The organism is Acidiphilium sp. 20-67-58, from assembly GCF_002255515.1.
GTDB lineage: Bacteria > Pseudomonadota > Alphaproteobacteria > Acetobacterales > Acetobacteraceae > Acidiphilium.
Genome location: NZ_NCAS01000004.1, coordinates 1 through 57,420, shown reverse-complemented (window position 1 = coordinate 57,420; position 57,420 = coordinate 1). Strand labels below are relative to the sequence as shown.

Annotated in this window: 48 protein-coding genes (1 of these 48 only partly in view); 20 read left to right on the top strand and 28 right to left on the bottom strand. The window is 68.0% G+C overall.

Features of this window, described 5'->3' with window-relative positions:
• From B7Z76_RS02815 to B7Z76_RS02780, 8 genes are all read right to left on the bottom strand, one after another.
• Positions 1 to 629, bottom strand: the 5' portion of a protein-coding gene (locus B7Z76_RS02815; protein ID WP_291342017.1) for a cell envelope integrity EipB family protein. It extends 199 nt beyond the left edge of the window; the window shows 629 of its 828 coding nt (coding positions 1–629); its start codon is at positions 627 to 629; the stop codon falls past the left edge of the window.
• Positions 626 to 2,809: an excinuclease ABC subunit UvrB gene (gene uvrB / locus B7Z76_RS02810; RefSeq protein WP_291342016.1), complete on the bottom strand. Its 2,184-nt coding sequence runs from the start codon at positions 2,807 to 2,809 to the stop codon at positions 626 to 628. Before uvrB ends, B7Z76_RS02815 begins: the two co-directional genes overlap by 4 nt.
• 31 nt (positions 2,810 to 2,840) lie before the next feature.
• Positions 2,841 to 3,311 carry a phasin family protein gene (locus tag B7Z76_RS02805; protein WP_174502793.1) on the bottom strand — a complete coding sequence of 157 codons (471 nt, stop codon included), beginning with the start codon at positions 3,309 to 3,311 and terminating at the stop codon, positions 2,841 to 2,843.
• A 92-nt stretch (positions 3,312 to 3,403) separates the two neighbouring features.
• Entirely contained in the window at positions 3,404 to 4,054 is a 651-nt protein-coding gene (locus B7Z76_RS02800; protein WP_291342014.1) for a TetR family transcriptional regulator, read from the bottom strand.
• A gap of 70 nt (positions 4,055 to 4,124) precedes the next feature.
• Positions 4,125 to 4,673, bottom strand: a complete 549-nt coding sequence (locus B7Z76_RS02795; protein WP_291342012.1) for a demethoxyubiquinone hydroxylase family protein — start codon at positions 4,671 to 4,673, stop codon at positions 4,125 to 4,127.
• Entirely contained in the window at positions 4,670 to 5,146 is a 477-nt protein-coding gene (locus tag B7Z76_RS02790; RefSeq protein ID WP_174502796.1) for a disulfide bond formation protein B, read from the bottom strand. Before B7Z76_RS02790 ends, B7Z76_RS02795 begins: the two co-directional genes overlap by 4 nt.
• Before the next feature lie 95 nt (positions 5,147 to 5,241).
• Positions 5,242 to 5,715, bottom strand: coding sequence for a peroxiredoxin (locus B7Z76_RS02785; RefSeq protein ID WP_174502797.1), 474 nt, complete (start codon positions 5,713 to 5,715; stop codon positions 5,242 to 5,244).
• The gene (locus B7Z76_RS02780; protein ID WP_291342008.1) at positions 5,712 to 8,621 is read right to left on the bottom strand and encodes a bifunctional [glutamine synthetase] adenylyltransferase/[glutamine synthetase]-adenylyl-L-tyrosine phosphorylase; all 2,910 of its coding nucleotides are present in this window, start codon (positions 8,619 to 8,621) and stop codon (positions 5,712 to 5,714) included. The genes B7Z76_RS02785 and B7Z76_RS02780 overlap by 4 nt, the downstream gene beginning before the upstream one ends.
• A 17-nt stretch (positions 8,622 to 8,638) precedes the next feature.
• Between B7Z76_RS02780 and B7Z76_RS02775 the strand changes: the two genes are divergently transcribed.
• The 4 genes from B7Z76_RS02775 to B7Z76_RS02760 all read left to right on the top strand — a co-directional run bounded on the left by B7Z76_RS02775 (position 8,639) and on the right by B7Z76_RS02760 (position 14,488).
• Entirely contained in the window at positions 8,639 to 11,737 is a 3,099-nt protein-coding gene (locus B7Z76_RS02775; RefSeq protein ID WP_291342006.1) for an AsmA-like C-terminal region-containing protein, read from the top strand.
• Between the two features lie 104 nt (positions 11,738 to 11,841).
• A complete protein-coding gene (locus B7Z76_RS02770; protein WP_174502800.1) occupies positions 11,842 to 12,591 on the top strand; it encodes an electron transfer flavoprotein subunit beta/FixA family protein in 750 nt (249 codons plus the stop codon).
• Between the two features lie 2 nt (positions 12,592 to 12,593).
• On the top strand, positions 12,594 to 13,529 hold the full coding sequence (locus tag B7Z76_RS02765; protein ID WP_174502801.1) for an FAD-binding protein: 936 nt from the start codon (positions 12,594 to 12,596) through the stop codon (positions 13,527 to 13,529).
• A gap of 83 nt (positions 13,530 to 13,612) precedes the next feature.
• A complete protein-coding gene (locus tag B7Z76_RS02760; protein WP_174502802.1) occupies positions 13,613 to 14,488 on the top strand; it encodes a 3-hydroxybutyryl-CoA dehydrogenase in 876 nt (291 codons plus the stop codon).
• Between the two features lie 235 nt (positions 14,489 to 14,723).
• Here B7Z76_RS02760 and B7Z76_RS02755 read toward each other — a convergent pair whose 3' ends face one another.
• The 8 genes from B7Z76_RS02755 to B7Z76_RS02720 all read right to left on the bottom strand — a co-directional run bounded on the left by B7Z76_RS02755 (position 14,724) and on the right by B7Z76_RS02720 (position 23,839).
• Positions 14,724 to 15,614: a DMT family transporter gene (locus B7Z76_RS02755; protein WP_236656261.1), complete on the bottom strand. Its 891-nt coding sequence runs from the start codon at positions 15,612 to 15,614 to the stop codon at positions 14,724 to 14,726.
• A gap of 45 nt (positions 15,615 to 15,659) precedes the next feature.
• On the bottom strand, positions 15,660 to 18,218 hold the full coding sequence (locus B7Z76_RS02750; protein WP_174502803.1) for a bifunctional acetyl coenzyme A synthetase (ADP forming), alpha domain/GNAT family N-acetyltransferase: 2,559 nt from the start codon (positions 18,216 to 18,218) through the stop codon (positions 15,660 to 15,662).
• A 243-nt stretch (positions 18,219 to 18,461) separates the two neighbouring features.
• Positions 18,462 to 18,806 carry a hypothetical protein gene (locus B7Z76_RS02745; protein WP_291342001.1) on the bottom strand — a complete coding sequence of 115 codons (345 nt, stop codon included), beginning with the start codon at positions 18,804 to 18,806 and terminating at the stop codon, positions 18,462 to 18,464.
• Positions 18,788 to 19,285, bottom strand: a complete 498-nt coding sequence (locus B7Z76_RS02740) for a hypothetical protein (RefSeq protein WP_174502805.1) — start codon at positions 19,283 to 19,285, stop codon at positions 18,788 to 18,790. The genes B7Z76_RS02745 and B7Z76_RS02740 overlap by 19 nt, the downstream gene beginning before the upstream one ends.
• A gap of 5 nt (positions 19,286 to 19,290) precedes the next feature.
• Positions 19,291 to 21,183 (bottom strand): potassium transporter Kup, encoded by a 1,893-nt coding sequence (locus B7Z76_RS02735; protein WP_291341999.1) that lies wholly within the window; start codon positions 21,181 to 21,183, stop codon positions 19,291 to 19,293.
• Positions 21,180 to 21,971, bottom strand: coding sequence for a (Fe-S)-binding protein (locus B7Z76_RS02730; protein WP_174502807.1), 792 nt, complete (start codon positions 21,969 to 21,971; stop codon positions 21,180 to 21,182). Before B7Z76_RS02730 ends, B7Z76_RS02735 begins: the two co-directional genes overlap by 4 nt.
• Complete coding sequence (locus B7Z76_RS02725) at positions 21,968 to 23,167, bottom strand: murein transglycosylase A (protein WP_291341998.1); 1,200 nt, start codon at positions 23,165 to 23,167, stop codon at positions 21,968 to 21,970. The genes B7Z76_RS02730 and B7Z76_RS02725 overlap by 4 nt, the downstream gene beginning before the upstream one ends.
• A 3-nt stretch (positions 23,168 to 23,170) precedes the next feature.
• Positions 23,171 to 23,839, bottom strand: coding sequence for a Tim44/TimA family putative adaptor protein (locus B7Z76_RS02720; RefSeq protein WP_174502809.1), 669 nt, complete (start codon positions 23,837 to 23,839; stop codon positions 23,171 to 23,173).
• 131 nt (positions 23,840 to 23,970) lie between these two features.
• On the opposite strand from B7Z76_RS02720, the gene B7Z76_RS02715 reads away from it, so the two are divergent.
• The 5 genes from B7Z76_RS02715 to B7Z76_RS02695 all read left to right on the top strand — a co-directional run bounded on the left by B7Z76_RS02715 (position 23,971) and on the right by B7Z76_RS02695 (position 33,513).
• Positions 23,971 to 24,525, top strand: coding sequence for a histidine phosphatase family protein (locus tag B7Z76_RS02715; RefSeq protein WP_174502810.1), 555 nt, complete (start codon positions 23,971 to 23,973; stop codon positions 24,523 to 24,525).
• Positions 24,526 to 24,653: 128 nt separating this feature from the next.
• Positions 24,654 to 26,060 carry an efflux transporter outer membrane subunit gene (locus tag B7Z76_RS02710; RefSeq protein ID WP_291341996.1) on the top strand — a complete coding sequence of 469 codons (1,407 nt, stop codon included), beginning with the start codon at positions 24,654 to 24,656 and terminating at the stop codon, positions 26,058 to 26,060.
• 2 nt (positions 26,061 to 26,062) lie between these two features.
• The gene (locus B7Z76_RS02705; RefSeq protein ID WP_291341994.1) at positions 26,063 to 27,223 is read left to right on the top strand and encodes an efflux RND transporter periplasmic adaptor subunit; all 1,161 of its coding nucleotides are present in this window, start codon (positions 26,063 to 26,065) and stop codon (positions 27,221 to 27,223) included.
• On the top strand, positions 27,220 to 30,417 hold the full coding sequence (locus B7Z76_RS02700) for an efflux RND transporter permease subunit (protein ID WP_174502813.1): 3,198 nt from the start codon (positions 27,220 to 27,222) through the stop codon (positions 30,415 to 30,417). Before B7Z76_RS02705 ends, B7Z76_RS02700 begins: the two co-directional genes overlap by 4 nt.
• 3 nt (positions 30,418 to 30,420) lie before the next feature.
• Positions 30,421 to 33,513, top strand: coding sequence for an efflux RND transporter permease subunit (locus B7Z76_RS02695; RefSeq protein ID WP_291341991.1), 3,093 nt, complete (start codon positions 30,421 to 30,423; stop codon positions 33,511 to 33,513).
• A gap of 7 nt (positions 33,514 to 33,520) precedes the next feature.
• Here the strand turns inward: B7Z76_RS02695 and tsaD are convergent, their stop codons facing one another.
• Positions 33,521 to 34,612: a tRNA (adenosine(37)-N6)-threonylcarbamoyltransferase complex transferase subunit TsaD gene (tsaD, locus tag B7Z76_RS02690; RefSeq protein ID WP_291341989.1), complete on the bottom strand. Its 1,092-nt coding sequence runs from the start codon at positions 34,610 to 34,612 to the stop codon at positions 33,521 to 33,523.
• Between the two features lie 23 nt (positions 34,613 to 34,635).
• Between tsaD and hemC the strand changes: the two genes are divergently transcribed.
• From hemC to B7Z76_RS02670, 4 genes are read left to right on the top strand one after another with little or no spacing between them, the layout of a single operon-like run.
• Positions 34,636 to 35,637, top strand: coding sequence for a hydroxymethylbilane synthase (gene hemC, locus B7Z76_RS02685; RefSeq protein ID WP_291341987.1), 1,002 nt, complete (start codon positions 34,636 to 34,638; stop codon positions 35,635 to 35,637).
• Positions 35,638 to 35,668: 31 nt separating this feature from the next.
• Complete coding sequence (locus tag B7Z76_RS02680; RefSeq protein ID WP_291342059.1) at positions 35,669 to 36,343, top strand: uroporphyrinogen-III synthase; 675 nt, start codon at positions 35,669 to 35,671, stop codon at positions 36,341 to 36,343.
• Positions 36,340 to 37,293: a COG4223 family protein gene (locus tag B7Z76_RS02675; protein WP_291341985.1), complete on the top strand. Its 954-nt coding sequence runs from the start codon at positions 36,340 to 36,342 to the stop codon at positions 37,291 to 37,293. Before B7Z76_RS02680 ends, B7Z76_RS02675 begins: the two co-directional genes overlap by 4 nt.
• Positions 37,293 to 38,477 (top strand): heme biosynthesis HemY N-terminal domain-containing protein, encoded by a 1,185-nt coding sequence (locus B7Z76_RS02670; protein ID WP_291341983.1) that lies wholly within the window; start codon positions 37,293 to 37,295, stop codon positions 38,475 to 38,477. The genes B7Z76_RS02675 and B7Z76_RS02670 overlap by 1 nt, the downstream gene beginning before the upstream one ends.
• On the opposite strand, the gene B7Z76_RS02665 is transcribed toward B7Z76_RS02670, so the two are convergent.
• From B7Z76_RS02665 to B7Z76_RS02655, 3 genes are all read right to left on the bottom strand, one after another.
• Positions 38,437 to 39,597, bottom strand: a complete 1,161-nt coding sequence (locus tag B7Z76_RS02665; protein ID WP_236656262.1) for an acyltransferase — start codon at positions 39,595 to 39,597, stop codon at positions 38,437 to 38,439. The genes B7Z76_RS02670 and B7Z76_RS02665 overlap by 41 nt on opposite strands.
• Positions 39,598 to 39,677: 80 nt before the next feature.
• A complete protein-coding gene (locus B7Z76_RS02660; RefSeq protein WP_174502821.1) occupies positions 39,678 to 39,932 on the bottom strand; it encodes a GlsB/YeaQ/YmgE family stress response membrane protein in 255 nt (84 codons plus the stop codon).
• A gap of 70 nt (positions 39,933 to 40,002) precedes the next feature.
• The gene (locus B7Z76_RS02655) at positions 40,003 to 40,995 is read right to left on the bottom strand and encodes a lysylphosphatidylglycerol synthase domain-containing protein (protein ID WP_174502822.1); all 993 of its coding nucleotides are present in this window, start codon (positions 40,993 to 40,995) and stop codon (positions 40,003 to 40,005) included.
• 225 nt (positions 40,996 to 41,220) lie between these two features.
• On the opposite strand from B7Z76_RS02655, the gene hpnA reads away from it, so the two are divergent.
• The 5 genes from hpnA to hpnE are packed head-to-tail and all read left to right on the top strand — an operon-like array spanning position 41,221 to position 46,380.
• Complete coding sequence (gene hpnA / locus B7Z76_RS02650; protein WP_324482224.1) at positions 41,221 to 42,294, top strand: hopanoid-associated sugar epimerase; 1,074 nt, start codon at positions 41,221 to 41,223, stop codon at positions 42,292 to 42,294.
• Positions 42,291 to 43,418: a glycosyltransferase gene (locus B7Z76_RS02645; protein ID WP_291341979.1), complete on the top strand. Its 1,128-nt coding sequence runs from the start codon at positions 42,291 to 42,293 to the stop codon at positions 43,416 to 43,418. Before hpnA ends, B7Z76_RS02645 begins: the two co-directional genes overlap by 4 nt.
• Complete coding sequence (hpnC, locus tag B7Z76_RS02640) at positions 43,415 to 44,251, top strand: squalene synthase HpnC (RefSeq protein WP_174502825.1); 837 nt, start codon at positions 43,415 to 43,417, stop codon at positions 44,249 to 44,251. Before B7Z76_RS02645 ends, hpnC begins: the two co-directional genes overlap by 4 nt.
• A gap of 27 nt (positions 44,252 to 44,278) precedes the next feature.
• Positions 44,279 to 45,151, top strand: coding sequence for a presqualene diphosphate synthase HpnD (hpnD, locus tag B7Z76_RS02635; protein ID WP_291341976.1), 873 nt, complete (start codon positions 44,279 to 44,281; stop codon positions 45,149 to 45,151).
• Entirely contained in the window at positions 45,148 to 46,380 is a 1,233-nt protein-coding gene (gene hpnE / locus B7Z76_RS02630; RefSeq protein ID WP_291341974.1) for a hydroxysqualene dehydroxylase HpnE, read from the top strand. The genes hpnD and hpnE overlap by 4 nt, the downstream gene beginning before the upstream one ends.
• A 348-nt stretch (positions 46,381 to 46,728) precedes the next feature.
• On the opposite strand, the gene B7Z76_RS02625 is transcribed toward hpnE, so the two are convergent.
• A complete protein-coding gene (locus tag B7Z76_RS02625; protein WP_174502828.1) occupies positions 46,729 to 47,925 on the bottom strand; it encodes an ROK family transcriptional regulator in 1,197 nt (398 codons plus the stop codon).
• A gap of 377 nt (positions 47,926 to 48,302) precedes the next feature.
• Between B7Z76_RS02625 and B7Z76_RS02620 the strand changes: the two genes are divergently transcribed.
• Positions 48,303 to 49,775 carry a hypothetical protein gene (locus B7Z76_RS02620; protein ID WP_291341972.1) on the top strand — a complete coding sequence of 491 codons (1,473 nt, stop codon included), beginning with the start codon at positions 48,303 to 48,305 and terminating at the stop codon, positions 49,773 to 49,775.
• A gap of 285 nt (positions 49,776 to 50,060) precedes the next feature.
• On the opposite strand, the gene B7Z76_RS02615 is transcribed toward B7Z76_RS02620, so the two are convergent.
• From B7Z76_RS02615 to B7Z76_RS02585, 7 genes are all read right to left on the bottom strand, one after another.
• On the bottom strand, positions 50,061 to 50,603 hold the full coding sequence (locus tag B7Z76_RS02615) for a hypothetical protein (protein ID WP_291341970.1): 543 nt from the start codon (positions 50,601 to 50,603) through the stop codon (positions 50,061 to 50,063).
• Between the two features lie 90 nt (positions 50,604 to 50,693).
• Positions 50,694 to 51,056, bottom strand: coding sequence for a hypothetical protein (locus B7Z76_RS02610; RefSeq protein ID WP_291341968.1), 363 nt, complete (start codon positions 51,054 to 51,056; stop codon positions 50,694 to 50,696).
• 35 nt (positions 51,057 to 51,091) lie between these two features.
• Complete coding sequence (locus B7Z76_RS02605) at positions 51,092 to 51,808, bottom strand: hypothetical protein (RefSeq protein WP_291341966.1); 717 nt, start codon at positions 51,806 to 51,808, stop codon at positions 51,092 to 51,094.
• A 28-nt stretch (positions 51,809 to 51,836) separates the two neighbouring features.
• Positions 51,837 to 52,520 (bottom strand): C39 family peptidase, encoded by a 684-nt coding sequence (locus B7Z76_RS02600; RefSeq protein WP_291341964.1) that lies wholly within the window; start codon positions 52,518 to 52,520, stop codon positions 51,837 to 51,839.
• 56 nt (positions 52,521 to 52,576) lie between these two features.
• A complete protein-coding gene (locus B7Z76_RS02595; RefSeq protein ID WP_174502834.1) occupies positions 52,577 to 52,897 on the bottom strand; it encodes a hypothetical protein in 321 nt (106 codons plus the stop codon).
• A 66-nt stretch (positions 52,898 to 52,963) separates the two neighbouring features.
• Positions 52,964 to 53,980: a hypothetical protein gene (locus B7Z76_RS02590; RefSeq protein WP_291341963.1), complete on the bottom strand. Its 1,017-nt coding sequence runs from the start codon at positions 53,978 to 53,980 to the stop codon at positions 52,964 to 52,966.
• A 228-nt stretch (positions 53,981 to 54,208) separates the two neighbouring features.
• Positions 54,209 to 55,309, bottom strand: coding sequence for a sigma-54-dependent Fis family transcriptional regulator (locus B7Z76_RS02585; protein ID WP_236656265.1), 1,101 nt, complete (start codon positions 55,307 to 55,309; stop codon positions 54,209 to 54,211).
• Between the two features lie 491 nt (positions 55,310 to 55,800).
• Between B7Z76_RS02585 and B7Z76_RS02580 the strand changes: the two genes are divergently transcribed.
• A complete protein-coding gene (locus B7Z76_RS02580) occupies positions 55,801 to 57,162 on the top strand; it encodes a hypothetical protein (protein WP_291341961.1) in 1,362 nt (453 codons plus the stop codon).
• Positions 57,163 to 57,420: the final 258 nt, after the last annotated feature.

Here is a 57,420-nt window from a genome sequence, read left to right as displayed (position 1 = left end):
CCGATATCCACCAGGGCCGAGGGCAGTTTCGCAAGGTCGGCGAAGCGGTCGTGCTGCGGCTGCCGGCGTTGGAGAATGGCGACGAATGTATGCTCCGCACCGCGGCTCGACGTGCCGTCGAACAGCGGCGGATCGATGCCCTGCTTGCCGGCCTCGGCGGCTTCGAGAATGGTGCGGGTATGCGCCATCGGGAACAGCGTGCCGGGGGGCAGTGTTTCGGTCCGCCCCTTCGGGACGATATAGGTCACCTTGCCACCTTTGGGGCCCATCACGGCGGTGCCCTGGTCCTCCACCTTCATCGAGGTGCCGTTGCCCTGGCGGAGCAGGAAGGTGAAGTGCCGGCCGTCCTTCGCCTCCCAGGTATCGTAGTCGCTGATGGTGCGGCTCAGCGTGCCGTCCTGGTTGCGGATTAGCAGGGTCATCTTCTGGCTGACCGTGTAGGCATCGCAGGTGTTGCGCACGTTGAATTCGAGGCGGCCGGTGGCGCCGGTGACGGAATGGCCGCGCACCTTGGACAGGGTCAGCGTGTAGCTGGCATTCTGCCCGACCAGATGGATCGGCGCGCCGGCTGACGCGACGGCGGGAAGCGCGAGCGCGGCGAGCAGGGCCGCAGCGAGGACGGGTTTCATGGGCCGCGCCTCCGGCGGCCACCGCGCCGCTTGTCGGGGTCATAGCCGCCGCCGCCGGGGCCGAGCGGCTCGGGCGTGCGATTGCGTGGCCGGCGCTGCGATGCGCTCGGCGCGGGCGGCGGCGTCAGCCCGAGATCAAGCGCCTCGAGCCGCTTGATCTCGTCGCGCAGGCGCGCGGCTTCCTCGAATTCCAGATCGGCCGCGGCATTGCGCATCCGTTTCTCCAGTTCTGCCATGGTCGACTTCAGATCCTTGCCGACGAATTCGGTAGCACCGCTGTCGCGGATCGGTGCCACGGTCACGTAGTCCTGTTCATACACCGAATGCATGATCTCGCCGATCTGCTTTTTCACGCTTTGCGGCGTGATGCCGTGCGCCACGTTCCAGGCGGTCTGCTTGGCGCGGCGGCGCTCGGTTTCGTCGATCGCGTATTTGAGGCTGCGGGTCATCGTGTCGGCATAGAGGATGACGCGGCCCTCGACATTGCGGGCGGCGCGGCCGATCGTCTGCACCAGCGAGGTGGCAGAGCGGAGGAAACCCTCCTTGTCGGCATCGAGAATGGCGACGAGCATGCATTCGGGAATGTCGAGCCCCTCGCGCAGCAGGTTGATGCCGACCAGAACGTCGTAGGCGCCGAGCCGCAGATCGCGGATGATCTCGATGCGTTCGAGCGTGTCGACGTCCGAATGGAGGTAGCGCACGCGCACGCCGTTTTCGGTGAGGTATTCGGTGAGGTCCTCGGCCATGCGCTTGGTGAGCGTGGTGACCAGCACCCGGCCGCCGGCCTGCGAGGTGGCGCGGCATTCGGCAAGAAGATCGTCCACCTGGTGCTCGACGGGGCGGACATCGATGACGGGATCGACAAGCCCGGTCGGGCGGATGACCTGCTCGGCGAAGACGCCGCCGGTCCGCTCCATCTCCCACGGGCCTGGGGTTGCGGAGACGAAGACGGTCTGCGGCCGGAAACTCTCCCACTCCTCGAATTTCAGGGGCCGGTTGTCGATGCAGGAGGGCAGGCGGAAGCCGAATTCGGAGAGGATCGACTTGCGCGCGAAGTCCCCCTTGAACATGCCGCCGATCTGCGGAACGGTGACGTGGCTCTCATCGACGATGAGCAGCGCGTTGTCGGGCAGGTATTCGAACAGGGTGGGCGGCGGATCGCCCGGATTGCGGCCGGAGAGATAGCGCGAGTAGTTCTCGATTCCCTTGCAGGAACCTGTGGTTTCCATCATCTCGATGTCGAAGGTGGTGCGCTGTTGCAGCCGCTCGGCCTCGAGCAGCTTGCCGGTCTCGGTGAAGTCGTGAAGGCGCTGCTGGAGTTCCACCTTGATCTTGCCGATCGCCTGGGTGAGCGTCGGGCGCGGGGTAACGTAGTGGCTGTTGGCGTAGATCGCGATGGCGGGCAGGTCAGCCACCTTCTCGCCGGTCAGCGGGTCGAATTCGGCGATGCTCTCGATCTCGTCGCCAAAGAGGGTGACGCGCCAGGCGCGGTCTTCGTACTGGCTCGGGAAAATATCGACCGTCTCGCCGCGCAGGCGGAAGGTGCCGCGCTGAAAGGCGGCGTCGTTGCGGCGGTATTGCAGTTCGACCAGCGCCTTGGCGAGGCGGTCGCGGTCGATCGAGCCGCCGACTTCGAGGCGGACGACCATCTGGCTGTAGGTCTCGACCGAGCCGATACCGTAGATGCAGGAAACGGAGGCGACGATGATGACATCGCCGCGCTCGAGCAGCGCCTGGGTGGCGGCGTGGCGCATGCGGTCGATCGCCTCGTTGATCTGCGCGTCCTTCTCTATGTAGGTGTCGGTGCGCGGGACATAGGCTTCGGGCTGGTAGTAGTCGTAGTAGGAGACGAAGTATTCCACCGCGTTGTCCGGGAAGAACGACTTCATCTCGGCATAGAGCTGGGCGGCGAGGGTCTTGTTGGGGGCGAGGATCAGCGCCGGGCGCTGCACCTGCTCGATCACCTTCGCCATCGTGAAGGTCTTGCCCGAGCCGGTGACGCCGAGCAGGACCTGGTCGCGCTCATCCTCCCGCACGCCGCGGACGAGTTCGGCGATCGCGCCCGGCTGGTCGCCGGCGGGCTCATAGTCGGAGACGACGCGGAGCGGCTTTTGCATCGGCCGCGCCCCCTGGCGTTCGGGAATGAACGGGAGGCGGGGCGCGGCGATGGCGGTAGACATGCGGATGTGGTCCGGGTTCAGCCGCGCGAGGTCAGGACTTCTTCGACTCGACGAGAGTCTTCATCTCGTCCATCGCCTCGGAGAAGCGTTTGTTCAGCGTTTCCACCGCATCGTGGCTGGAGCGCTGGATGAGATCGCCGAGATCGCGCATGTTGGCGACGGCCGTTTCATACGCGTTCTTGAGCAGTTCCGCCTGTTTCGCCGCGCGGTCCTGCGAGCCGGTGACGGAGGCGAACCCGCGCAGTTCCTCGGAGAGCTCCGTCATGGTTTTCTGCATGATCTCCATGTGTCGCCGGGCGACGGCCTGGGCACCTTCGAGGGCGACGCGGTTGGCTTCCGACAGCGCCTCGAGATTGCGGCGATAGGCGGCGAGCACGACCTCGACATCCGCCATGGCGGGAAGCTTCATCGCGCCGAATGCCTTGGTGAAGTCGAAATCCGGCAGGAAGGATGGCATCGCGCCGTGTTCGGCACCGTGCTTCGATTTGGGGGATTCGGCCATGAAACGACTCCTCTGCTGGATATGGGGCATCGATAGGGGCAGACCGCGCTGCCGCCGCAACTCTAGACCCGGCGCTGCGGAATCGCGAGGGCTTATGTGCCCTCCGCCGGGTCAGCCGAAAGGTCAGGCGCGGGGGTGAAGCGCGCATCCTCATCGTCCGCCTCGGCGGCGAGCGGGCGGGTGCCGTTGAGCTGGAGGGCGGCCTGCTCGGCGCGGGTCAGGGCGGTATCGAGGGCGGCCATCGTGGTCGAGAGATCCTCGCTCTCGTCGCGCAGCCAGGCCCGCACCGTCCAGGCCCAGACCGCGAGCATCCCGCGCTTGCGCAGGGCGCCGCGCAGCCCGGCAGCGGAGACTCCGGCACCTTCCAGCATCCAGCCCATCGAGGCGAGATTGGCGCGGGCGAGCCAGCAGGCGAGCAGCGGATCGGTCGGGATGTGGCGCAGCAGGGCGATGACGCCCGCGCGATGCTGCTGGAGGAAATCGATGCGGCGCATGACGATGTCGAACAGCCGGTCGCGCACCGCGCCGTCCGCTGCCGCACCGTGCAGGGCGTGCATGTCGGCAAGCCGGCCGAAACGGGCGAGGATCATCCCCGTGCAGGCGAAGCTGCGACGGGCACGATCGAGATCGAGCCCGCCATGGCGGGCGGCTGCGGCGGCGGTCACAAGGCGCCAGCCCTGGCTCGCGCCAAGGTCGAAGGCGGCGGCGACCAGATCCTGTTCGAAACGTTCCGTGCTGCTCATGGATGCTGATGTAGGATGGTGGGGCGGCGCTGCCAACCGCCCTGCCCTGCCGGCAATGCCGTGCTGCGGATCAGACCCGCTCGCTGATCGCGATCGCGGCGCGGCAGCCGATGCGGATGGCGCCCGAGAGCAGGCGGTAGAACGGCGCCTGCTCGGCCTCGTTGGCGAGGCCGATATCCCGGTGTTCCAGCTCCTCCTGGCGGAAGGTCTCGATCGTCGCGGAAAGCTCGGGCTCGGCATCGCCCAGGCGGTCGCGCTGGGCAGCGTAATGCGCGTCGATGGTTTCCTCGACGGCAACGGTGCAGGCCATCGCGGCGCGCGGGCCCATCGCCGCAGTGGCGGCGCCGAGGGCGAAGCCGGCGATGCGCCAGAGCGGCAGCAGCGCGGTCGGGCGCACCCGGTGCTCGCCAACCAGGCGGGAGAACGTGTCGAGATGGACCTGCTCCTGCGCCTTCATGTGGCGCAGCGTGTCGCCATGGCGGCCGCGGCCGAGCACAGCGAGCTGGCCGGCATAAATCTGTTTGGCGCCGAATTCGCCGGCATGGTCGACCCGGATCATGCGGGCGATTTCGGCGGGCGGCGTGCGGTCGCCGGGGAGATAGTCGATGTCTTTGCTCATGCGTTGCTCCGTCTGTCACGGAAGATATGCGCACTTGCCGCGAGCGCCACCACCAGCGACCAGATCAGGTCCATCGTCGCGAAGGAGACCGGCAGGAAGGGGATGAGGAAGACAGGTGAGTCGCACGAGGCGGAGGGGCGAAGCGGCAGGTCGGCGCCGAAGGAGGGCGGCGGCGCGTTGCATTCCGGCAGCGGGCTCTTCCACCAGTGCTGCTCGGCGCCGACATGGACGAAGGCGATCGCCACGTTGACGAAGAGTGCGAGGGCGGCAAGGCCGATCAGCACCCGTGCCGGCAGGCGCGGCAGGATTGCCGCGAGAATGCCGAGGGCGGCGGCGATGCGCCAGGGCCAGCGCTCGATATAGCAGAGCGGGCACGGAATCATCCGCAGCACGTCCTGGGCGAAATAGGCGGTGCCGAGGGCGGCGAAGGCGGCAAGGGCGAGAAACAGGCCATAACGCCGGTGCGATGTCATGCTGCGGATATGCCGGAGGGGCTGGCGGCGCGCAATCCGGCGGGGCGCAGGCCGGGCATCACGATCAGTGGCGCCGGTGGCCCCGCCGGGCGGGATCATGCCTTCTGAAGTGCGGCGGCGGCCTCCGTCACCGCCTTGGCGTGGCCGGGCACCTTGACGCCGTGCCACGCCTTCGCGATGCGGCCATCCGCCCCGACCAGGAAGGTCGAACGGTCGATCCCCATGTATTTGCGGCCATACATCGATTTCTCGACCCAGGCGCCGAAGGCCTCGACCACGGCGCCGGATTCATCCGAGGCAAGCGGGAAAGCGAGATTGTACTTGGCGGCGAATTTCTCCAGCGCCGGCATCTTGTCCTTGGAGACGCCGATGACGTCGATCCCGATGCCGCCGAGTGCCGGCAGCGCCTCCTGGAAGGCGCAGGCCTCCTTGGTGCAGCCTGGGGTGTCGGCCTTCGGATAGAAATACAGGATGAAGGGCCGGCCCTTGTAGCCGGCAAGCGAAACGGTGCGCCCGCCGGTCGCGGGCAGGGTGAAATCCGGCGCGTGGTCGCCTTCGGCAACGCTCATGCTGTGTCTCCTCGTGGATTGGTGATGCCGCGCGGATCGCCGAGATGGCGCACGAAGGACGTGCGGACGACGGCGGCCTGCGCCTCCATCGTTGCGATGATCCCGTCGAAATCAAGCGCACCGGCGGCGGCGAGAATGGGGGCAAGGGCGGATTGCGGCGACTCCGGGCGGGGATCGGCGAGGCCGGTGATGCGGCGCATGGCCTGCACGGCGCGATACCAGCGATCGGCCGCCGCGAGCGCGCTGGCCTCTTCGGGGTCGAGCGCGCCACAGGCTTCGAGTTCCGCCAGCGCCTCGGCGGTGCGCTGGCGGAACCGCGCGGGCGCGCCGCGGAAATGGACGAGTTGCAACGCCTCGGCGATGAAGCCGAGTTCCATCATACCACCTTCGCGGTGCTTGAGGTCGAACGGGCCGGCGGGCGGGGCGTCGCGCGCGAGGCGGGCGCGCATCGCCACCGTGTCGGCGCGGGTGGTCGCGGGCGGGATGTCGCGCGCGAGGGCGGCGCGGAACTCGGCATCGACCACCGGCGCGAAACCGCGGGTGGCGGCGAGCACGCGCGCGCGGGTCAGCGCGAGGCGTTCCCACGTCCAGGCTTCCTCGGCATGGTAGCGGCGGAAGGCGGCGCGGGAGACGGCGACCGGCCCCTTGTTGCCGGACGGGCGGAGCCGCATGTCGACCGCATAGATCGCCCCCTCGGCGCCGGGCGCGGTGATGGCGGCGACCAGCGCATGGGCGAGGCGCAGGAAATACTGGCTGGGCGGCAGCCGGGCAGCGGCGGCTTCGGGGGGATGGTCGTAGATCAGCATCAGGTCGAGATCGGAGCCGGGCTGCATCTCGCGCGCGCCGACCCGCCCGAGGGCGACGATGGCGAAGCGCCCGCCCCGCACCCGGCCGTGGCGGGCGGCGAAATCGGCCATCACCCGCGGCAGCAGCGCGACCAGCGCGGCATCGGCGAGGTCGGTGCGCCAGAGCGATGCCTGGTCGGCGCTGATCCGGCGCTCCAGCGTTGCGACCGCGAGGTGGAATTCCTCGCGCCGGACGAAGCGGCGCAGCGTGTCGAGCGCGGTTTCGAGATCGGCGGCGTCACGCAGCAGGCGGCGCAGTGCCGGGCCGGGGCGGGTAAAGCGGGCGACCGGGGCGAGCAGCGCATCGAGCGCGCCGGGATGGCTGGCGAGATGATCGGCGAGCGGCGGGGCGGCGCCGAGGACGGTCGCCAGCCGGTCGAGCAGTGCCGGGTTGTGCTGGAACAGCGAGAGCAGGCTGACGCCGGCGCTCTGGCGTTCCAGCATCCGGTCGAACCGGCGGAAGGCGAGATCGGGGTCGGGCTGGCGGCCGAGGGCGCGCAGCAGCGCGGGCAGGATGGAATCGAGCAGTTCGCGGGCGCGGGCGGTACGCAGCGCCGGCAGCGTGCCGTTGCGCCAGAGACGGAGCCTGACCGCGAGATGTTGCGGATCGGCGAAGCCCAGCCCGCGCGCCTGCTCGGCGAAGGCGGCGGGGGCAGCACCGGACTCGCCGGGATCGGGTGCTGCATCCTCGTTGCGGCCCGGATCGGCGTCGAAGAAATCGGCGAAGAGGGCGTTCACGGTCTCGCAGAGCGCATCGAGCCATGCGGCAAACCGCGCGGCGTCCGGCATGTTCATGAAGGTCGCGAAACGGGCGAGGCCGGCCTCGGTCTCGGGCAGGGTGTGGGTCTGGCGGTCATCGACCATCTGCAGCCGGTGCTCGACCTGGCGGAGCGCGCGATAGGCGTCGGCGAGGTCGCGCGCGGCGGCGCGCGGCAGGTGGCCGGCGGTGGCGAGCGCGCGCAGGGCCGGCAGCGTCGCCGGGATACGCAGCGCCGGCTCGTGCCCGCCCCAGACCAGTTCCAGCGTCTGCACGATGAACTCGATCTCGCGGATGCCGCCGCGGCCGAGCTTGACGTCGCGCCCGGCGATGCGGCCCGGGGCGTCGCGCCGGCGCTGATCGATCCGCCGCTTCATCCCGTGGATTTCGGCGACAGCGGCAAAATCGAGATTGCGGCGCCAGATGAACGGGCGGATCTGCTCGAGGAAGGACGCGCCGAACGCGCGGTCGCCGGCGACCGGCCTTGCCTTGGAAAACGCGGCGCGCTCCCAGGTGCGGCCCTGGCTTTCATAGTAGCTGAGCGCGGCGGCGAGGCTGACCACCGGCGGGGTGGCGGCGGGGTCGGGGCGCAGGCGCAGATCGACGCGGAAGACCATGCCATCCGCATCGCGCTCGGTGAGCAGCGGAACGAGATCGCGCGCGAGACGCGCCATGGCGGATTGCGAATCGTCCCGGTAAACGGAAGATGAAGGATCGAACAGCAGCACGAGGTCGATATCGCTCGAATAGTTCAACTCGCGCGCGCCGAGCTTGCCCATGCCGAGCACGGCGAAGCGGCTTCCCCGTTCGGGATCGGCCGGATCGGGCAGGCTGATGGTGCCGCGCGCGTGCAGGTGACGCAGCAGATGGCGCAGGGCGAGGCCGATGCTGGCATCCGCGAGGTCGGACAGGGCGGCGGTGACCTGCTCGACGCTCCAGGCCCCGGACAGGTCGGCCAGCGCGATGGCCAGTGCGGCACGGCGCTTGGCCTGCCGCAGGGTGCGGCCGATCGCGGCGCGGGTGGCGAGCGGATCGGCATCGCGCAGCAGGGCCAGCGCCTCTTCCATCACCGGGCCGGCGCCCTCGGCGAGCACGCGCGGCGGGATATCGGGCTCGCGCAGGGCGAGATGGACGAGATGCGGCGCATTGCCGCCGAGACAGTCGAGCAGGGCACGGCCAGATGCCGCATCGGCGAAGCGCCGCGCGGCGGGGCCGACGGCGACGAAATCCGCGACGAACGACGCGGCGGCGCGCGTATCGGCGGGGGGCGGAAATCCGGGAGCCGGCGCCAGAAATTCGTTCATGCGTTCCGGAGTGTTCGATGAGGCGGCGGCTGCGTCAAGCCGGGCGGGTCGCCGGGCATGTCGGCCATCACGGCGCGCGGCTGGCGGGGACGTTGGCGCTGGTCGCGCTGCTGCTGCTGGGGGTCGCGGCCTGGCGGCTGGGCCAGGGGCCGGTGGACCTGCCGCCGCTCGCCGCGCGGATCGGCGCGGCGGTGAATGCCGCCGAGCCGGGACTGACCGTCACGGTGGGGCGCGCCGGCCTGGCCTGGGAAGGATTCCGGCGCGGCGGCGCGCCGATCGACCTACGCCTTGCCGACATCGTCATCCGCAACCGCTCGGGGGCGGTCAAGGCGCGGATCTCGACGCTGCGGGTCCGGCTCGGCCTTGCGGCGCTGATCCGCGGCGCGATCGCGCCGATCAGCATCGCCGCCCACGAACCCGCCATCGTGTTCCGCCCCGCCTTGCAGAAGCCGGCCGGGCTGGCAGCGCCGCCGGTCGCGGTCGGGGCGCTGCTGACGCTGATTTCGCAATCGCCGCGGACGGGCCGTCTCGACCTCGCCGGGCTGCGGCGCATCCGCATCACCGGCGCGCATGTCGCCATCGAGGCGGCGGGCGCGCTGCCAGGCCTTGCGGCGAACGACGGCGCGCTGGTCTTCACCCGCCGCCCGGGCGGGCGGATGAGCGGCACCGCGCGGGCCGATTTCCGCAATGGCGGCACGACGCTCCCGCTGGTGATGACGATCGTCGGCGAGGCCGGCAAGGGTTGGGTGACGGCGCTGCTCGGGCCGTTCGACCCGGCGCGGCTGATCCGGCGCGGCTCCCCGTTCGCAGCGGTCGATCTGCCGGTCATGGTCGCGGCCTCGTGGCCGGTCGGGCAGTTCCGGACGCCGGAACTCGATCTCGGCGTCAGCGCGGGACGCGGGAGCATCGCGGCGGGAACCGGGCAGCTGCCGCTCACCGGTCTGCAGGCCCACGCGGTGGCCACGCGGGATGCGGTCCGGCTGACGGATGCGCGGATCGGCCTTGCCGGGGCAAGCGGCGCGACCGGACCGGTGGCGCGACTGCATGGGCGGATCGCGCTGCGCGGCGCCCTGCCCACCACGCTCGATGCGGCGATCGACCGGGTCCAGGCCACGGACCTGCCCCGCGACTGGCCGCCCGGCCTGCTGGAGGATGCGCGGCGCTATGTCACCCGGCACATCACCGCCGGGGTGGCGCAGGACGGGCGGTTCCACGCCATGTTCGATCTCGCGACCGGCGCGCTCGCACCGGGGGCGGCAACCGGCAGCTTCACCGCGCGCAATGTGCGGCTCGACTGGTTCCACGGCGCGCCGCCGATGACGGGGCTGGCCGGGACGCTGCATTTCACCGCCGATGACGCGCTCGACATCGACGCGACGGCGGGCCAGCTCGGCGGCCTTGCGCTGCGCGGACACATGCGGATCACCACGCTCAGCCGGCACGACCAGACGGCGATCATCGACGCCCATGCGGCCGGCGGGCTCGCCGATGCGCTGGCCCTGCTGCACGGCCCGCCGCTCAGGCTGAAGACCGGCCGATTGCGGCTGGACCTGGCGAGCGGGCGGGTGGCGGCGCGGATCGAGGCGAAGGTGCCGCTGATCCGCCGGCTCGCCCTCTCGGACATCACGATCCGGGCAACGGCGGGGCTCACGGCGCTGCATCTGCCCCTGCCCTTCGCCGGGCTCGCGCTCGATGGCGGCAGCGCGGCACTGGAGGTCGATCCGCACCATCTGGCGCTGCATGGCAGCGGAAGCGTGGCGGCGACCGCGACGCGCTTCACCGCGTCCATGGCGCTGCCGGGCGGGCAGCTTACGCTGGTCGCGCAGGCCGACGCCACGCGGCATGCGCTGGCGCAACTCGGCCTGCCGGTTGCGGCCTGGCGGGCGGGGGCGGCGCCGCTCACCGTGACCTATCGCGACGGGGCAAGCGGCGGCGTGCTGGATATCGGCGCCGACCTGACCGGCACGACTCTTGCCGCACCCGGCTTCGGCTGGCGCAAGGCAGCGGGGCAGCCCGGCCGGGCGACGCTGCGGATCGGGCTCGGCGGCGGCGCATTCGCCGGGCTGGAATCGGCGCATGTTTCGGCACCCGGCCTGCGGTTCGACGGGGTGCGACAGGCCGGTCGCCTGGCCATCGAGGCGGCGCGGCTCGGCCCGTTGCAGGCCAGCGGCACGCTGACGCCGCCGGCAGCCCCCGGCCGCCCGTGGCGGGTTTCGCTGGCCGGCGGCACACTCGATCTGGCCGGGCTGATCGCCCGCGCCCGCGCGCAGCCGGGCACCGGTGCCGCGCCCCCTGCCCAAGCTCCGCGCCCGGCATCTCGCCCCGCATCGCCCGGCCCGGCCTGGCAGCTGCGCGCGCGATTCGCCCATCTGCGCCTGCATGCCGCACCGGCCCCGGTAGCGGGGGCGGCGGAGATTGCCGCGACGGGGAACGGCGCGCGACTCGCAGGGCTGGACGCGACGCTCGAACAGGCGCCCCAGCGACGCGCGCGGCTAAGCTATCACCGCAGCCCAGGGGGGGCGCGACTCCGGCTCGATGCGCCGGATGCCGGCGCGCTGCTCGCGGAGGCGGGCATCACGAGCGGGGTGAGGAACGGCACGCTGACATTCGATGCGACGCGGCAGGGCGGCATGATGAAAGGGCGCCTCGGCATCGGCGATTTCCGGCTGACCGAGGCGCCGGTGATCGCGAAAGTGCTGCAGGCGCTGACCATTTATGGCATGCCGGCGGCGACCTCCGGGCCGGGACTTGCCTTCACCCGGCTGGTCGCGCCGTTCACCATGGCCGGGCAGGTCGTGACGCTCGGCGGGGCGCGGGCGTGGTCGCCCTCGCTCGGGTTCACCGCCACGGGGCAAATCGATCTCGGGCGGAAGCACTACGACCTCTCCGGCACGATCGTGCCCGCCTATGCACTCAACACCCTGCCCGGTCGGATTCCGCTGATCGGCCGTCTGTTCAGCCCGGAGAAAGGCGGCGGGCTGTTCGCCGCGCGCTACACCGTGGCCGGGCCGTTCGGATCGCCGCGGGTGATGGTCAACCCGGTCTCGGCGCTGGCGCCAGGTTTCATCCGCGACCTGTTCGGCATCGGGCCGCCGGAACCGGGCCAAAAACCTTGACGCAAACGTCAGGAAGCATCCGCAAAGATTGACTTGCCGAACGACGCCCCATAGATCATCCAGCAAAGAACAGCGACGCGAAACGCCAAACCTGTGGAGTGACCATGAAGCTGCTGGTGCCTGTGAAGCGTGTGGTTGATTACAATGTGAAGGTCCGGGTGAAATCGGATGGCAGCGGGGTCGAACTCGCGGGCGTGAAGATGTCGATGAACCCGTTCGATGAAATCGCGGTCGAGGAAGCGGTGCGGCTCAAGGAAAAGGGCGTGGCAACCGAGATCGTCGCGGTGTCGATGGGCGTGAGCGCCTGCCAGGAAACGATCCGCACGGCGCTGGCGATGGGGGCGGACCGGGGCATCCTGGTCGAGACCGAGGCCGAGCTGCAACCGCTGGCGGTGGCGAAGATGCTCAAGGCGCTGGTCGCGCGCGAGCAGACCGATCTTGTGATCATGGGCAAGCAGGCGATCGACGACGACATGAACGCCACCGGCCAGATGCTCGCCGCCCTGCTCGGCTGGCCGCAGGGCACTTTCGCCAGCAAGGTCGCGATCGCCGACGGCACCGTGACGGTGACGCGCGAAGTGGATGGCGGGCTGGAGACGGTCGCGCTGAAGCTGCCGGCGGTGGTGACGGCGGATCTGCGGCTGAACGAGCCGCGCTACGCCTCGCTGCCGAACATCATGAAAGCGCGCAAGAAACCGATCGAGACGGTGAAGCCGGAAGATCTGGGCGTCGACCCGGCGCCGCGGCTGACCACGCTGAAAGTGGCCGAGCCGCCGCAGCGCAAGGCCGGGGTCAAGGTCGGCTCGGTGGCCGAGCTCGTCGAGAAACTGCGCAACGAAGCGAAGGTGATCTGATCATGGCAGAGGTTCTGGTTCTCATCGAGCACGACGGCGCACACGTGAAGCAGCCGGCGCGCAGCGCGGTTGCGGCGGCGGCGAAGCTCGGCACGGTGCATGCCCTGGTTGCCGGCGACGGCGTGGCTGGCGCAGCGAAGGAAGCCGCCGCGATCGCCGGGGTGGACAAGGTTCTGGTCGCCGACAGCAAGGCGCTGGCGCACGCCCTGGCCGAGCCGCTGGCCGACCTGATCGTGAAACTTGCCGGCAATTACACGCATGTTCTTGCCGCCTCGACCGCGACCGGCAAGAACGTGATGCCCCGCGCCGCAGCCCTGCTCGACGTGCAGCCGATCAGCGACATCGCCGGGGTAGTGGATGCCGACACCTTCGTCCGCCCGATCTATGCCGGCAACGCGATGGCGACGGTGAAATCCGCCGATGCGAAGAAGCTGATCACCGTGCGCGCGGCGAGCTTCGATCCGGCCCCGGCCGAAGGCGGGACGGCGACGATCGAGACGATCGAGGCCGGGGTGGATTCCGGTGGATCGAGCTTCGTCGGCGCCGAGCTTTCGAAGAGCGAGCGGCCGGAGCTGACGGCGGCACGGATCGTGATTTCCGGCGGCCGCGGCATGCAGAACGGCGAGAATTTCGGCAAGCTGCTCGACCCGGTCGCCGACCGGCTGGGGGCCGCGGTCGGCGCCTCGCGCGCGGCGGTCGATGCCGGGTTCGTGCCGAACGATTACCAGGTGGGGCAGACCGGCAAGATCGTGGCACCGGATCTCTACATGGCGGTCGGCATTTCCGGCGCGATCCAGCATCTCGCTGGGATGAAGGATTCCAAGGTGATCGTCGCGATCAACAAGGACGAGGACGCGCCGATCTTCCAGGTCGCCGATTACGGCCTGGTGGGCGACCTGTTCACCCTGCTGCCGGAGTTGCAGAAGGAACTCGGCTGAGCCCTGCGGGCTTGAGCGACATCAAGGCGCCGGGCGGCCGTAAAGGCTAGCCCGGCCTCTGTTTCGATCGGAAGGAAATGCAGATGGAGATCAGGACTCTCGGTGTGCTCGGCGCGGGCGCGATGGGCAACGGCATCGCGCATGTCGCCGCCCTGTCCGGGCTCGATGTCGTGCTCGTCGACACCGCGCAGGCGGTGCTGGAGAAGAGCATGGCGACCATGCGGAAGAACCTCGAGCGCCAGGTGCAGAAAGGCACGATCGACGCCGCGTCCGAGGCGGCAGCCCTCGCCCGCGTCTCGCCGATGACGACGCATGACGCCTTTGCGGCATGCGACATGGTGATCGAGGCGGTGCCGGAGCGCGAGGAGATCAAGCGCGCGGTCTATGCGCAGGTGATCCCGCATCTCGCACCGCACGCGATTCTCGCCTCCAACACCTCGTCGATCTCGATCACCAAGCTCGGCCGGGCCTCGGGGATGGCGGAGCGGTTCGTCGGCATGCATTTCTTCAACCCGGTGCCGATGATGAAGCTCGTCGAGGTGATACGCGGGCTGGAGACCTCGGATGCGACGGTTGCCGCGGTCGAGGACCTGGCGAAGCGGATGGGCAAGATCACCATCGCGGCACAGGACATGCCGGGCTTCATCGTCAACCGCATCCTGGTGCCGATGCTCAACGAGGCGGTGTTCGCGCTGCACGAGGGGATCGGCGACGTGGTGTCGATCGACAACGGCATGAAACTCGGCGCCGGGCACCCGATGGGACCGCTGACGCTGTGCGACCTCGTCGGGCTCGACGTGGCGCTGGAGGTGATGCGGGTGCTGCATGCGGGGCTGGGCGAGGACAAGTATCGCCCCTGCCCGCTGCTGGTGAACTATGTCGAGGCCGGCTGGCTCGGCCGCAAGACCGGGCGCGGCTTCTACGACTATTCGACCAACCCGCCGACGCCGACGCGTTAGAGCATCATCCGATCAGATGGAAACATCTGATCGGATAAAGATGCTCTAATAAACCAAAAGACAGAGCACGACATCCGATCCGGATGGATCGGAACGTGCTCTGAAGCATCATCCGATCAGATGGAAATATCTGATCGGATAAAGATGCTTTGACAACCAACAGGATAGAGCTGGATCGTCAACCGAAAACCCGGCGCCGCGTGGCGCCGGGTTGTTGCGTTTTGCGGAGCCCGATTCAGGATTTCCACTGGCTGAGCACGACGCTGGCGATGATCAGCACGCCGCCGAGAACCTGGGCGGAAGCGAAGATCTCGCCAAAGGCAGCACCCACAAGCCCGGCCCAGACCGGCTCCAGCGTGTAGATCAACGTGGCGCGGTTCGCGGGGATGCTGCGCTGCGCCCAGTTCTGCGCGACCAGGACGAAGGCGGTGGCGAGGCCCATGCCGGTCATCGCCGCGAAGGGAAAGGCGTGGGTCGTGATCATGATGCCGCCGCGCACCGCCTCGACGGCGAAGGAGATGACGCTGACGGTGGCAAGCTGCACAATGGCGATGCGGCGCGGATCGGCGGTGAGGGCGCTGTGGCCGATCAGCACGATTTCGAGTGCCGCCCCCAGCGCGCCGCCCAAGGTGAGCCACTGGCCGCGGTCGAAGGCGAACGACAGGCCGGTCATGCCCGAGACGAGGACGAGGCCGGCGAAGGCGAGCGCGAGGCCGGCGAGCGCGAACAGGCCGGGGCGGCGGCGGAAGATCAGGAATTCGAGCAGCGGGACCATCGGCACGTAGAGCGCGGTGAGAAAGGCGGATTCGCCGCTCGCCACGGTGCGCAACCCGTCCGCCTGCAAGCCATAGCCGAGGAAGAGGATCAGGCCGATAGTAACGCCGCTCGTGATCTCCCTCCGGGTGAAGCTCGCCGGGTGCGGGCGGGTCACCAGAACGACGGCGAGTGCGGCGACGCCGAAACGCCAGCCGACAAAGGCATAGGGGCCGATATAGGGCAGCGACAGGCGGGTAAGCAGGAACGTCCAGCCCCAGATCACGGTCACCGCAAGCAGCACGATGACCGGGGCGTTCGGACGCGACAGGAAGCTGGAGACCGGCGATGACGGGCGGGCGATATCGCTCATGATCTCTATCAACGCGATCGCCGCGCGCGCGGCAAGCCCGCCCGCTCAGGTGAGGCGCAGCCTTGCTTCCACGACATCCTCCTCGCCCGGAATATGGGCGATCGAGAAGCCGAGATGGCGGATGAAGGCGAGCATCGGGTGGTTGTCGGCCAGGACCTGGCCAACCATGTCGATCACCCCCTCGTCGCGCGCCCAGTCGATCAGGTCGCCCATCAGCACCGAGCCGAGACCGACACCCTTCGCGCCACTCTCGACGAGGATGGCGAATTCGCCCTCGGTGCCGTCGGTATCGGAGCGGACAAGGCGGGCGACGCCGACCGTCTCGGCGGTCGCGGTCTCGACCGCGATCAGGGCGAGTTCACGGCCGTAATCGACCTCGGTGAGACGCACCACCTGCTCGGGCGCGAGCTGGCGGACGGCAGAGAAGAAGCGGAAGCGGACATCCTCCGGCGCGAGGCGGGTGAACAGGCGCTGATGGGCGGCGGCGTCTTCCGGGCGGATCGGGCGGATCTGGAACACCCGCCCCTTCAGCGTCAGCGTATGGGCGAGATGGGCGGGATAGGGGGTGATCGGCAATTTCGCGCGCCGCTCGCCGGGCGCGTGCAGGGTGATCCGGACATTGGCCGCCACCACTCCCGCGCCGGTGGCGAAGAGCGGATCGATGTCGAGGCGCTCGATTTCCGGCCAGTCGACCACGAGCTGGCTGATGCGGACGAGGGTGCCGGCGACTGCGGCGCGGTCCGCCTCGTCGATGCCGCGGGCGGGACGGAGCAGCGCGTTGCCGCCGGCGCGGCGGATCAGCCCCTCGGCGAGCTTCAGGTTGAGCGGCGGGAGATCGAAAGCAAGGCGCGAGGCGTCGGTGGCATCGCCGCCGCCGGGGCCGAAGCCGATGGTGGGGCCGACAAAGGGCTGCTCGCCGACCAGGATGCGCAGTTCGCGCGCACGCGGCAGCTGGTGCTGGACGAGGAAGCGCGCGCCCTCGGGGAAATCGCCCCGGCGGCGCAGGCGGGCGGTGATCAGCGCGGCCGCGGCCGCGGCGGAGGCGGCGTCCGGCAGGTCGAGCGAGACGCTGCCCTCGGGGCGACGCTGCGCCAGATCGGGGTGGGAGACCTTTACCACCACCGGAAAGCCGAGCGACGAGGCCGCCGCCGCCACATCCTCGGCCGTGTCGACGATGCGGGTTTCGGCGGTTTCGATCCCATAGGCGCGCAGGATGGCGAAACACGCATCCTGCGGCAGGGCGGTGCGGCCGCCATTGCGGGCGAGGGACAAGGCGGCGTGGACGGCCGTGCGGTCGGGGGCGACATCGAGCACCGCGGAGGGCGGCAACTCGCGGGCGGCAGCGCGGATGGCGGCGTGGCGGAGCAGGTCGCCGAACCCTTCGACCGCGCGTTCCGGCGTGGCGAAAGCGGCCACCCCGGCCTCGGCCAGGCGGCGGCGCTGCGGGGCGGCGGTGGTCTCGCCGAGCACGGCAGCCAGCAGCGGCGCCCTGATGCTGCCGGAACAGGCGATCAGCCCGGCGATCGCGGCATCGTCCTCCGGGCCGGACGGGGCATGGATCACGAGCACGCCCCCCACCTCGGGCGCCGCGGCGAGCATGGCCGCGACATCGGCAAGGCGGGTGCCGGGCGTATCCGGCAGGGCGATCGGGCCAGAGGCAGGCGGCAGGTCGCCCAGCAGCAGGCCAAGAACCCGGCGGGTTTCGTCCGACAGCACGGCAAGCTCGATGCTGGCGGCGAGCGCCGTGTCGGCGGCAAGGCGGCAGGCGCCCTCGCTATTGCCGAGAATGGCGAGGCGCTCGCCCTGGGCGGGACGGGCGCGGGTAAGGGTTTCGGCGGCGGCGAGGAACTCGCCAAGGCTGGTGGTGAGCAGCACGCCGGCGCGGCGCAGCGCGGCCTCGAACCCGGCCAGCGCGATGCCGCTCGGATCATCGAGTCGCGCGCCGGGAACGATGGCGACGATCGGGCGCAGGCGTGCCGCCGCGCGGGCGGCCGAGAGGAACAGCCGCGGGTCGCGCAGCCCGGCGATTTCCATCAGGATCGGGCCGGTACCGGGGTCGCGCGCGAGATGATCCAGCACCCGGCCGAAGCCGATATCCGCATTGCCGCCGATGCCGACGACATGGGAAAAGCCGATGCCGTTGGGCGCCGCCCAGTCGATCACCGCGCGCGCCAGCGCCGGGGACTGGCCGAGCAGCGCGACGCGGCCGGGCGGGGGCGGCATGTGGCTGCGCAACGCGTTGAGCCGCGCGGCGGGCGCGGCGATGCCGAACGAGCGCGGGCCGATGACCCGTACCCTGGCAGCGAGCGCGATCTCGCGCAGCCCTTCGACCGCGGCATAGACCACCGCCGCGCCGCGGACGCGGCCGGCAAGGCCGGCGATGATTCCGGGAACCGCTTCCGGGGGATCGGCGATCAGGGCGAGATCGACACCGCCCTCATCCTCGCCGGGACGCACGATCCGGCCGGGAAAGCCGCCTGCCGCCAGCGCGTTGCCCAAAGCCTCGCCCAACGCCGTCCCTGCCCCCGAGAGCAGCACGGATTTCGGCGCGAACAGGGCGTCGGGATCGAAGCGGTTGACGATGGAATAGCCAAGCGGCTTCATCGCGTCTCCTTCGGCCGGCAGGGCACCCCACGCGCAATCGGCGCGTGGTTCGATGCCGGGCAGGACACTAGAGCATCACCGGATCAGATGGAACCATCTGACCGGATGATGCTCTGTTTATCAATGTAGTAGAGAACTCCATCCAATCCGGATGGATCGGAAAGTGCTCTAGACCGATCCGCCGTCCGATGAAACCGCCCGTGCGGGTAGCGCCGGGTCAGCCGATCGGGCGGCGCGGGGCACTCAGCTCGAAGGGCCGATGATTTTCGGCTCCGGCAGGGCAGCACCGCCACCGACATAAGCCGGATTGGCGTTGCGCACGCAGCGGGCGATCATGTCACGGCGGGCGTGGACCCGGGCCAGGCGATCATAGGACGCCGCGGCATCGGGCGTGCCCTGGAACGGGGTGGCGAACTGGTCGGTGCGGGAGAGATAGGCGTAGTTGTGTGTCCGGTCATAGGCATTTGCCTGCTGGGTGCAGGCGGCGATGTCGGCTCGCTCGGCCGGCGAGGCGGGCGGCGGCGCGCCGAAGGTGCAGGCGGCGAGCGGCAGGCTCAGCAGGGCGAGGGTCAGGATCGGGCGCGGCATGGCGGTTGTTCCTCGGATTGGCACGGCAGCAGTTGCGCGCGCAGGGCGTTCTCGTCGAGAGCCCCCGTATCGGTCAAGACGGTGCGGGCGGCCGCGCCGAGCAGCGCGCCGTCCAGCTCGGCGCTGCCCTGATCGAGCCGCACGAACCGCGCAGCCCATCCCCCCTGCGCGAGCAGGGCGACGAGGCCGAGCAGCCGCAGGCAGACGGAGATGCCATGCGCCGTCGAGAGATCGGCAATACGGTCGACCGAGGAGGCCCAGACCCTGGCGTCGCGGTCGCGCAGCACGACATCGGGGCCGCCGGCGAAGCGGAAGCCGCGGCGCGGCCCTTCGGCGCCGGCGCGAGCGGCGGAATGTGCTGCTTCCCAGGCCTGTTCGAGATCGCGCTTCTGCACCCGCGGCAGCCGGGGCGGCGACAGCGGCACGAGATGCAGTTCGGTACCATCGGCAGCGACGGCGCGGGGAATGGCGGCGGCCATGCCCGTCAGATGGCGATCCGCACGCCGAGTTCCACGACGCGATCGGACGGGATCTTGAAGAATTCGGTGGCCGAGATCGCGTTGCGCAGCATGAACAGGAAGATCGCCCGGCGGATGAAGCCGAGCTTGGGCACGGTCGCGGCGACGATGGTCTCGCGGCCGAGGAAATAGCTGATCTGCATCGGGCTGAAGGGCAGGCCGCGCTCGCGCAGCAGGTCGAGCGCGCGGGGAATGTTGGGGCTTTCCATGAACCCGAAGGAGAGCAGCACGCGATAGACCCCCGCTGAGAGTTCCTCGATCTTGGCGCGCCTTGCATCGCCCACGAAGGGCACGCCGGGATTGCGCACGGTCACGAATACCACGGTCTCGTGCAGCACCTTGTTATGCTTGAGGTTATGCAGCAGCGAGGAGGGTGTGTATTCGGGGTTGCCGGTCAGGAAGACCGCGACCCCGGGAACCCGGACGATGCGCGATTGCGGCAGCCGGCCGAGGAAGGAGGCGAGCGGCAGGCTGTCCTGCTGCCAGCGCTGATACAGCAGGGCGCGGCCGCGGCGCCAGGTGGTCATGATGGTGATGAGGCTGAAGCCGATGGCGAGCGGCACCCAGCCACCATCGAACACTTTCAGCACGTTGGAGCTGAAGAAGGCGAAATCGACCAGGCCGATCGCGCCAAACACCAGCACGGTGCGGCGGAGCGGCCAGTTGAAATGCCGGCAGAAGACGAAGGCGGCGAGCGCGTTGTCGCACAGGAAGGTGCCGGTGACGGCGATCCCGTAGGCCGAGGCCAGCGCGGCGGATGAGCCGAAGCCGAGCACCAGCAGCACGACGATGACGAACAGGAAGCTGTTGACCGGCGGGACATAGATCTGCCCCTGCTCGGTCTCGTTGGTGTAGCGGATCGGCATGCGCGGCAGCAGGCCGAGCTGGATGCACTGGCGGGCGACCGAATAGGCCCCCGAGATCACGGCCTGGCTGGCGATCACGGTGGCCATCATCGCGAGGACGACCATCGGACCGCGCAGCGCATGGGGCACCATGACGAAGAACGGGTTGGTCACCGCATGCGGATCGCGGATGACGAGCGCACCCTGGCCGAAATAGTTGAGCAGCAGGCAGGGCAGGACGAAGAACAGCCAGGACACGCGGATCGGCTTCGCGCCGAAATGCCCCATGTCGGCGTAGAGGGCCTCCGCCCCCGTCACCGCGAGGACAACCGAGCCGAGTGCGATGAAGGCGAGGAAATCGTGCCTGACGATGAACTCGAAACCATAGATCGGGATCAGCGCCTGCAGCACGAAGGGATGCTGGATGATCTGGTGCAGGCCGAGCAGGCCGAGCACGCCGAACCACAGCGCCATGATCGGGCCGAAGGCGCTGCCGACTCGCGCCGTGCCGAAGCGCTGGACGACGAACAGCACCAGGATCACCGCGATGGCGACGGGCAGGACGAATTCCTTGAGCCCGGGCGAGACCACCTCCATGCCCTCGACGGCGGAAAGCACCGAGATGGCCGGGGTGATCGTGCCGTCGCCGAAGAAGAGGCCGGCACCGCAGATGCCGATGATGCCGACGATCCATTTCGTCCGGTCGGACTGGGTGACGCGCTGGGCGAGCGCCATCAGCGAGAGTGTGCCGCCCTCGCCCTCGTTGTCGGCGCGCATGATCAGCAGGACGTATTTGATGGTGACGGTGATGACCAGCGCCCAGAAGATCAGCGACAGCACGCCGAACACGTCGGGTTCGAGGGAATTTTTGGTCGAGAAATAGCTCAGGCTGGTCTGCACCGCGTAGAGCGGCGAGGTGCCGATATCGCCGTAGACGACGCCGAGCACGCCAATCAGGCCGGCGAGACGGAGCTTCTCGCCGGGCGTGCCGTGCGGAGCCGCGCTTTCGCTCAAGCGGCGCTCCCGTCCCGGCCACGACCGATCGGCGGCACCTCGCCGGTCATGCCGGCAAGCACCTCGGCGACGTGGCGCACGGCGACCGGCTTGCCCTCGCGCGTCAGGCGGCCGGCCATGTTCAGCAGGCAACCGAGATCGCCGGCAAGCAGCAGGTCCGCACCGGTGGACACGATATCGGCCGTCTTGTCCGACACCATGCGGGCCGAGATGTCGGGATGCTTGACGCAGAACGTGCCGCCGAAGCCGCAGCAGACCTCGGGCGTGTCCATCTCGACGAGTTCCAGCCCCCCGACGCGGGAGAGCAGCGCACGGGGCTGCTCCTTGACGCCGAGTTCGCGCAGCCCGGCGCAGGAATCATGATAAGTGGCGCGCTGCGGCAGGGCGACATCGAGCCCGGCAAATCCCATCACGTCGACAAGGAAACTGGTCAGCTCGAAGGTTTTCGCGGCGATCTCGTCGGCCTTGAAGCGCAGGTCGGGGTCGGCCTCGAACAGGCCGGGCATGTGCTTGCGGAGCATGCCGGCACAGGAGCCGGAGGGGGCGACGACATAGTCGTAGCCGGCGAGCGCGGTGAGCAGGCCTTCGGCCAGGGCGCGGGCGGTTTCATGATCGCCCGAATTGTAGGCGGGCTGGCCGCAGCAGGTCTGCGCCCGCGGCACCTCGACCGTGCAGCCGGCCGCTTCGAGCAGGCGGATGGCGGCGAAGCCGACGCTCGGCCGGTAGAGATCGGCGAGACAGGTGACAAAGAGGGCGACGCGCGGGCGCGCCGCGGCGGCTTCACTCATGAGGACGCTCCCTTGGCGGATGACGATGTGGCGGCCTGCCGGGGCAGGAGGACGAAGATGCGGCCGGTTTCGGCCTCGGCGCTGGCCCGCGCCGCGGCCTTGCTGCCAAGGCCGAAGAAGATCTGCAGCGCCGAGGTGCCGTGCGCGCCGACATCGACATCCTGCGCTGTGGTCAGGCGGGCGAGCGTTTTGGTGGCGATGAAGACCGGTGCGCCGAGCGGGATCGTCTTCGCGTCGACCGCCGCCGAGCCTTCCGGTGCCAGCGGCACGTCGAGCGCGCCCGGCGTGCCGAGACCATCCGGCACGCCACGGATCCGCTTGAAGAACACGTAGTTCCTGTTGGCGTCCATCAACCCGCGCGCGGCTGTGGGATGGGCGAGCAGCCAGGCGCGGATCGAGGTGATCGAGACATCGTCAGGCTTTAGATACCCCTTCTCCACCATCAGCTTGCCGATCGGCGTGTAGACACGCCCATTGGTGCCATCGAACCCGAGATCGATCAGCGTGCCATCCGGCAGGCGCAGCCGGGCCGCGCCCTGGAGCTGGATCATGTAGGCATCGACCGGGTTCTTCACCCAGGCCACGACCTTGGCGAGGCGGCGGATCGCACCGCCCTCGATCTGGGCGCGGCTGTAATAGGGAACCATGGTACCGTAGCGCAGCCGACCGACGATACGCCGCTTGCCCGTCGTGTCGCGGAAGGCGGAAAGATTGGCGTCCACCAGGTCGCGCGGGCGGGCATAGATCGGCACGACATAGCCGTCTTCGCGGATTTCCGAACCGGGATAGACCGGCTCGTAATAGCCGGTGATGCGGGTGGTGCCGGAGGCGGCATAGGGCACGAGCCAGGTCTGGAAGAAGCTCTGCGCCGCTGCCGCGTCATCTGGCGGCACCGACGTCGCGGCGGCGCAGGCGGCGCGCCAGTCGCCGGCCTTGCCGCCGAGCGTGTCCGCAAGGCCAGCACCGCCCAGCGCCTGGTCGACCGGCATCACCGAGATCACCTTGCAGGAGCGCTGGAACGCCGGCAGGCCGGCGACGGCTTCATTCACGCTCCAGCCCGGCAGCGCGCTGTAGGCAACGCGGGACAGGCCGGAAGCGGCGCTATCCTGCCCGCCGGGGCGCGGCAGGGCACAGCCGGCGAGCAGAAGGAGGGCGGCGAGGCACGCCGGAGCATGACGCGACAGGAGAGCGCGCATGGTTCAGCCGCTGCGCGCCGCGGCGAGCCGCCATGTCGGGTCGGCGGCGCCGAGCTGCTTCTCGAAGGTCCAGAGATCGATCATCTCGGTCATCGATTCGGTGCCGGCGATCACCTGGCCCTGGCCGTCGCGCGTGAAGTTCTGCTGGTCGGAGACGAAGCGCACGACGATGACCGCCTCGCCGCCGATGATGTCCGCCTCGTCGATCGTGGTCTCGATGACGCGGAGGATTTCGGTGTGCTGGGTTTCGCCGGCCGCGTTGCGCGCGGTGATCGCCTGCTCGAACGTGGCCAGCACGGCCGGCGTCAGCAGCGACCGCAGCACGGCGAGATTGCCGGCGGCGAAGGCAAGCACGACGCGGCGGAAGCTGCCCTCGGCCGTTTCGAGAAAGCGGACCGGATCGAAGCCCCGCTCGGCGGCGGCGATGCGGGCGAGCGCCTGGCCGACGACCGTATGCGAGGCCGGAACCGGACGCGCGGGGCGGGACGGCTCGGCAACGCCGTCGATCACCGGCGGGCCAACGGGGCGCGGCGCGCCGCCGCCGGCGTTGGGCTCGGGCATCGGCGGCCGCTCGAACCCGGTGCGGCGGCCCAGCACGCTGCGCAGGCGCAGCACGAGGAAGCCCGCGACCAGCGCGAGAAGGACGATATCGACGGGGAATCCGGTATGCATGACGACAACGACACCTGTTTATGCGGGCGAGGCCCCTCCCCTCGTGATAGGCCGAGCGCGCCGCGCCCGCAACCGCGGCGGGAGGGAGCGGCGGTTTGCCGAAGCCGCCGGCTCGGGGTATCGACACGCCCATGATCCTGCTTCGTCACGGCCAGAGCGAGTTCAATCTCCATTTCACGGCAACGCGGCAGGACCCGGGAATCGAGGATCCCGGCCTGACGGAGCAGGGGCATGCGCAGGCCGCCGCAGCCGCCGCCGCACTTGCGGCGCGGCCGCTGCGGCGGCTCATCGTCTCGCCCTACACGCGCACCTTGCAGACGGCGGCGCCGATGCTCGCGCAGCGCCGCCTCGATGTGGAGATCTCACCGGATATACGCGAGCGGTTCCACTTCACCTGCGATATCGGCAGTCCGCCGGATCGCCTCGCCGCGCGGTTTCCGGAGCACGATTTCGCCCATCTGCCGCAGCAATGGTGGCCGGGGCGGACGGAATCCGAAGCCGCCGTGATCGAACGCGCCAACCGCTTCCGCAGCGCGATGGCGGCCCGGCCGGACTGGCGCGAGACCATCGTGGTCAGCCATTGGGCGTTCATCCTCGCACTGACCGGACAGTCACTGACCAACGGCACGTGGATCGAGTATGATCCCGCCTCGCCGCCGCCGTCGTCGCTGACCTGGCGTCCCTGACCGCGGACCGGCGCCGGAGATCTTGAAACGTGCGCTGGACATCCAGATTTCTGCTGCCGGACACACATGCATGCGCCCATGCGGGCGCGGAAAGGCGGCAGGCGCGTGACAGGACGACCGGAGGCTGCATGAGGCTCGCTAGCCTCGCCGCGGCCGCCCTGCTGCCGCTGGGTCTTGCCGGATGCGCCGTCGGCCCGGCCTTTCACCCGCCGAAAACCCCGGTTCCCGCCAGCTTCGCCGCTTCGGCTGAGGCGAAGCCGGCCTGGCCGAAACCGGGATGGTGGCGGCATTTCGGCTCGCCGGAGCTTGACCGGCTGGTGACGGCCGCAAAAGCGCATAACTTCTCGGTGATCGAGGCGATCGACCAGCTCGAGGCGGCGAACGCGCAGGCGCAGATCGCCGGCGCGCCGCTGCTGCCGGCGATCACGGCAAGCGGCAGCGGATCGTTCCAGCAGGCGCAGGCAAGCACCGCGCGCGGGCTGCGGACAGTGGATACGCGCAGCTTCACCGCCACGTTCCAGGCCTCCTACCAGCTCGATTTCTGGGGCAGAAACTACGATGCGCTGCGCGCGGCGCAGGCGAACGCGGCGGCAGCGGAATTCAATGCCGCGACGGTGGCGCTGACCGCCGAGGCCTCGGTCGCCACCGTCTATTTCCAGGTGCTGGCCGATCAGGACCAGCTCGGCATCGCCCAGCGCAATCTCAAGGCCGCCGAAGGCCTGCTCGCGCAGTTGCAGGCGGAATTGCAGGCCGGCATCGTCGATGCGCCGAGCGTGGCGCAGCAGGCAGCGCTGGTCGCCGCCGAGCGGGCGAACATTCCCAACCTCGTCTCGCAGCTGCGCCAGGAAGCGATCGGCCTCGGGATTCTCACCGGGCAGGCGCCCGAGTTCCTCCGCGTTCATGGCGGCTTGCTCGGCGCGCTGCACGTCCCGGCGCTGGCGCCGGGGCTGCCGGCGGGGCTGCTGACGCGGCGGCCCGACATCGCGGCGGCGCAGGCCACGCTGATCGCCGCCAATGCCAATGTCCGCGGTGCCATCGCCGCGTTCTTCCCATCGATCACGCTAACCGGCTCGGGCGGCTGGCAGAGCAAGGCGCTGAACCTGCTCTTCGCCCCCGGCTCGACGCTGATTTCGGCGGCAACATCGATCGCCCAGCCGATCTTCGAGGGCGGCGCGCTGACCGGGCAGTTGCGGGTGAGCCGCGCGACCTATCGGGAAGACGTCGCGAAATACGAGCAGGCGGTGGTGCAGGCCTTCAGCGATGTCGAGACCGCGATGACCGCGCTGCGCTATGCGACCGAGCAGGAAGCGTTGCAGCGGGTTGCCGTGGCGCGTGCCCGCGCCGCGCTCGACGGGGCGAAGGCGCAGCTCAGGGCCGGCGTGGTCGATATCGGCACGGTGCTGAACGCCGAACAGACCCTGCTATCCGACGAGACGACGCTGGTGACGGCACGGCTCACCCGGCTCGATGCCGCGGTCAATCTGTACAAGGCGATGGGCGGCGGCTGGACGGCCGGTGCCGGCAAGGATCACTGACAATGGCGAAACGGCGCGGACGGATCATTTTCGGGCTGGCGGCGCTCGCCCTTGCCGGCGCAGTGGCGTATCGGCTTGGGCACCGCGGGAAACCCCAGCACCGCTTTGCCGCGACCGCGATCCCGGTGAAGGTGGCGAAGGCGATGCGGGAGGACGTGCCCGTCTATCTCGATGCGCTCGGCACCGTCGTCGCCTATCACACGGTGACGGTGCAGCCGATGATCACCGGCCCGCTCACCCGCATCCTGTTCACCCAGGGCCAGTTCGTGAAGCGGGGCGATGTTCTCGCCGAGATCGACCCGGCGCCCTATCGCGCGGCCCTCGACCAGGCGGAGGCGAAGCTCGCGCAGGACAAGGCGAGCCTTGCCAATGCGGAGATGCAGGCGCGGCAATACGCCTCGCTGGTCAGGCAGAACTACACCTCGAAATTGCAGGCGGCGACGGCGCTGGCCACCGCCGCGGAAGATCGCGCGCTGGTCAAGCAGGACGAGGCCAGCATCGAGACCGACCGGATCAATCTCGGCTATACGCGGATCACCGCGCCGATTTCCGGCCGCACAGGCATATTGCAGGTGAACGCGGGCAATATCATCGGCCCGAATACGGCCGGCGGCATCGTGGTGATCAACACGCTGCAGCCGATTTCGGTGCAGTTCAGCCTGCCGCAGCAGGACCTGCCGCAGATCGTCGCCGCGATGAAGCGCGGCAAGGTCGACCTGCTCGCGACCGCGGAGGGTGACCCGCAGACCGCCACGCTGCTCGACCGCGGCACCCTCGCTGTGCTCGACAACACGGTCAACGCCAGCACCGGCACACTGACGCTCAAGGGCACGTTCGCCAATCCCGATCTCACGCTCTGGCCCGGCGCTTACGTGAATGTCCGCACGCTGGTGCGGACGATCGCCGGTGCGGTGACGGTGCCGCCGGTCGCGGTGCAGCAGGGCCCCGCGGGCAGTTTCGTGTTTCTCGTGAAACAACCGGCCAAGCAAGGCGGCGCACTCACTGTGGAGGAGCGTAAGGTGACGCTCGGCGAGCAGACGGCGAACGCCGTTGTCATCACCGGCGGGCTTGCCGCCGGCGATGAGGTGGTGACCGAGGGCAATTCGCGCCTCAAGGGCGGCTCGGCGATCCATGTCGTCACGGGTCCCGCCGGCGCGCCGTGAACATTTCCGCCCCGTTCATCGCCCGGCCGGTCGCGACGTCGCTGCTCGCGATCGCATTGCTGCTGATCGGCGCGCTGGGCTATCGGGCGCTGCCGGTCTCCTCGCTGCCGCAGGTCGATTTTCCGACGATCCAGGTGGTGACCAAGCTGCCCGGCGCCTCGCCGGATACCGCCTCGAAACTGCTGACCGCACCGCTCGAACGGCAGTTCGGGCAGATTGCCGGGCTCGCGGCGATGAGCTCGATCTCGAGCCAGGGGACCAGCGCGATCACGCTGCGCTTCGACCTATCGATGCCGATGACGACGGCGGCCCAGGACGTGCAGGCCGCGATCAACGCCGCCTCCGGCACGCTGCCGCCGAACCTGCAATATCCGCCGACCTATTCGGAGGTGAATCCGGCGGATGCACCGATCCTGACGCTGGCGCTGACCTCGCGCACGCTGCCGCTCGATGCGATTGCCGATGCGGCGCAGACCCGCCTCGTGCCCAAGCTCTCGCAGGTGAAGGGGGTGGGCAAGGTGACGGTCGAGGGTGGGCTGACCAAGGCGATCCGCATCGACGTGAACCCTGCACGGCTCGCCGCCTATGGCGTGTCGCTCGAGGATGTGCGCAACGCCATCGCCAATGCCAACCAGTCCGGCGCCAAGGGGGCGCTGGATGGGCATAACCAGGCCTACACGATCGGCGCCAACGACCAGATCACCGTGCCGGCGCAGTATCGCGACCTGATCATCGCCTATCGCAAGGGCGCGCCGGTGCGGCTTTCGGCGGTGGGAACGGTGAGTGCGGGCCTCGAGAACGACCTGCAGAGCGCCAGCTACGACGGCACGCCGGCGGTGGTGCTCGATATCCAGCGCCAGCCGGGGGCGAACATCGTCAGCACGGTCGCGGATGTACGCACGGCGCTGGCGGGGCTGCGCGCGGCGATGCCGCCGGGGATCGATGTGAAGGTCGTCGCCGACCGGACGGGGACGATCCGCGCCTCGGTGCGCGACGTGCAGATCACGCTGATCACCGCGGCGCTTCTCGTGGTGCTGGTGATCTTCCTGTTCCTGCCCAGTCCGCGCGCGGTGCTGGTGCCGGCGGTGGCGCTGCCGCTCTCGATCGTCGCGACCTTCGCGGTGATGAACGAGCTCGGTTTCCAGCTCGACAATCTCTCGCTGATGGCGCTCACCGTCGCCTCAGGCTTCGTGGTCGACGACGCGATCGTGATGATCGAGAACATCGTCCGCTTCATCGAAGAGGGCGAATCGCCGCTGCGGGCCGCCTATCTCGGCAGCGCGCAGATCGGCTTCACCATCGTCTCGCTCACCGTCTCGCTGGTCGCGGTGTTCATTCCGCTGCTGTTCATGCCCGGCGTGATCGGACGGCTGTTCTCGGAATTCGCGGTGACGCTGTCGATCGCGGTGGTGATTTCGGCGGTGGTGTCGCTCACGCTGACGCCGATGATGAGCGCGCGGCTCCTGCGCGGCGCCGAGGCCGCGCAGCCGGGGCGGATCGCGCGCGCGGCGGAGGCGGCGCTGGCGAGCGTGCGGGAGCGCTACCGCGCCGGCCTCGCCTGGAGCCTGCGGCACCAGCGGCTGATGCTCGCCACTTTCGCCGCGACGGTGGTAGCCACGGGGATCCTGTTCGCGATCATCCCCAAGGCGCTGCTGCCGCAGGAGGATACCGGCGCGATCGTCGCCGTGACGCAGGGCGCGCAGAGCATTTCGCTCGGCGCGATGAGCCGGTTGCAGGATCAGGCGATCCGCGCGATCCGCACCGACCCCGCGGTCGCCGGCGTCACCTCGCAGCTCGGCTCCGGCCTGACCAACCCGACGCCGAATACCGGCCGGCTCGGCATCACGCTCAAGCCGATCGGCCAGCGCGCAGGGATCGGCACGGTGATGGCGCGGTTGCAGGCGCGTCTCGCCGGGATTCCGGGGCTGCACGCCTACATGCAGCCGGTGCAGGACATCACCCTTTCCTCGCGCGTCTCGCCGACGCAATACCAATACACGCTCACCGATGCCGACCAGGCGGAGCTTGACGCCTGGGCGCCGAAGATCCGGGCCGCCCTCGCGGCACTGCCGCAGATCACCGACCTCGCCAGCGACCAGCAGAACCAGGGGCTGGAGACCTATATCGACGTCAACCGCACCGCCGCGGCGCGGCTCGGCATCTCGATGGCGACGATCGAGGCGACGCTCTACGACGCGTTCGGGCAGCGGCAGGTCAGCACGATCTATGCGCAGAATGCGCAGTATCGGGTGGTGCTCGGCGTCGATCCCGCCTATGCGCGCTCGCCGCAGGCGCTCGCCAGCCTCTACGTGCCGACCGGCAGTCTTTCGGCCAGCACCTCGGCAGCATCGCTCGGCCCCGGCGGGTCGGTGAGCGGCACCAGCACCACGAGCACGGGGGCTGCGGGCAGCGCCAGCACGAGTGTCGCAGGCGAGGTGCCGCTGCTGGAGGTGGCAAAGATCGACCAGCGCTACGGCCCGCTCGCGATCACCAGGGAAGACCAGTTCCCCTCGGTCACGCTCAGCTTCAACCTCGCGAAGGGCGCATCGCTCGGCGCCGCCGAGAGTGCGATTCGCGGGGCGGAGCGGACGCTCGGCGTGCCGGATACGGTGAGCGGCCAGTTTTCGGGGGCGGCGGCGGCGTTCGAAACCTCGCTCGCGCAGGAGCCGTGGCTGATTTTCGCCGCCCTCGTCGTCATCTACATCGTGCTCGGCGTGCTCTATGAAAGCACGATCCATCCGGTGACGATCCTGTCCACCCTGCCCTCGGCCGGGATCGGCGCGCTGCTCGCGCTGATGCTGTTCGGCGCGGATTTCACCCTGGTGGCGCTGGTCGGCATCGTGCTGCTGATGGGCATCGTGAAGAAGAACGGCATCATCATGGTCGATTTCGCGATCGAGGCCGAGCGCACGCGGGGGCTGAGCCCGGAAGCGGCGATCACCGAGGCGGCGATCCTGCGGTTCCGCCCGATCATGATGACGACGATGGCGGCCCTGCTCGGCGCCGTGCCGCTGGTGCTTGAGGGCGGCGCCGGCGCCGAGCTGCGCGCGCCGCTCGGCATCACCATCATCGGCGGCCTGCTGGTCAGCCAGCTGCTCACGCTGTTCACGACACCGGTGATCTATCTCGCGATGGACCGGCTGCGGCCGGCGCGGCGGGGAGAGCCGGCGGCGCAACCCGATCCGGCGGACTAGGCGGTGAACGTCTCGGCGATCTTCATCCGGCGGCCGATCGGCACCACGCTGCTCGCCCTCGGCATCCTGATCGCCGGGATCATGTCCTACCTGCGGCTGCCGGTGGCACCGGTGCCGAGCATTCCGATTCCGGCCATCGTCGTCTTCGCATCCGACCCGGGGGCGTCGCCGGCGGTGATGGCGAGCACCGTCGCCGCCCCGCTCGAACACGCGCTCGGCACGATTCCGGGACTGAACGACATCCGCTCGCAGAACTCGGTGGGGTCGACATCGGTTATCGTGCTGTTCAATCCGGGGCCGGATATCAGCGTCTATGCCCATGCGGTGCAGGCCGCGATCAACGCGGCTCTGCCCGACCTGCCCTCCTCGATGCCGCGGCGGCCCTATTACAAGGAATTCAACCCGGCCTCGCGCCCGGTGATGACGCTGGCGCTCACCTCGGAGACGATGAGCCTCGGGCAGATTTACAACGTTGCCGATACGGTGCTGGACCAGCGGCTGGCGCAGGTGCCGGGGGTGGCGCAGGTCGGCATCTATGGCGGCGGGTCGCCGGCGGTGCGGATCCGGCTGCATCCGCAGGCGCTGGCCGCCGCCGGGCTGACCAGCGCCGATGTCTACAACGCGGTGCGCAGCGCCAATGCGACCGAGCCGCTCGGCGTGATCGAGGGGCCGCACCGGGCCTGGACGCTCGTGGCCAACGGGCAGATCTCGACCGCCGCGCAATATCGCGACATCGTGCTGAAATCGGCCTCCGGCGCGATTCTGCGCCTGTCCGACGTCGCCTCGGTGATCGACGGCGTCGCCAACACGCAGCTTTCGGCCACGGCCAATGGCAGGCCGGCGATCACCATCGAGATCACCAAGACCGCCGACGCCAATATCATCCGCACGGTGGAGGGGATCCGGAAATTACTGCCGGACATCCGCACCTGGCTACCGCCTTCGGTAAAGCTGTCGATCCTGAACGACCGCACGACGACGATCCGCGCCAGCGTCGCCGACATCCAGATCACGCTGCTGATCACCATCATGCTGGTGCTGGTGGTGGTAACGCTGTTCATGCGGCGGCTGACGCCGACGATCGCCGCCGGCATCACCGTGCCGCTCTCGCTCGCCGGAACCGTGGCGGCGATGTGGGCGCTCGGCTTCACGCTCGACAATTTTTCGCTGCTCGCACTGACCGTCTGCGTCGGCTTCGTGGTCGACGACGCGATCGTGATGATCGAGAACATCGTCACCCAGCACGAGCGCGGGCTCACCGGCATCGAGGCCGCGCTGCTGGGGGCGCGGCAGATCGGCTTCACCGTCGTCTCGATCACCGCCTCGCTCGTGGTCGTGTTCCTGCCGCTGACGCTGATGGGCGGCATCATCGGCGACCTGTTCTACGAATTCGCGATGACGCTCTCGATCGCGATCCTGATTTCGGGCGTCATCTCGCTGACGGTGACGCCGATGATCTGCGGGCGGTTCATGGGGCGGACGCCGAAGGCGGGGCGCGATTCAGGGCCGGCCCGCGCGATCGACCGGCTCTATCGCCGCAGTCTCGATGCGTATGCGCGCAGCCTCGACTGGGCGCTGGCGCATCGCTGGCTGATGCTCGCGAGCTTCGCCCTCACTGTCGCACTCACGGTGTTTCTCTATGTCAGGGTGCCGAAGGCGTTCATTCCCGAGCAGGATTCGGGGCTGATCATCGGCCATACGATCGCACCATCCGACGTGTCGTTCTCGCGGATGAAACGGCTGGAGGGGCGTGTCGTCACGATCATTCTCGCCAATCCGGCGGTCGAGGCGGTCAGCTCGCGCATCGGTGTGGCCAACGGATTTTCCACCGCCAACCGGGGCCACATGTTCATCCAGCTCAAGCCGCTGTCGCAGCGCGGCGCCTCGGCGCAGGTGGTGTTGCGGCAGTTGCAGGCACGGCTGGCGCGCATTCCCGGAATCTCCACCACGATGTTCGTGGCGCAGGACCTGTTTTTCGGCGGCCAGTCGAATGGCGGGGAATACAGTTTCTCGATCGTCGATCCCTCGCTCACCGGGCTTGCCGATGTCACCGCCGAGATCGAGCGGAAACTGCGCACGCTGAAGCAGATCGGCAATGTCTCGACCGACCAGGACAAGGCACAGACCGAGATCACCGTCGCGATCGACCGCAAGGCGGCGGCGCGGCTCGGCGTCTCGATCGCGGCGATCGACGGCGCCTTGCAGAACGCCTTCGCGCAACGGCAGATTTCACGGATCTACGAGGCGCAGAACCAGTATTCCGTGATCCTGAAAGTGCCCGAAGGCCTCGATCGCTCGCCCGTGGACCTGCAGCACGTCTATGTCGCCGGCACGAACGGGCCGGTGCCGCTCGCCGCTGTCGCACATGACGTGCGGAGCACGGCACCGCTCTCCGTCACCCATCTCGACGGGCTGCCGGCCGGGACGATCAGCTTCAACGTCGCCAAGGGCGCATCGCTCGGCCAGGCGATCGCGGCGGTGAAGCAGGCGATCGGCGAACTGCCGCTGCCAGCCGAGGTGAAGATCAGCTTCGGCGGCAACGCGCGCTATTTCCTGCAATCGCTGAGCACCGAGCCGTTGCTCATCCTCGCCGCTTTGGTCGCGATCTATATCGTGCTCGGCGTGCTCTACGAGAGCCTGGTACAGCCGCTGACGATCCTCTCGACGCTGCCCTCCGCCGGCGTCGGCGCGCTGCTGGCGCTGCTCCTCACCGGCACGCCGCTCTCGGTCATCGGCATCATCGGCATTTTCCTGCTGATGGGGATCGTCAAGAAGAACGGCATCCTGCTGGTGGATTTCGCGCTGAACGCCGAGCGCGAGCACGGCATGACGCCGGCCGAGGCGATCCGCGCCGCCTGCCTCGAGCGGTTCCGGCCGATCATGATGACGACGCTGGCCGCGGCCCTCGGCGCCCTGCCGCTGGCCTTCGCGGTCGGCACCGGCGAGCAGCTGCGCCGGCCGCTGGGCATCGCGGTGATTGGCGGGCTGATCGTCTGCCAGGCGCTGACGCTCTACACCACGCCGGTGATCTATCTCGCGGTCACCGGGTTCGGCCGGCGCCGGGCGCGGCGGCTGGCAACCATGCCGGCGGAATGAGGGCCGGTCAGCCGGCGATCTGCATCTCCCGCGCCTGTTCGAGCGGCCAGCGCGGCCGGCAGCGCGCGCCGAGCGGATCGGCGCCGCCACCGGCGCGCAGGCGCTCGATCGCCGCCCAGGCGACCATGACCGCATTGTCGGTGCAGAGGCGGAGCGGCGGCGCCGCGAGCGGCAGGCCGGCCTCGGCCGCGACGCTGCCCAGCGCGGCGCGCACCGCCTTGTTGGCGGCGACCCCGCCAGCGACGACGACCGCTGTCGCACCCGGCAGCATGGCGAGGGCATGGCGCAGCCGGTCGGCCAGGGCGGCGACCACCGCGGCCTGGAAGGCGCGGGCGAGATCGGCGGCGAAATCGTGCGGCAATTCGCCCTCCTTCTGGCGGGCGATGAGCTGGGCGACGGCGGTCTTCAGGCCGGAGAAGGAAAAATCGCAGCCCGGCCGGCCCAGCATGGGGCGCGGCAGGCTGAACTGCCCGTCCCGCCCCTCGGCGGCGAGGCGTTCCAGCGCGGGGCCGCCGGGATAGGGCAGGCCGAGCAGTTTCGCCACCTTGTCGAACGCCTCGCCGGCGGCATCGTCCAGCGTGGTGCCGAGCCGGCGGTAGCGCCCCACCCCCTCGACCGCGATCAGCGCCGTGTGCCCGCCGGAGACGAGCAGCAGCAGATAGGGGAAATCCGGCTTGGTGCCGCCTGCATCCGGCAGGCGGGCGGTGAGCGCATGGGCCTCGAGATGATTGATCGCGAGGAAGGGCACGTTGGCCGCCAGGGCCATGCCGCGCGCGGTGTTGGCGCCGACGATGAGGCCGCCGATCAGGCCGGGCCCGGCGGTCGCGGCGATCGCGGCAAGGCCGGATGGCGCGGTGCCGGAAGCGGCCAGCGCGCGGCGGATCATGTCCGGCAGGAGGGCGAGATGCGCGCGCGCGGCGATTTCGGGAACCACGCCGCCAAACGGCGCGTGATCGGCGATCTGGCTGGCGACGAATTCGGCGCGGATCCGCCCCGCACCGTCTAGCACGGCGCAGGCGGTCTCGTCGCACGAGCTTTCGATCCCGAGAACGAGCGAGTCGGGGCCGAACCCGGCGAAACTTGCGGCTTTTCTTTCCATCCCGTTCCTTTTAAGCAGAGGAGATGCACCAGGAAAGCTCGTCGGGCGGCAAGGTCGCCCCCCATTCCGGCCGCCGCCTGCCCCTGCGGGTAGGCACGCGGGGATCGCCGCTCGCCGTTCGGCAGACCGACATGTTCCTCGCCGCGCTGCGCGAGATCTGCCCCGCGCTTGGATTCGCGCCGGATGCCTTCGCCCCCGAGATCATCAGCACGACCGGCGACCGGGTGACCGACCGTCCGCTCGCCGAGATCGGCGGCAAGGGATTGTTCGCCAAGGAAATCCACGAGGCGCTGCTGGACGGGCGAATCGATTTCGCGGTGCACAGCCTCAAGGACCTGGAAACCACCCTGCCCGATGGCATCATCCTCGCCTGCACGATGAAGCGCGAGGACGCCCGCGACGCGTTGATCCTCGCCGATGGATTAGGCGCGGCGAAGGTGGGCGACATCTGGGCGAGCCTGCCGATGGGCGCGCGGGTCGGCACCTCGTCGGTGCGGCGGCAGGCGCAGCTGCTGCATGCGCGGCCCGACCTGCAGATCGGCCTGCTGCGCGGCAATGTCCGCACCCGGCTCGACGCGGCGCGCAATGGCACGTTCGATGCAACGCTGCTTGCCCTCGCCGGGCTGCGGCGCCTCGGCTTCGAGGAAGAGGTGAGTGCGGCGGTCGACCCGGAGGCGATGGTGCCGGCGGCCTGCCAGGGAATCGTCGGGATCACGGTTCGCGCGGCGGATACGCGGCTCGCCGAACTGCTCGCCGCGATCGAGAACCACGAGGCGAAGGCGGTTTCCAAGGCGGAGCGGGCGCTGCTCGCCGCACTGGACGGCTCCTGCCGGACGCCGATCGGCGGATATGCGCGGCTGCTGCCGGATGGCAACCTGCATCTGACCGGACTCACCGCGCGACCGGATGGCAGTTTCCTGCTCAAGCGCAGCGAGACGGCGAACGCTGCCGACGCGGTGCGGCTGGGTGCGGAACTCGGCGCCTCGCTGCGGCGCGACAGCCCGTCCGACATCTTTCTTGACTGAGACCGGCGCAACTGGTCCGCTTACCGTATTGGTGACCCGCCCCGAACCCGGCGGCAGCTCCACCGCCGCCGCCCTGCGGGCGGCAGGTCATGTTCCGGTTCTCGCCCCCTGCCTCGAGATCGAGGCGCTGCCGGCGGCGCTGCCGCCGTTGGTGGACGCCATTGTGGTCGCGAGCGCGCAGGCGCTGCCCGGATTGCCGCCAGCCCTGCGCGCCGTGCCGCTATTCGCGGTGGGCGATGCCACCGCCGCGCGGGCGCGCGCCGCCGGGTTCATATCCGTTGCCAGCGCCGCGGGAACGGCGCAGGAACTGGCGGAGCTGGTGGGCGCGCAGCTCGACCCCGGCGCGCGGCTGTTGCTGGCCTGTGGCGCGGGGCACAGCCTGGGCCTCGCCGCCGATCTGCGCCGCCGCGGCTTCCGGGTGACTCGCCGTGTGGTTTACCGCTCGCGCCCGGCCCGAGAGCTCGACACGGCGGCGCGGGCAGCGCTCGAAGCCGGCGAGGTCGACCGGGTGATGGTATTTTCGCCCGCGAGCGCGCGCAGTTTCGCCGCCCTCGTCACCGAGGCCGGGCTCGACCGGGCGCTGGCCGGCGCGATTGGCGTGGCGATCAGCCCGGCGGCGGCAGCCCCGCTCTCCCGCCTTCCATTTCGCGAGATCCGCAGCGCGGTTTCACCCGATCAGGATCACATGTTACCCTTGTTGCCATGAGCGAGCACGACCCGAATCACACCCCGCCCGAGTTCTCCGCCACCGCCGATCCGGCGCCAGCCGCAGCGCCTGAGCCCCAGGCTGCCGAACCAGCGGCAGCACCGGATGCGGCGGCCTCGCCCCGGAACCAGCGCAAGGCCATCGGCCTTGCGGCGGTCGCGATCCTGTTGCTTGCGGGCGGCGAACTCTTCCTGTTCCGCGCCCAGCTCGGCGCGGCGGGGCAATCGGCCCGGATCGACCAGCTCTCGACGCGGATCGGCGCGCTGCGCGGCCGGGTCGCGACGCTTGAGCAGAAACTCGCAAGCGTTGCCGCAGCCGAGAACAAGCCGGCGCCCGCCACACCCGCACCGGCCCTGCCCGCCGATCTCGCGGCCCGGATCGGCAAGATCGAGACGAGCATCGCGGCACTCTCGACCACCACCCTCGCCGATCATGCGGCGGTGACGCGGCTGCGCCAGCAGAGCGGCGACCTGCCGGCGCTGGTGACGAAGGCGAAGACCCTCGCGCTGCTCGCGCAGGCGAGCCTGAACCTGCAGAACGGCCTGCCGCTCGGCGAGATTCCCGGCGCGCCGGCGGCGCTTGCCATCTATGCCACGGCGAAGCCGCCGACCCTTGCCGGCCTGAAGGCGAGCTTCGCGACCTATGCCGGGGCAGCTTCCGACGCCGCTGGCGACGCGGCGCAGCAAGGCGGGTTCTGGCAACGGGCGACCGCGCGGGTGGAAAGCCTCGTGACCTTGCGGCATGGCGATACGGTTCTGGTCGGCAGCCCGGCCGAGGGCGTTCTGGGCAAGGCGCGGACGGCGCTGGCGCGCGATGATCTCGGTACTGCGGTGAATGACCTCGCGAAGCTGCCGCCGAAAGCTGCGACGGCGATGAAGCCCTGGACGGACGAGGCCGCCGGCCTGCTCGCGGCACGAACAGCGCTGGCCGCGATGGCGGAGAAGGGCTGATGCTGCGCGCCTTCCGCTTCGGCCTCGTCGCGATCGTCCTGCTCGGCGTCGCCTGGTATCTCGCCAGCCTGCAGGGGCATGTCACGGTGGAGATCGGCAGCTATGCCGCCAGCGCGTCGACGCCGGTGGCGATCCTGCTGCTGGTGTTTCTGGTCGCGGTGGCGATCGTGGCGCTGGGCCTGCTGCGCGGCGCACTTGGCCTGCCCCGGCGGGTGGCGGCGAAGCGGAGCCGGGCGCGGCGTGACGCCGCCGACGCCGCCTCGCTGCGCGCTCTCGCAGCCCTTGCCGCCGGCGATATCGGCGCGGCCTCCGGTCATGCGCGAACGGCGCGGCGCCACGCGCCCGATGCGCCGCTGCCGCTTTACGTGAGTGCTGAAACGGCACGGCAGAGTGGCGATGCGACGACGGCGGAGACGCTGTTCGCCGACCTCGCCAAACATGGCGATGCCGGGTTTCTCGGCTGGCGCGGCCTGCTGACCGCGCGGCCGCTGCCACAGGACGACGAGGATGGGCTCGCACTTGCCGCCGAGCGGGCGCGCAAGGCCGCCGCGTCCTATCCGCGTTCGGGCTGGCTGCGCGAACAGCGCGTGCGGATCGCGCTGGGGCAGGGCCGGTTCGGCGAGGCGGCGCGGCTTGCGACCGATGCGCCGGCGCGCGCGGCGCTGGCCATCATGGCATCGCGCGAGGCCGGCGGCGAGCCGCTCGCGATCGACTGGGCGCGGGAGGCGGTGCGCGCGGCGCCGGAACTCCCGGAAGCTTATATGGCTTTATATCAGGCGCGGGCGAAGGCCGGGCAGACGTGGCGGGCCAAGCGGGTCTTGAAGCGCGGATGGCGCCTTGCCCCGCATCCCGATCTTGGCGAGGCGTGGCTCGCGGAGATAAGCGCGCCGCTGGAGCGAGCCGCTGCCGCGGCACGGCTGGCGGCGGTCAATCCGGGACATCCCGAGAGCGAGGCCCTGCTGGCGCGCACCGCCCGCGCAGCGAGGCTGACCGGCGAAGCCGAGCGGCACGAACGGCAGAGCGGCGGCAAGGGTGCCTGGATCTGCAAATCCTGCGAGACCGAGCACGAGGCCTGGCAGCCGACATGCCGCAAATGCGCCGCCATCGGCTCGCTCGGCTGGGTGCGGCACGGCACCGCGGCGCCTACGCCTCCCCTGCTGCCGGCACCGCAACCGGCGGGGTGACCCGTCGCCGCCGGGCCGGCGGGGAGCGCTCGATTCCGTAATGCAGTATTGCGGCGAGGAGAAGCGAGCCGATAAGCGTCGCTCCGCCCCAGAGCAGGCCGAACAGGGTGGGATGACCCGCAAGCCGGGGGCCGAGCAGGAGCGCCAGCGCCCGGCCGAGGGGTTCGTTGACCAGATAAAGCGGGTAGGAGACCAGCCCGAGCCACAGGATCGGGCGGGCACCGAGGGCGCGTGCCAGCGGCCGGAGCGGCCGCGAGGCAGGAAAGCGCTGCGCCGCGATCGCCGCCGCCCAGCCGAGCGGCGGCAGGGCTTTCGCCACCCTGCCCCAGCCCGCACCATGCGTGGCGCCGAGCGCCATTGCGACGATCAGGAGGGCTGCGAAAAAACGCCCGGCCCCCTCCCCTGCGCGCCCGCCCTGCCAGAATCGCGCGGCGGCGATGCCGAGGGCGAAATAGACGGCTTCGTTCGGCAGAAACGCCCGGCTGAAACGCCAGGGCAGCGGCACGCAGGAAGCGTAGAGTCTGGCGAGCACCGCCAGCGCAACGAAGCTGAGGGCGAGGCGCACGAGCGCGCGATCGCTGCCGTCGAACCCGCAGGCGAAGATGGCGATCGCAGCGTAGAACTGCCATTCGGTGGAGAGGCTCCAGGCCGGGCCGAGCAGGGCATAGGGCGCATCGGGCAGCGCCGCATGCGGAAGCGCGCCATGCACAAAGGCAAGATGGGCCAGCACTTCGAGACCGGGATGCGGTGGCGGACCCGCGGGCCAGATCGCCCGCGCTGGAGCATGCGGCGCGATCCAGTTCATGGCGCCGTAGGGCGAGCCGGCCGCGAGCATCAGCACCGCGGCGCCGGCCAGCACGACGAGATAGACCGGCAGCAGCCGCCGCGCCCGCGCCGCGAGGAATCGCCGCCGATCTCCGCCGAACCGCGCGAGGGATTGCACAATCACCAGCCCCGACAGGGCAAAGAACAGCTCAACCGCGGCAAGACCGTGACTGGCTAACGCTTGGGCGAGGCGCATGGCAAGCGGCGGCAATGGCAAGAACGGGATCATGTGACCCGCTGTGACATAGATCGCGAGCACGCCGCGCAGACCGTCGAGCCGGACGAGCCTGCCCATTGGCCGGTCTGCGATATGTTCGTTCCGCGCCAGCATGGCGCGGAGGATATAACAACTTCAGATTGTATTGAACAGGAAAATCACAGCCGGCGGCGGCCCAGCAGCGCGTGATAGGCGACCAGCACGATCACCGCGCCGACCACGGAGACGAACAGGCTGTAGAGAAATCCGCCGCCCGGCGCGAAACCGAGGGTGATGAAGATCTGCCCACCGACCAGCGCGCCGACGATGCCGAGCACCATGTCGAGAACCGGGCCCTTGCCGGCGTTGTCGACGATATGGCTCGCGATCCAGCCGGCGATCAGGCCGAGAATGATGAAGCCGATCAGATGCATGGGCGGGTATCCTCCTGGTGGATGCAGTTCAGGACATGGGACGGCGCGCCGTGGCGGACAAGCCCGCCGGTCAGCGCAGTTCGCCGGAGACCGGTTGCAGCCGGCGTGCTTCGATCCCCTGCCAGGCGAGCAGGACGGGCACCGCGATGACGAGGTCGCGCGCGCGCCGCAGCAGCGAGACCGAGAGCGCGATGTCCGGCGGGATGCCGAACACGGCGCCGAGCAGCGTGTAGGCCGCTTCCTGCACGCCGAGGCGGCCGGGGATGAAGAAACCGGTCGAGAGGATCGCGTGCAGCAGCGCCTCGATCACGAGGGCATCGCGGAGGGAGATGTTCTGGCCGAGGGCGCGGAAGGCGACGAAGGAGGCGATGCCGGTGCCGAACCAGCACAGCAGGTGCATCGACGAGGCGGCGACCAGGCGGCGGCGGCGGGCATAGATCGCATCCAGCGCCGCTTGCAGCCGACCGATCCCGATGGAAGCGGCATCGGCGGACTGGCCGGCAATCCGCATCGCGAGGCCACGGAACAGGCGGCTCATGCCCTTCTGCATCAGCAGGAAGATCGCGCCGGCGGCGAACGCGACGCCGAGCCCGATGCTCATCGGCCATACGAGGTCGCTGTGCGGCACCAGCGCGATCAGCAGGACCACGCCGATGGCGACGAACACCAGCTCGGCGAGGAATTCCAGCGTCACGTCCGCCAGGGTCGAGGCCGCCGCGTCGGCGAAGGCAACGCCGCCGAGGGCGATCGCCCGGCCGCCGATCACGAAGCCGCCGACATGCGAGAAGGGCAGGAATTCGCCGGCCGAGTCCCGCACCATCCGGCCCCAGTAGAGCAGGAGAAAGCTGCCGCCGTGGCGGCGGCGCAGCAACAGGCGCCAGGCCACGGCCAGCCCGGCGATGATCACCATCTGCACCCCGAGATAGGCGGCGAAGCCCGAGAGGCTGACCCGTTCGAGCGCGTGGGCCACATCGCCCCAACCGAACCAGGCGATGGTGCCGGTGAACAGCAGCAGCCCGACCAGGCCAAAGACCGTGGGCCAGATGCCAAGGCGGCGGATCACGCGCGCGGGCTCCGCATGGAAGGCTGGGCAGATGGTGATCGCAGCACTGGTTTCTCGCACTCCCGGCGGGATAAAAATCGGCAGGTGGCGGCGGCTCGTGGACCGCCCAATCGCGCCCCCTTAGCAGATTGTTGCGGTTTGGGGTATCGTCTGTCGTTGCGAGCGGCACTTTGCTTCGGCGCGGCCGATCAAGTATGGCCTTGGTAGGCTTTCTTGATGGCAGGCATGAGCAACGATTCTTCCTTCCCTTCCGCAGCTTCTGCCCGCCCCGCCGACGACCGGCCGGTTCTGGTGACCGGCGCGACCGGCTTCGTCGGCGCGGCCGTGGCGCGGGCGCTGGCGCGACAGGGGACCCGGCTGCGGCTGCTGCATCGCGCGTCCAGCGACATGAGCAACCTCGCGGAGGTGCCAGGCGAACGAGTGGTCGGCGACCTCACCGATCCAGCGTCGCTCGCCCGGGCGGTCGAGGGCTGCGCGCACGTGTTTCACGTGGCCGCGGACTATCGTCTCTACGTACCCGATCCGGCGGCGATGCGGGCGGTGAACATCGACGGTACCATTGCCCTGTTCCGCGCGGCGCAAGCTGCCGGGGCGGGTCGCATGGTCTATACCAGCAGCGTCGCCGCACTTGGCCTGACCAAGGATGGCAGCCCGGCCGACGAGGCGACGCCGCATGCGGCGGAGGATCATGTCGGCCCCTACAAACGCTCGAAATACGAGGCCGAGCTGGCGGTGAAGCGTCTCGTCGGCGAAGGGCTGGATATCGTCATCGTCAACCCGGCCGCCCCGGTCGGGCCGGGCGACATCAAGCCGACCCCGACCGGCCGCATGGTGCTGGACGCGGCGCGGGGCCACATGCCGGCCTATGTCGAGACCGGGATGAACATCGTGCATGTGGATGATGTGGCCGAGGGCCATCTGCTCGCGCTGGCGCATGGGCGGCGCGGCGAGAGCTATATCCTCGGCGGCGAGAACCTGATGCTCTCCGAGATCGGGCGGATGATCACCCGGTTGGCCGGCAAGCCGCCGCCACGGGTGAAGCTGCCGATCGGCCCGCTGATGCCGGTCGCCGCCCTCATGGAGGCCTGGGCGCGGATCTCGGGCCACGAGCCGCTGATGACACGCGACATGCTGACGATGGCGCGCAAGCGGATGTTCTATTCTTCGGACAAGGCACGGCGGGAGCTTGGCTATCGCGCCCGCCCGGCAGAGGCGGCAATGCGCGATGCGCTGGCCGATTTCTGCCGGCGCGGCAAGCTGCCGAGCCTCGCCTTCGACCCCGCGGGAGCGGCTTCATGACCTTCGTTGCGGTGCTGGCGCTGCTGGCGTGGATCTATCTCTATCTGCTGCATGGGCAGTTCTGGCAGAGCGGGCCGGAACTCGCCCCAGCGCTTCCGGCGGCAACGGTGCCGGTGGACATCGTCGTGCCAGCGCGCGACGAGGCGGAGACCATCGCGCCGGTGGTGCGCTCGCTGCTCGCGCAGGAGTATGACGGGAAATTCCGGGTGATCCTGGTGGATGACGGCAGCACCGATGGCACCGGCGACATCGCCGCGCGGGCGGCCGAGGGCGATCAGCGTTTCGTGCTGCTGCGCGGCGGCGACAAGCCGGCCGGCTGGTCGGGCAAGCTCTGGGCGCTGGAGCAAGGCGTGGCGCAAGGCACGGCGCCGGTATTGCTGTTCACCGATGCCGATATCGTTCACGATCCGCGGCACCTCGCGACGCTGGTGGCCCGGCTGGCAAGGCCGGAGCGCGGCGCGCGGCTCGACATGGTCTCCGAAATGGTGCGGCTGAACTGCGAGAGCGCGGCCGAGCGCGCGCTGGTTCCCGCCTTCGTGTATTTCTTCCAGATGCTCTACCCGTTTGCACGGGTGAACGACCCGCTCGATGGCACCGCCGCGGCGGCCGGCGGCACGGTGCTGATCCGGCGCGATGCGCTGGAGCGGGCCGGCGGCCTCACGCAGATGCGCGGCGCGCTGATCGACGACGTGACACTGGCGAGCCGGATCAAGCGCGGCGGTGCCGTGTTCCTCGGGCATTCCGGCCTCGCCCGCTCGATCCGCCCCTATCGGCGGCTTGCCGATATCCGGGCGATGATCTCGCGCACCGCCTTCACCCAGTTGCGCTATTCTGCGCTGCTGCTCGCCTTGACGCTGGTGGGCCTCGCGATCGTGTGGCTCGTGCCGCCGATCGCGCTTTTCTCCGGTGACGAAGACGCTGCGCTGTGCGGGCTGATCGCCTCCCTGCTCGCGGTGCTGAGCTACCAGCCGACGCTGCGGCGCTACGGCCGCGGCTGGTACTGGGCGCTGGCGCTGCCGCTGATCGCGCTGGTCTATATGGAGGCGACGTTCGCTTCTGCCCTGCGATACTGGCGGGGCACCGGCGCGGCCTGGAAGAACCGCGATTACGGTACCGGCGGATGAGTGAAGCCGCGAGCATCGAGCAGGCGTCGGGCAAGGACCGGGGCGATGAGAATTTTCCGGTCGGCTCCTGGCTGATCCGCGCCGGGCTGCGCCGGCATGTGCATGCCTATTACGCCTTCGCCCGCAATGCCGACGACATCGCCGATCATCCCGATCTGGCGCCGGCGGAAAAGATCGCCCGGCTCGACGCGATGGAGGCGGTGCTGGATGGCGACGATCCGGCGCGTTCCCCCTCGGCCGCGCGGCTGCGCGAGAGCCTGGCGGCGACAAAGGTCGATTCCGTCCATGCCCGCGAATTGCTGGTCGCGTTCCGGCAGGATGCAACCAAGACGCGCTATGCGAGCTGGGACGAGCTGATGCAGTATTGCCGATACTCGGCGGCACCTGTCGGCCGCTACGTGCTCGACCTGCACGGCGAGGGAAGGCAGAGCTGGCCGGCCTCCGATGCGCTGTGCGCCAGCCTGCAGGTGCTCAACCACCTTCAGGATTGCGCGAAGGATTTCAACGCTCTCGACCGGTCATACATCCCGGGCGACTGGTTGCAGGCGGTCGGGCTCGGGCCGGATGCCGTCACCGCCGCGGCGACACCGCCGGCGCTGCGCTCGGTGTTCGACGCGATGCTGCAAAGGACGGCGGAGCTGAACGCGAAGGCGGCGCATCTGCCGGGCTTCGTGATGGCGCGCGGGCTGCGGATCGAGACCGCGATCATCGTCGGCCTCGCCCGCCGGCTGCATCGCCGGCTATCGAATGAAGACCCGCTGGCCGGGCGGGTGAAGCTGCTCCGGCGCGATGCCGCGGGCGCCGTGCTCGCCGGGCTGGCCAGGCTTGTATGATATTGCTTGTGTGATGTTGCTTCTGTGATGTTGATGACGCCCGATCCCACTCTTTTCGCCGAGGATGCCGCGACCGTTGCCGCCGCCACGCGCGCCGCCGGCACCTCGTTCTATCGTGGCATGAGCGTGCTGCCGGCGCCGCGCCGCACCGCGATGTATGCGATCTACACCTTCTGCCGGGTGGTGGACGACATCGCCGACGAGGAGGCGCCGCTCGCCACAAAGCGCGACGGGCTGGATGCCTGGCGCCGGCGGATCGACGCGCTACCGGAGGGCGGGGATGACGCGGTCACCCGCCTGCTGCGCGATGCCTCGCTGCGCTACGCGCTGCGGCGGGAGGATTTCCACGCGATCATCGACGGGATGGAGATGGATGCCGGCGCGCCGATCATCGCACCCGACATGGCCATGCTCGATCTTTATTGCGACCGCGTGGCTTCGGCGGTGGGGCGGCTGTCGATCCGGGTGTTCGGCGAGGTTTCGGCCCAGGGCGACAGGGTCGCGCATCATCTCGGCCGGGCCCTGCAACTGACCAACATCCTGCGCGATGTCGGCGAGGATGCCGCGCGGGGACGGATCTATCTGCCGCGCGAGGCGCTGGAGGCCGCGGGGGCGGCCGCCGATCCGGCAACGCTGCTGGCCGATCCGGGACTGAAGCGGGCGATGGCCAAGATCGCCGGGCTGGCGGAGCAGCATTTCGCCGAGGCCGAGGCCGCGATGCGCGGCTGCGATCGCCGCGCGGTGCTGCCGGCGCGCATGATGGCGGACGCCTATCGGCCGCTGCTCGGCGTGATGCGCTTGTCGGGCTTCGCCCATCCCGAGCGTCGGCCGAGCCTGCCCGCCTGGCGCAAGCTGCGCCTTGCCGCCGAGCTTATCATCCGGACCGACCGGCGACGATGAGCCGCGTCCATGTGATCGGCGCCGGCATGGCAGGACTGTCCGCCGCGACCGCCCTTGCCGCGCAGGGACGGCAGGTCGTGCTCTACGAGGCGGCGAAATGGGCGGGGGGGCGCTGCCGCTCCTATGACGACGCCGCCCTCGGCTGCCGGATCGACAACGGTAATCACCTGCTGCTGTCGGGCAACCGCAACACCATGGCCTATCTGCGCCGGATCGGCGCGGAGGACACGTTGACCGGGCCGGACCGGCCGCTGTTTCCGTTCATCGATCTCGCCTCGGGCCAGGCCTGGACGCTACGGCTGAACCACGGAAAGCTGCCCTGGTGGGTGCTGCGCCGGGACTGGCGGGTGCCGGGGACGAATCCGCTTGACTATCTCGCACTCCGCCGGCTGGAGCGTGCCGGACAAGATGACCTCGTCGCCGGAATGCTGGGCGGACTCGGCACGCTGTATGAACGGCTGCTCGAACCGCTGGCGATCGCCGCCCTCAATACCAAACCGGACATCGCCTCCGCAGCACCGCTCGCGGCCGTGGTGCGGGAGAGCCTCGCGCGCGGCGGTGCGGCGACCATGCCGCGCATGCCGGAGGTCGGGCTTTCGGAGAGCTTCGTCGATCCCGCCCTCGCCTATCTGCGCGCACGCGGTGCCGAATTGCGGTTCGGCGCGCGCATTGCCGGGCTGACGATGGCGGATGGGCGGGTGAGCGGCCTCGCCGGCCCGAATGTCGATGAGATCATCGGCGTGGAGGATGCGGTCATACTGGCGACGCCGCCCTGGGTCGCGGCCGAACTGCTGCCCGGGCTCGCGGTGCCGCAGATGCACGAGGCGATCGTCAACCTGCATTTCCGCGCTGGAATCGCTCCGGGGCCGGCCGGGTTCTACGGGCTGATCGGCGGCACCGCTGAATGGGTGTTCGAGAAATCGGAGGTCGTGTCGGTCACGATCAGCGCGGCCAATGACCGGCTCGGGCAGGACACGGACGAACTCGCCGCCGAGGTCTGGGCTGATCTCCGGCGTGGTTTCGGGCTGCCGCGGACAATGCCGCCCTATCGGGTGGTAAAGGAAAAACGCGCGACCTTTGCCGCAACGCCGGCGCAGCTTGCCCGGCGGCCCGGCACACGCACCGCACTCGCTAACCTGAAACTCGCCGGCGACTATACCGCGACAGGCTTGCCCTCGACCATCGAAGGGGCGATCCGGTCGGGCGAGTCGGCCGCGCAAGAGAGCTGACCGCACCTTTCGGGTTTGTGGAAACCCGAAAGGTGCTGGCGGGCGCGTGCTTCGCGTTGCAATGCAGCAACATTCCGTTTCAAGCGAAAAATCAGAGATTTAGACTTATTCGATGCGTTTTATCAACGAACTCCTGGCGCACCGGGAGCTTTGCAAATCTGCAACACTGGTCGCGGGTTAGTTCGCCGCCCCGGTAATCCGGCTATTTTTGCTTGACCGTCGGTGACTTAACCGGAATGCTTGACAGTAATTTGTAAGAGTCACGGCGCACAAGAATGGCGCCGGTATCGGGAGGCAACGGGAAACGGCATGCGCGCGTGCGGCATGACTGATTATCCGGGCGATCGTTCACGACGCGATCATGGGTCGCGCGCGATCGAGGCGAACCGGCGGATCATCGAGAAACTGCTGCAGCGCCAGCGCGATGCCGCCCATCGACGCCGCGGTGGCGCTCATTTCGGACACGACGATCTCGACATCGCGGTAGATCGCGGCGAGTGCGTTGGCTTCCAGGGTTTCCATCGCCGCGGGCAGCAGGAATGGCGCGAGCTGCGCGAGGCTGCCCCCGAGCACGATCCGGCGCGGGCTGATGATATTGATCAGGTTCGCAAGGCCAAGGCCGAGATGACGGCCGGCTTCGGCCATGACCGACCGCGCCACCGCATCGCCGGCCTCGCAGGCCTGGCGCGCCGCCGCGACATCGGCCGCGCGATGGCCGCGGGCGGCAAGATCGCCCAGGATCGCGCGTTCGGACACATAGGCCTCGAAGCAGCCACGCCCGCCGCAGCCGCACGGACGCCCGCCGGGAACGATTTTCATGTGGCCGATTTCACCGGCGAGCCCGTGCGGGCCGCGATAGAGCTCGCCCATCAGGTAGAGGCCGCCGCCGATGCCGGATCGGCCCATCACATAGATGAAATCGGCAATGTCGCGGCTGGCACCGAACAGATGCTCGGCAAGGGCCGCGGCCTTGACGTCGTTTTCGACGCGGACGGGGACTTTGATCCGTGCCGTGAGCGTGCCGGCCAGATCGAGGTCGCGCCAGCCGATATTCGGGGCGAACACGACACGGCCGCCGGTGGTAACCAGCGCCGGTACCGCAACGCCGACGGCGAGCAGCGTGCTGCGCGGCGCCCGCAGCGAGCGCAGGGCGGCGGTTATGCCGCCCCGCACGGCGGTGATCGCATCCTCGGGAGAGGTGCTGCCGGGCACGACGAGATCGCTGCAGGCAGCGCCGTCGATCGTCGAGATCAGGATGCGGATGGCATCGGGCTCGACGCCGATGCCGGCGAGATAGCCGGCACGGGGATCGAGGCTGAGCGCCGTGGTCGGCCGACCGGCGCGCCCGGTCGGCGCCTCGGTGTCGCGACGGACGATGCCGCCGGATTCGAGATTGCTGATGATGATTGAGATGGTCGCGGGATCGATACCCGAAATCTGCGAGAGCTTCTGCTGCGAGATGCCCGGATTCTGCCGGATCATGTGGAACAGCCGCGCCGAGTTGATGCGCCGGACCAGTGCCGAATTCACGCGCGCCCGGGTCATTCCCCCTCCCCTGGCGGCCGGATCATCGCGCCCCGCCGGGCTCGAAACCGACACCATGAATCTTTCTTGACATTGAAAACGCTCCTCTCTACTGGTTTCTTAAAGAGTAAAAATAATTCGTGCAAGCGACAGTCAGAGCGCACCGCACGGAGAACAGACAGGGACGGAACGATGCCGGTTGCGGCAATTGAACGACAGCATCGGGTTTGCGGAGACCTGCGCGCGGCACAGCCTCAGCGCGTATTCCACGCGGCATGGCCTGGCGCGGCCATCGCCACCGTCCACCCGCCGCAGATGGCGAAGCGGCGGGCCGGATCCGCGCGCACGGCGCGGATTTCGCCAGCAAAAAAATCTTTCAACATGGAGGTCCAACCATAATGCGAAACATCGGCAACCAGGCGGGCAACGCCCCGGCCCGGTCTGCGACGCGGAAGCTGCGCCACGCCGCATGCGCCGCGGGCGTGATCAGCCTTTTCGGTCTCGCACCGCTGGCGCACGCGCAAAGCCTCGGCGACGCGCTGCGGCAGACCACATTCCAGGGCATGGTCGGCGCGATCCACTTCGACTATGGCAATAACGGTCATTCGAGCAAGAGCACGCACTCCTTCGCGATCGGCGGGCATCTGATCGCCCATACCGGCTCGTTCGACGGGTTCAGCGTCGGCCTCGGCGGTTACACCGCGCAGTCGCTCGGCCTCTACAGCAAGAACAACGCCAGCGACCGGGTGCATTATGACGGTGAACTCACCGGCTCGCATTACGGCATCCAGTCGTTTCGCCAGGCCTATCTGCAGTATCAGACGCCGAAAGTGGAAATCCGCTTCGGCCGTCAGCTGATCCAGACGCCCTATGCGAACCAAGATTACTACACGTTCAACCCCCGCGCCTTCATGGGCGTTGCCGGTGTCGTGAACGTGCTTGGCGATGGTTCTAACAAGGTCGATGCCGGGGCGCTGAGCCTCGATGGCGATCCGGCGGCGTTCAGCGTCTTCATGACGCGGATGTTCACCTATGAAAGCCGCTATTCCAGCTCCTTTGTCGCCAACAACCGCTATTCCGGCACCAAGCCGACCAACGGCTTCATCGCGATCGGCGCGCGGTATCATGGCGATGTCGGCTCGACCCAGCTGACGGCGCAGGCATGGTATTACGATTTCTACCAGTACGCGCAGCTCGTCTATGGGCAGCTCGACCTCGTCCAACCGCTGGCCAACGGCCAGGCCATTTTCGGCTCGGTGCAGGCGCTGACCGAAGGCAACTCGGCTGGCAATGCTTCGAGAATCATGGCGTTCACCAGCAACAGCTCGAACTCGATCAATGCGCATGTGTACGGCGCCAAGCTCGGCTATTCGTTCGGTGATGGCAGCATCGCGCTGATCGGCAACTATGCGCCGACCGAGTACAACTCGTTCCATCATGGCGGCGTGCTCCACCCGTATAACGACAATACCGGCACGAGCTTCACCGACACGATGCAGAACGGCGTTCCGAATCTCGGGCCGGGCTATGCGTATGGTGTGACGACCAACTACGACTTCCTCAACAAGAAGCTGAAGGTTGGCGTTACGTATGTGCGCTACCTCGTCCGCTACGGCTATGGCGGCGATGCACAAAACTATACGAGCTATGCTGGCCCCTACAGCTTCCCGAATGCCAACTACATCCCGAACCAGCAGCTCTGGGCGCTGGACGCGAATGCGTCGTACGATCTGTCCTCGATCCTCAAGGGGCTCTCGGTGGCGGAAGATACCGACGTGACCGTCGCGGAAAACCGGGCGGGCTATACGGGAACCGCGCGTTACAACAACCCCTACTTCAGCAGCCGCTTCTACCTCGAATATAATTTCTGAGGTTTCCGGCGAACACGACGCGCCCGGGCCAACCGCCCGGGCGTTTTTTTTGCGCTGGATGCGGTTCGCGACAGAGCATGTATCGATCCCATCGGATCGGATGCCATGCTCCACATGCTGTTGATATCGAGAGTGTTTCTACCCGGTTTCATGACCCGATCTGATCGGATGATGTTCTGGACCGCGCTGCGCTACAGGACTGCCGGTATGTCGTCCCGAACCGGCGCCAAGCCGATCGACGCCGGAGGGGCTGGAATGCCTGCCGTCGAAATCCAGCCCGACGCCTTACAGATGCTGGCCGCGCTCCACCAGAAACTGCGCCGGCAGGACGTGCGCGTCGACAAATCGCAGTGTCATCAGACGGCCGTTCCAGTAGGGTGAAAAGCACAACGGCTGCTGCTTGCCTTTCAGGCTCCAGCACGCATCCTTTGAATTGACCGACTGGACGCCCGCCTCATCGACGACACGACCATCAGCGCCGACCAGCCGCATGGTGAGTTGGCCACCTGGCGCGACATAGATCGAGGTTCGCCCGCCATCCGCGAGCGGCCGATACAGTGTGTTGCCCAGGGTCAGATGCAGGAAGCCGACTTTCGTCAGAGGCTGCCCGTAATTCGAATAGCCGTTCCCAAGGCCGGGACCGGATGCTGGTGCTACCGCGCTTGCGGATGTTGCGGCATGCGAGGGCGCAGGCTGCCCGCCGGTTTGCAGGCCATGGCCCGACATGCAGCCGCCCAGCGCCAGAGCAGGGATAAGCCATACGACATGGCGCAAGCCCGGCAGGCGCGGGAGACAGGAAGTGCTGAGACCACGTTCCGCTTGAAACATCTTCACTCTCATTCCGGTATCAGATCCGGCAGGTTATCGTTGAGCAGCGAACGCATCCGCTCGCACTCCCGTCGCCTCCGGCGCCGGAATTCAGTGGACAATATTCAGGCTGACATTGCCAGAAGATGCGGGATTCGGCGCGGATATCCGACCTGGCCCCACTTCGTCCCACAGCAGGACGGCGTTGCCACCCTTCGATTGCGGCGAGAGCGACGGGGCGACCGACGGAATACCTTGCGCCGTGGCCGAGGACATCTGCTGAACCGAGAGCGGTGACAGCGGCAGGCCGATCTTCTGGATGGTGACGAGCTCGATATGACCGGCGGGCCGCCCTATCCGATCGATCCCCTGCGCCCGCGCAAGCCCGGGGGCCAGCGCGCCGAGGGCGACCGCCAGCCCGAGCAGGAGGCGCAAGGAAGGCGAATTGCCCGGTGCTCGGCGGAGCGGACTCACGTCTCTATGCACTTTTTGCATCATCGAATTCCATCTCACCGTGGCAACAGGGACTGTATCACATGGTTGGACTGGGCAGCGTTCACGAGTTGGGTCTGCATCCCGCTGATGTCGATGTTGAGCGTGCGGGTTTGCTGGATGATCTGGCCATTCACCGGGTTCTGGATCAGCGTCGACATTCCAGCGGAGCCGACCGTATTGGCAATCGTCGTATAAAGCTGCTGACCCGATACCCCACCGCCGTTGCCGCCCGCCTGCGGAACGAGGCTGGTGAAGGTCGTGCCCGTCGGCGTCGAACTCTGCGTATTGATCACGCCGGACGGGTTGGCCTTATTCCTGACATCGCTGAACGAGGAAACCGGCAGCGGGGTCTGGGACGTGGCGGAGAAACTCTGCCCGTTCAGGGCGCTGCTGACTGTGTCGGGCGCAACCTGGCGGAAGGCCGGCGAAATCTGCTGGGTCAGGTGATTGATGTCGCCTGAAAGGGTCTGCACAGCTTGGCCGTTGACCAGCGTCTGGATCGAAAAGCCGAAATCGATCCCGATACCGCGATCATTGGGCAGCGAAAACCCGCCGCGCATGCCGGCAAGCGCCGTATCCGGCACAATGGCCATGCCGCGCGAGGGAAAAGCGGCGGCGCTGGTGGAAGCGGCAATACCCGGCGAGACCCCGCCGGACGGACTGTCCGCGGCCGATGCCCGGCCGGGAGCGAGAGGCAGGAGACTGGCGGTACCCAGAAGCATGATCAGCATCGAGCGTGACATGACGCGCACCATTTCCCTAGAATGTATTTTGCAGCTGCCAGCCGTTGGCCGGCAGTCCGAGATCGCGAAGCTGGAAGTGAGCCAGGGAGACCGGCGGCTGCGGCACAGCCTGCCAGACCGTCGGATTATTAAAGGCGAGCCTCGCCTGCGACAGATCGGAGGTGATGGCAAAGAAAATGCCACTCCACTGTTTCGCGAAGGTGGCGACCGGTTCTGCCCGCAGGCCAAGGCTGGGATCGGAGATCAGCACTTCGCCGTTGCTCACCCCGCGGACGAGAACGAAATGATGGTAGCCGTGATAGTCGATCAGAACGATCGCCGGCACCCGAATCTGGCTCAATTTCGCAAGGCTTGCCTTGAACCCGTTCGATGGAATGTGATGCCTTGCGAGATAGTTTTTCATGTCGAGCAGGGAAAAGCCGAGCCGGCGGATCTTCGCCTGGTCGCCATGCCGATACATGCTTTTGAAAACCGATTCCTCGGTGACCGGCACGTCATAGACATAAGTCAGCAATGTCGCGAGCGCCGCGGAGCCGCAGGAAAAATCGTATTTCTGATGCACCGTGCTGGTGAATTTCATGTCCTGCCAGCTGCGCACTTGCATATGTGTGCCGCTGATCGCGGTGTTGGGCAGGGCAAACTGCAAGGCATCAGCCCTGGCCTGCACGGATGCAAGGCAGGACGCCGCAATCAACGCCACGGTTCCGGCAAACCTGACAAACGTCCCTGACATCGCGCCTCGCCCCCGACCGCAGCTCAGTGATTGAGCGTGATGTTCACGACCGTCGAGGTCTGGAACAGCGCGTTGTTGCCGGTATTCTGGATGACCGTGGTCAGCCCCTGATTGCCGGAAACCGAATTCGTGTTGGAAATCGTGCCGGTGGTGCCGGACGCGGTGTTACCGAAGGACGTTGCCGAAAGCTGGCTCGCCGGAATGTCCCGACCATGCGAGGCCGCCAGCGCCGAGGTGGACACCGGGGTGCCGAACAGATTGCCGCCGCCAGCTGCATATCCGGCAACCGGAAGTGCGAACACCGCCATCGAGATGATGCAAAATGCTTTGATTGTTTTTGCCATGGACGCCGCTCCTGAGGAAAATGCGTGCACACCCGCAGGATGTGCACGCCAGGCTGACAGGCGGTATTAGCGAACCGCAGCCACCGAAACGGAGTTCTGGATCAGGCTGTTGGCGCCGGCATTCTGCGAGGCCTGGAGCACGCCCTGCGCACCGTTGAAGGAGCTGTCCATGTTCACCTTCGCCGAACCGTTCGCGAGGTTCGCGGTGTTGCAATAGACGCCGCCACCCTGCACCGCGACGGCAACCGCACCGGCCAGCGTGTTGCTGCTCGCGGCGGTCAGCTTCACCGTGCCGACAGCGGTCGAGTTCTGCATCAGGCTGTTTGCGCCGGAGTTCTGGTTGACGTTGATCACGCCATTGGCGTTGTTGAACGAACCATTATCGATCGTCGACGACGCGTTGCTGCTGTGTTCACGGGCATAATTGCCCGCAACGTAGCCGCTGTTGCCCGAGGCGGCGAGCGAGCCGGCCAGCGTGCCTTCGGTGCCGTTGATCGGGCTAACCGCCGCAACAGCCGCGGAGTTCTGCAGCAGGCTGTTGTTGCCGGCATTCTGGTTCAGCTGGCCGACGCCATTGAAGCCCTGGTACGAGTTGCTGACCGTGGCGGACTGGGTCACCGTGCCGTCGTCATTGTCCCAGCCACTGCGCGGGCCAACCTCGTCCTCGTTGCCCATCACGCCGCCGTTATTGCCGGCGAGCGCAACCGCAAGGCCGCCACCAATCGTGTGGCTCCGGTTCGACGGGTTGTGCACATAAGCAAGGGCCAGGGTGTTCTGCAGCTGGCTGTTGGCACCCGCGTTCTGAGCCTGGTTCGAGACACCCTTGGTGCCCGAGTTGTAGGAATTGCTCAGATTAGCCGAGCTGGTCTGGCGGTGCATGTTGGCTTCGTTGCCGCCAACGTTGCCGGAATTGCCGGCGGCCGCCAGGGCAACATACGCATCGATGGTCATCGACTTGGTGGAATGACCACCATTCTTGCCGTTATGACCCGAGCCGCCATCGTCACCATTGCGGGCGAAAGCAATAACCGGGGTCGCTGCAATGATGGAAAGGGCCGCGCCCATCAGAAGAATTTTACGCATGACAATAATCTCCACTTCCCTAAGGGTTGGCCACGCCATTTTCTTTGACGAAGCCCTTGTTACATTCATTACAAACTGATTTTTCATTCAGCCTGTATTTTTTATCTAGCAACCATCGTGCCAAGGTTATTTGCTTTTTTATTTTATTTGTTTTCAATGATTTTTAGATTTTTTAAAGTATATTTAAACGTGAATACAATTATCTTGGCTGGAATGTTACGTATTGAGTTACGTCTTTGGTGTCGGGTCGGCGTAACAGTCATGATCGTACTGGCGGCATTCGTTACGAATGTCCTGGATTGTCTGATCGAGCTTGAACCTCTCGATCAGGCGGTAGATCGTCATTCTGGAAATGCCGAGATTCTCTGCAGCTTCGGTCAGGTTGCCGCCGCAGCGGCGGATCATGTCGACCAGCTCGCTGCGCCGCTCGGTATTTGAACGGCGTCGATCCGCACGAGGCCGCCGCACCGTGTCATTTGCCGGGCTCGGCGGCTGGATGGGCGCGGGTGCCGCGACCAGATCCGGAACGAAGCCGTCCTCCAGATCACCGACATCGATCACGTCATCGTCGCAGACCACAACCGCCCGCTGGATCGCAGCCATCAATTCGCGAATGTTGCCGGGCCAGCCGTAGGACAGGAGGCGACGCTGCGCCGCCTCGGTGAAATTCATCTCGTCCCGCCCCATTTCCGCGGCAAACTTGCGCAGGAAAAATAGCGCGAGCGTGAGGATGTCATGCCCACGCTCACGCAGCGGCGGGCTGTGGATCGTCAGCACCTTGAGGCGGAAGAAAAGATCGCTTCGGAACGTGCCCGCTTCGATCAGGCTGGCGAAATCCACATTGGTCGCCGAGACGATTCGTACATCAACCGGGATCTGATCGACCCCGCCGACCAGCTGGATCGTCTTTTCCTGAAGAACGCGCAGGAGATATCCCTGCATGTCCGCCGGCAGATGACCAACCTCGTCGAGAAACAGCGTGCCGCCCTGCGCCGCCTCGATAATGCCTTTCTTGCGGCTCACCGCGCCGGTGAACGCACCCTTTTCATAGCCGAACAGTTCCGACGCGATCAGCGTCGGCGGGATCGCGGCGCAGTTGATCACACGAAACGGACCGTGTGCCCGCGGTGAGCGATCGTGGATCGCGTGCGCGATCAGCTCCTTGCCGGTCCCTGTCTCGCCGGTGATCAGAACCGGCGCATCGCTCGACGCATATTTGCGGATCAGGTTGAATATCGTGCGAATTTGCGGGCTGTCGCCGACGATGCACCGCTCGGAGCCAGACTGGAGCACCGCGGCGATCTTGGCCTCGTCGATTTCTCTCTGCACATCGCTGCGCCCGCTCGTGCTGGAGGGAAAGGACCCACGATAGGCAGCGGCCGGAGATCTCTCAGAGTATCCCGTGCGTATCATTAAAAAGATTCTCCGGTCCCAAAATTTATGTTTAATCCTGTCCTCGTCTTAATAATTACGCGTCACTGATGACGCAACACATTTTATACGTGTGTGACAAATTAAGAGATAACTTTGAGTAGAATTCGGACGTATTTTCATATTTTTTTAGGAATATAACTTTCCCGAAACATCCGGAAAATAACACAATCGAAAGTTGTGTTACGTTGTCGTGACGCCGCAATGGTGTCGAATTTCACCATACGCGGCGCCAGGAAACACCGGCCTTCCCGCTGAAAATTAACTTAAATCAATATGTTGTTTAATTATCGAGATGGCATCAAAATTGCTTAGGGAAATTTTAGAACAGAAATCTCAATTTTTATCCGTATCTGCCGAGTGCAGATCAAGACAGGGCGAGGCAAACAATGAAACAAAAAACAAGAATTCTATTTGGGATATCGTCGGCCTTGATTTTCAGCGTTGCTGCGCACGCCGGGAATCAGTCGATCGAGAATTATATAAGTCTTGCCGCATCTCAGAATAACGCGCGCTCGATCCATAATTTCTCGAATGATGGTGGCGTCAATATCGCCGGACAGTGGCATTTCATCGCCTCTGCTGTGTCGAGCCGATCGTTCAACGAGAGCGCGGGGATTGGAACCAGCAGCCAGAATGCCGGTGCGAACAGCGTGCTGCAGAATGCGGTCTCGCTCGCATACATCACGTCCTGCGGAATCTGCGTCGGACCGACGATCGGCGGGCATGGGGTGGTGATCGGCGCGGCCAGCAACATGGCGATTGCAGCCGGCAATCACGATTACCCCGGATATGGACAGGCAAACCCGGCATCCTCCGGCGGGCAGCCGGGAAATAATGGCGGTTCAGGGACCGGCACAGGTTCCAGCGGCGGAACCGGGTCAGGGACCGGCACAGGAACCGGCGGTGGAACCGGATCAGGGACCAGCACGGGTTCCAGCGGCGGAACCGGATCGGGGACCGGAACGGGTTCCAGCGGCGGAACTGGATCGGGGACCGGCACGGGTTCCAGCGGCGGCACCGGGTCGGGGACCGGAACGGGCTCCAGCGGCGGAACCGGGTCGGGGACCAGCACGGGTTCCAGCGGCGGAACCGGGTCGGGGACCGGAACGGGTTCCAGCGGCGGAACCGGGTCGGGGACCGGAACGGGTTCGAATACTCAAAGCGGAGGGACGCCGGCTAGTTACGGCCTCACCGCACAGGGCAGCGATCCCTTTGCCACCGTCAGCCAGTCGTTCAACAACGATGTCGGTATCTTCTCCATCAACCAGAACGGCGGTGCGAACAGCACGGTCCAGACAGCGACGACCGTGGCGGCGCTTCAAACCAAGGGATCGATCGGCGCCGCGGCGGCCGCGGCAAGCGCACGGAACTCGGCGCATGCCCGGCGAAATACGTCCTACAGCATCGACACACCCACAACCTCGACAGTGCAGAACAGCATGGATCACTCCACCGGCGTGTTGAGCATTGCACAAAACACCGGATCGAATTCGATCGTGCAGAACGCAACGTCGGTCAGCTCCATCGGCATGCAGAAGGCCAACACCCAGATGCTTGCCATGACCGCGGCGGCGTCGTTCAACCAGGCATCGGTCAGAGGCAATTACGCGTCTTCAATTGACCAGACGAACGGGGTGTCGATGGACCAGTCCTTTAACGGGACCAGCGGCGTTCTGATGGCTGCACAGAATGCCGGTGCAAACTCCATCATTCAGAACAGCGTCTCGGTAGCGTCGATCCGCCCGTAAAGACGGCGCGGCAAGGGCTTTCCGGATCCGGCGGGATCCGGAAAGCGATCATGCGTCATGGCCGGAACTCACCGAGCCATGACGTACGACGATTGAGCAGCGTCAGCACGAAAAACGCGCAGGCCAACAGAGCGGCACCCAGAGCGGCGCCCGCGTAGATAGTCACCTGTGAAAAAGCGAACTTCGCTGATCTTGCCGCGATGTTTTAGCGGCGGGCAATATTGGGATTTGCAAGGTGTGGGAGACCTGAGTGGAAAA

Bases quoted from the DNA above. Each gene is read 5' to 3' on its own strand.
- hemC (WP_291341987.1), top strand. From the start codon at position 34,636: ATGCACCAGGAAAGCTCGTCGGGCGGCAAGGTCGCCCCCCATTCCGGC.
- B7Z76_RS02740 (WP_174502805.1), bottom strand. From the start codon at position 19,285: ATGGCCGCCGCCATTCCCCGCGCCGTCGCTGCCGATGGTACCGAACTG.
- B7Z76_RS02805 (WP_174502793.1), bottom strand. From the start codon at position 3,311: ATGGCCGAATCCCCCAAATCGAAGCACGGTGCCGAACACGGCGCGATG.
- tsaD (WP_291341989.1), bottom strand. From the start codon at position 34,612: ATGGAAAGAAAAGCCGCAAGTTTCGCCGGGTTCGGCCCCGACTCGCTC.
- B7Z76_RS02715 (WP_174502810.1), top strand. From the start codon at position 23,971: ATGATCCTGCTTCGTCACGGCCAGAGCGAGTTCAATCTCCATTTCACG.
- B7Z76_RS02625 (WP_174502828.1), bottom strand. From the start codon at position 47,925: ATGACCCGGGCGCGCGTGAATTCGGCACTGGTCCGGCGCATCAACTCG.
- hpnC (WP_174502825.1), top strand. From the start codon at position 43,415: ATGAGTGAAGCCGCGAGCATCGAGCAGGCGTCGGGCAAGGACCGGGGC.
- B7Z76_RS02675 (WP_291341985.1), top strand. From the start codon at position 36,340: ATGAGCGAGCACGACCCGAATCACACCCCGCCCGAGTTCTCCGCCACC.
- B7Z76_RS02615 (WP_291341970.1), bottom strand. From the start codon at position 50,603: ATGTTTCAAGCGGAACGTGGTCTCAGCACTTCCTGTCTCCCGCGCCTG.
- B7Z76_RS02660 (WP_174502821.1), bottom strand. From the start codon at position 39,932: ATGCATCTGATCGGCTTCATCATTCTCGGCCTGATCGCCGGCTGGATC.
- B7Z76_RS02590 (WP_291341963.1), bottom strand. From the start codon at position 53,980: ATGCGTAAAATTCTTCTGATGGGCGCGGCCCTTTCCATCATTGCAGCG.
- hpnE (WP_291341974.1), top strand. From the start codon at position 45,148: ATGAGCCGCGTCCATGTGATCGGCGCCGGCATGGCAGGACTGTCCGCC.
- B7Z76_RS02730 (WP_174502807.1), bottom strand. From the start codon at position 21,971: ATGAGTGAAGCCGCCGCGGCGCGCCCGCGCGTCGCCCTCTTTGTCACC.
- hpnA (WP_324482224.1), top strand. From the start codon at position 41,221: ATGAGCAACGATTCTTCCTTCCCTTCCGCAGCTTCTGCCCGCCCCGCC.
- B7Z76_RS02620 (WP_291341972.1), top strand. From the start codon at position 48,303: ATGCGAAACATCGGCAACCAGGCGGGCAACGCCCCGGCCCGGTCTGCG.
- B7Z76_RS02760 (WP_174502802.1), top strand. From the start codon at position 13,613: ATGGAGATCAGGACTCTCGGTGTGCTCGGCGCGGGCGCGATGGGCAAC.
- B7Z76_RS02785 (WP_174502797.1), bottom strand. From the start codon at position 5,715: ATGAGCGTTGCCGAAGGCGACCACGCGCCGGATTTCACCCTGCCCGCG.
- B7Z76_RS02800 (WP_291342014.1), bottom strand. From the start codon at position 4,054: ATGAGCAGCACGGAACGTTTCGAACAGGATCTGGTCGCCGCCGCCTTC.
- uvrB (WP_291342016.1), bottom strand. From the start codon at position 2,809: ATGTCTACCGCCATCGCCGCGCCCCGCCTCCCGTTCATTCCCGAACGC.
- B7Z76_RS02770 (WP_174502800.1), top strand. From the start codon at position 11,842: ATGAAGCTGCTGGTGCCTGTGAAGCGTGTGGTTGATTACAATGTGAAG.
- B7Z76_RS02775 (WP_291342006.1), top strand. From the start codon at position 8,639: ATGAGGCGGCGGCTGCGTCAAGCCGGGCGGGTCGCCGGGCATGTCGGC.
- B7Z76_RS02750 (WP_174502803.1), bottom strand. From the start codon at position 18,218: ATGAAGCCGCTTGGCTATTCCATCGTCAACCGCTTCGATCCCGACGCC.
- B7Z76_RS02705 (WP_291341994.1), top strand. From the start codon at position 26,063: ATGGCGAAACGGCGCGGACGGATCATTTTCGGGCTGGCGGCGCTCGCC.
- B7Z76_RS02645 (WP_291341979.1), top strand. From the start codon at position 42,291: ATGACCTTCGTTGCGGTGCTGGCGCTGCTGGCGTGGATCTATCTCTAT.
- B7Z76_RS02790 (WP_174502796.1), bottom strand. From the start codon at position 5,146: ATGACATCGCACCGGCGTTATGGCCTGTTTCTCGCCCTTGCCGCCTTC.
- B7Z76_RS02710 (WP_291341996.1), top strand. From the start codon at position 24,654: ATGAGGCTCGCTAGCCTCGCCGCGGCCGCCCTGCTGCCGCTGGGTCTT.
- B7Z76_RS02745 (WP_291342001.1), bottom strand. From the start codon at position 18,806: ATGCCGCGCCCGATCCTGACCCTCGCCCTGCTGAGCCTGCCGCTCGCC.
- B7Z76_RS02720 (WP_174502809.1), bottom strand. From the start codon at position 23,839: ATGCATACCGGATTCCCCGTCGATATCGTCCTTCTCGCGCTGGTCGCG.
- B7Z76_RS02605 (WP_291341966.1), bottom strand. From the start codon at position 51,808: ATGCTGATCATGCTTCTGGGTACCGCCAGTCTCCTGCCTCTCGCTCCC.
- B7Z76_RS02670 (WP_291341983.1), top strand. From the start codon at position 37,293: ATGCTGCGCGCCTTCCGCTTCGGCCTCGTCGCGATCGTCCTGCTCGGC.
- B7Z76_RS02765 (WP_174502801.1), top strand. From the start codon at position 12,594: ATGGCAGAGGTTCTGGTTCTCATCGAGCACGACGGCGCACACGTGAAG.
- B7Z76_RS02755 (WP_236656261.1), bottom strand. From the start codon at position 15,614: ATGAGCGATATCGCCCGCCCGTCATCGCCGGTCTCCAGCTTCCTGTCG.
- B7Z76_RS02665 (WP_236656262.1), bottom strand. From the start codon at position 39,597: ATGGGCAGGCTCGTCCGGCTCGACGGTCTGCGCGGCGTGCTCGCGATC.
- B7Z76_RS02595 (WP_174502834.1), bottom strand. From the start codon at position 52,897: ATGGCAAAAACAATCAAAGCATTTTGCATCATCTCGATGGCGGTGTTC.
- hpnD (WP_291341976.1), top strand. From the start codon at position 44,279: ATGTTGATGACGCCCGATCCCACTCTTTTCGCCGAGGATGCCGCGACC.
- B7Z76_RS02580 (WP_291341961.1), top strand. From the start codon at position 55,801: ATGAAACAAAAAACAAGAATTCTATTTGGGATATCGTCGGCCTTGATT.
- B7Z76_RS02725 (WP_291341998.1), bottom strand. From the start codon at position 23,167: ATGCGCGCTCTCCTGTCGCGTCATGCTCCGGCGTGCCTCGCCGCCCTC.
- B7Z76_RS02780 (WP_291342008.1), bottom strand. From the start codon at position 8,621: ATGAACGAATTTCTGGCGCCGGCTCCCGGATTTCCGCCCCCCGCCGAT.
- B7Z76_RS02795 (WP_291342012.1), bottom strand. From the start codon at position 4,673: ATGAGCAAAGACATCGACTATCTCCCCGGCGACCGCACGCCGCCCGCC.